Origin of the sequence: Pseudomonas sp. E6002 (assembly GCF_013385565.1) — a bacterium.
GTDB lineage: Bacteria > Pseudomonadota > Gammaproteobacteria > Pseudomonadales > Pseudomonadaceae > Aquipseudomonas.
Window position 1 is genome coordinate 189,597 of sequence record NZ_JACAPT010000010.1, and the last position, 57,671, is coordinate 247,267.

Sequence of the window (57,671 nt, forward strand, 5' to 3'; positions counted from 1 at the left end):
GATGTATCCATTGACTGGCACACCGCTTTCGCGAGCAAGCCCGCTCCCACATTTGATCTCCAGTGTTGCTGAAAGCTTGGGCTCAGCGATTCAATGGCGCCACAAACCGGCTGTCCGCCGCGCTGTAAATCCACGGCTCATCCACATCCGAGACCTTGAAGCGGATCGTCTGCGAACTGCTGGCGGGCTTCTCTGCGGTCATCGCCACCGACACCGGCACATCGGTAATCTCACCTGGTGCCAGGCTGATCTCGGTCTTGCCCTGCAGCTGGAAGCCGTCGCCGTCCATCAGCTCCAGGCGGTAATCCTGGCGCTGCTGGGTCTTGTTGATGACCTTGAGGCTGTAGATGTTCTCGATCAAGCCGTCACTGTTCTCGCGGAACATCCCCCGGTCCTTGGTCACGTCCAGCGACACCATCGGGCGTTCTACCAGCGCCACCACCAGCGCGCCGATCATCACCAGCAGCACGGCACTGTAGCCGATCAGGCGTGGCCTGAGCAGATGGGTCTTGCCACCTTGCAACTGATGCTCCGAGGTGTAGCTGACCAGGCCGCGGGCATAGCCCATTTTATCCATGATCGAATCACAGGCATCGATACACGCGGCGCAGCCGATGCATTCCATTTGCAGGCCGTCACGGATGTCGATGCCGGTGGGGCATACCTGCACGCACAGCTGGCAGTCGATGCAATCACCCAGGCCGACGTCCGCCGGTTGCACGTCTCGTTTGCGCGGGCCACGGTTCTCGCCGCGGGCTACGTCGTAGGAAATGGTCAGGGTGTCCTTGTCGAACATCACACTCTGGAACCGTGCATACGGGCACATGTGCATGCACACCGCTTCACGCAGCCAGCCGGCGTTGATGTAGGTGGCGCCGGTAAAGAACAGCACCCAGAACAGGCTTACGCCACCCATCTGCCAGGTCAGCAGCTCCTCGGCCAGCGGCCGGATCGGCGTGAAGTAGCCGACAAATGTCAGCCCGGTCAGCACGCTGATCCCCAGCCACAGCGTGTGCTTGGCCGAGCGCCGCGCCAGCTTGTCCAGGCTCCAGGGCGCAGCTTGCAGCTTGATGCGTTGGTTTCGCTCGCCTTCAGTGACCTTTTCGCACCACATGAACAACCAGGTAAACGAGCTTTGCGGGCAGGTATAGCCACACCACACACGCCCTGCGAATACGGTGATCGCGAACAGGCCGAACGCGCAGATGATCAACAGCGCCGACAGCAGGATGAAATCCTGGGGCCAGAACGTGGCACCGAAGATGTGGAATTTGCTTTCAGCCAGGTCCCATAACACCGCCTGCCGTCCGCCCCAGTTCAGCCACACGGTGCCGAAAAATGCCAGGAACAGAAAGCCTGCGCCTGCCACGCGCAAGGTACGGAACAGGCCGGTAAAACTGCGGGTGTGAATCAGGTGGTCGCTGGATTTGGCCTTCATCTTCTTTGGATGTGCAGGCTCAAACACTTCTACGGTTCGGACGGGGATTCTATCGCTCATGGTCTTTCGCTCATCAGCCTCCATCAGGCAGATGAACTATGACCGGCGCTCTGTTTGCATAACAGACTCAGGTATGGCGATAAAAAGCGGATCAGATGGGCCGCCCGTGCATGCCTGCGACAATGTGCTGCACCCGGTGGTGCGCGGGGTGCAGCGCTTTTGAGGCGGGGCTGATCCAGGTCAATCAAATCACCGAATCACCGTCGGTAGCTTTCAAGTGCTTACGGCCGTCTTTGGCACCCGCTACGGTCAATGCGTCGGCTTCGGCTTCGGTGATATAGGTGCGGTCACCGTTCAGCTTCACGAACGACATGGATTTTTCGCTGTCGGTTTCGACCGTGACATGGGTGGCTTCCAGTTGTTTCTCGTGGCCGTCCACATCGACGGTGAAGAAACATTGCTGACCTTCGATACGTACGGGCATATCGATCTCCTTTTTGTGGGCTATTACTGATTAGGGTGGGATGCGCAGGCAATGGTTCTGCGCAACTGACTGACGGTCGATGCTGTCCATGTTCTATCGACCCCCAACAAGGAAACGTCCATGGACGCCTGGTGGCATGAAGTCTGGGTAACCCTGCAAGCGGAATTTGCCGATATCGGCGATGCCCGGCAACTCACGCAAATCACCGTTCGGCTGCTGATTGCGGCGATATTGGGCGGGATCCTGGGTTACGAGCGCGAACAGAAAGGCAAGGCCGCCGGGGTACGCACCCACATGCTCGTGGCCCTGGGCGCCGCGCTGTTCGTGTTGGTGCCGAGCATGTCCGGCTCCCAGGCAGACGCCATGAGCCGTGTGCTGCAGGGCGTGATCGCGGGCATCGGCTTTCTTGGCGCCGGCACCATCCTAAAGGGCAAGGAAGACGAGGAGGGTCAGCACGTCAAAGGGCTGACCACCGCCGCCGGCTTGTGGATGACCGCCGCCATTGGGGTGGCGGCGGGAATGGGGCGGGAATCCACGGCGGTACTCAGCACGTTGTTGGCCTTGGCGGTGTTCAGTGTGATGCCAAGAATCGTCAGGCTATTGGAAAAGAATTAGTCGCCGTATGTTTCATCAGGTCGCGCGTGAATGGGCTGACAGCGTGATATCGAGGCGTGTGCAACTTCACGCTCCTGCTGGACTGATCACTGTACCGGAATGGTGATTTGATCTTCTTTGTGATACGCGAATATGCGTTGGTCTTGAGCGAGCAAGTCAACACGAACCACCGGAAGCAGGCGCTGCGTATAGCCGTAATACTCGCGCTGAAGTTTCTTGGCCGCATCTCTTCCTGGCAAGTTGGCAGCGTTATAGAAGAAAGCCTGGAAGGGGACTTTATCAATCTCGGACACTGTCCAGGCTGAGGTGACGACTTCATTCCAATCTTCAATATAGTTTGCCGGCATCAGTTTTCTGACAGTGATGCTTAGAGAAAACTGCTGCACCGATCCACGAAACGCACACATAAAAAAATAAGCCGGTTTGACTTTGTTGAAGTGGGCCAACCAGGTGGCGCCATCCACCACGCCTTGCTCATCGCAGTGCCGGCTCCATGCACGCTGGTAGCCTGGCAGCTCCCTGGAAGTTTCGCCGCATCCATCCGGGCGGTCACCTGTCGCACCATTGGTGGGAAAAGAGCAGCGCACGCTGATTGGGCCCGCTGCGGTGGAGGGCAATGCCGACATTATTACGCCAGCGTCCCGTGCAAACAGCTTCCTGATACCCAGGTCGGCTCGCAGGTAAGAGAATGCGGCGGCATTGCGCTCAAGCTCGCCGGGCGATGCTATGAGGCTGTCAGTGACGCGAATAAGCACCCCATTGCAGTGATACAGGGCCAGGCCATCGGCACACTGAGCAGCGGTGTCCTGGTAGCGGTTGTTTAATTTGCTTGCGATTTCCGTATCGAACGGGCCGGAGGGTTCGGTGGTGCAGGCGGTCAAGGTGCAAAGGGAAAGCAGCAGGTAGGCGGCTGTTCTTTTCATGAGGTATCTCCGAGAGGTTTTATTGTTCTGTTGTTCGCGCGTCGCGCACTTTGATCATGGGCGGCGTTCGTCTCGGCTGATACTGTCGGTTTTGACAGTTCTTTATAATTTTTTGTGAATGAAGTTGCAGCTTATAGATTCAAGTAAACGCGGAAGCCTGAAGCTTCCGCTTTTTACTTCCTGTGATCGGTCTCTTCAGACAATCACCGGCGGCATGGTCGTCGGTGGTTCCTCCACCGGTGGTGGCTGTGTGCCTGGCGGTTCCTGCTCGGGAACCGGGTCGGGTTCGGTCGGCGGTAATGTGGGCTTATCTATATTGGGATCAGGCGTTTCAGCCGGAATAGGGATATTCATCGGTGTGGCCTCCTTTGTGCTTTGCTCTATCGGTGGACAATCGCGTGGTGGATTTGATTCCCCGCCCGATGGCGGGATATCCGCCTGAACTTTTCACTCGTCGGCATGCTCGGAACCTAGACGGCCCTGCTCAGGGAGAGTGGCGTCGTTTCAGAATTTGAATCAAGCACAAGAGCGTCCACTGGGCGTTAAGGGGAGATGCTCGATGACTGCTGAAACACTGACTCAAGACGATTCAACCTCCACATTACCGCTGTCCCAGGCACTGTTGCTGCCAAGGATCGCGATTGAAAGCACGACCCCGGTGATCGATGGCGGCGAGTTCGCGGTCAAGGCTGTGGTTGGCCAGCGCGTGCAGGTTGCCAGCAAGGTGTTCGCTGATGGCCACGACAAGCTTGCGGTGATGATCCGCTGGCGCCCGCGCAGTGAAGAAAGCTGGCACAGCGTGGTGATGACCGATGTCGGCAACAACGGCTGGGAGGGCGCATTCACCGTGACCGCCCAGGGCCCGCATGAGTATTGCATCGAAGCCTGGATCGACACGTTTGCCAGCTTTCGCTACGAACTGAGCAAGAAACACGAGGCCGGGGTGCCGGTCAGCCTGGAGTTGCAGGAAGGCCGCAGCCAGGTGTTGCAAGCCGCCGAGCGCAGTGACAATGAGCTGCGTGACCGCTTGATGTTGCTGCACCACGAACTCTCCGGTTTGCTGGAAACCGAGCAGGTCGCGTTGTTCCTGCACGAAGACAGTGCACACCTGATGACCCAGGCCGATCACCGCGCCTATTTGAGCATCAGCCCGGTGTATCCGATTGATGTAGAGCGCGAGGCTGCGCAATTTGCCAGCTGGTACGAGTTGTTTCCCCGCTCGATCACCGACGATCCCGCGCGCCATGGCACATTCAACGATGTGCACTCACGGCTGTCGATGATCCACGACATGGGCTTTGACGTGCTGTACTTCCCGCCGATCCATCCGATCGGTCGCAGCCACCGCAAGGGCAAGAATAATTCCCTGACCGCCGGGCCGGACGACCCGGGCAGCCCGTATGCCATCGGCAGCGAAGAGGGCGGCCACGAGGCGATCCATTCGCAGTTGGGCACCCGTGAAGATTTCCGCAACCTGGTCAAGGCCGCCGCCGACCATGGCCTGGAAATCGCCCTGGATTTTGCCATCCAGTGCTCCCAGGACCACCCGTGGCTCAAACAGCATCCGGGCTGGTTCAACTGGCGGCCCGACGGCACGATCAAATACGCCGAGAACCCGCCGAAGAAATACCAGGACATCGTCAACGTCGACTTCTATGCGGCCGACGCGATTCCCAGCCTGTGGGTCGAGTTGCGCGACATCGTGGTCGGTTGGGTGGAAGAGGGCGTGAAGACCTTTCGCGTCGACAACCCCCACACCAAGCCGCTGCCGTTCTGGCAATGGCTGATCAGCGATGTGCGTTCTAAATACCCCGAAGTGATCTTCCTCGCCGAAGCCTTCACCACCCCGGCGATGATGGCGCGCCTGGGCAAGGTTGGTTACTCCCAGAGCTACACCTACTTCACCTGGCGCAACACCAAGGCCGAGTTGAGCGAGTACCTGAGCGAACTGAACGAGTCGCCGTGGCGCGAGTGCTTCCGGCCGAACTTCTTCGTCAACACCCCGGACATCAACCCCGGCTTCCTGCATGAATCCGGCCGCGCCGGCTTCTTGATCCGCGCCGCGTTGGCCACCATGGGCTCAGGCCTGTGGGGCATGTACTCGGGTTTTGAACTGTGCGAAGCGGCACCGGTGCCGGGCAAGGAAGAGTACCTGGACTCGGAGAAGTACGAGATCCGCCCACGAGACTTCACGGCGCCGGGCAACATCATTGCCGAGATCGCCCAGCTCAACCGCATCCGCCGGCAGAACCCGGCCTTGCAGACGCACCTGGGGCTCAAACTCTACAACGCGTGGAACGACAACATCCTGTACTTCGGCAAACGCAGCGAGGATGGCAGCAACTTTATCCTGGTGGCCGTGAGTCTCGACCCGTTCAACGCCCAGGAGGCCAATTTCGAGTTGCCGCTGTGGGAGCTGGGCTTGCCGGACGATGCCCAGACCCAGGGCGAAGACCTGATGACCGGCCACCGCTGGACGTGGTACGGCAAGACCCAGTGGATGCGCATCGAACCGTGGCATCAGCCGTTTGGCATCTGGCGCATTACCGTTTCCTGAATCGACACCGATCTCCAAACCACTGGAGATCAAAGGTGGGAGCGGGCTTGCTCGCGAAAGCGGAGTGTCAGTCTCCGAATCGGTCCACTGATATACCGCTTTCGCGAGCAAGCCCGCTCCCACATTGACCGAGTTCCTTCAGGCAGAATTTTTCGAATTCCCAGGAGTTTCCAATGGCGAAGAAACCCAAGGCTGCCACCTTTATCAAAGATCCGCTCTGGTACAAAGACGCGGTGATTTATCAGGTTCACGTCAAATCCTATTTCGACTCCAACAACGACGGCATCGGTGATTTTCCCGGGCTGATCGCCAAGCTCGACTACATCGCCGACCTTGGTGTGAACACCATCTGGCTACTACCGTTCTACCCCTCGCCACGCCGTGACGATGGCTACGACATCGCCGAATACCGCGGCGTGCACAGCGACTACGGGACCATGGCCGATGCCAAGCGCTTTATCGCCGAAGCCCATAAACGCGGGCTGCGGGTGATCACCGAGCTGGTGATCAACCACACCTCCGACCAGCACCCATGGTTCCAGCGGGCCCGCAAGGCCAAGCCCGGCTCGGCGGCGCGGGATTTCTATGTATGGTCCGATGACGATCAGAAATACGACGGCACCCGGATCATTTTCCTCGACACCGAAAAGTCCAACTGGACCTGGGACCCGGTCGCCGGCCAGTACTTCTGGCACCGCTTTTACTCCCACCAGCCGGACCTCAACTTCGATAACCCGCAGGTCATGAAAGCCGTCCTGTCGGTGATGCGCTACTGGCTCGACATGGGCATCGACGGCCTGCGCCTGGACGCGATTCCATACCTGATCGAGCGCGACGGCACCAACAACGAAAACCTCCCCGAAACCCACGACGTGCTCAAGCAGATCCGCGCCGAGATCGACGCCAACTACCCCGACCGCATGCTCCTGGCCGAAGCCAACCAATGGCCGGAAGACACCCAGTTGTACTTCGGGGACAAAAAGGGCGACGACGGCGATGAGTGCCACATGGCGTTCCACTTCCCGCTGATGCCGCGCATGTACATGGCGCTGGCCCAGGAAGACCGTTTCCCGATCACCGACATCCTGCGCCAGACCCCGGAGATCCCGGCCAATTGCCAATGGGCAATCTTCCTGCGCAACCACGATGAACTGACCCTGGAAATGGTCACCGACAAAGAGCGCGACTACCTCTGGAACTATTACGCTGCCGACCGCCGTGCACGTATCAACCTGGGGATTCGCCGCCGCCTGGCGCCGCTGATGGAACGCGACCGCCGACGCATCGAGCTGCTCAACAGCCTGCTGCTGTCGATGCCGGGCACGCCGACCCTGTATTACGGCGATGAAATCGGCATGGGCGACAACATCTACCTCGGTGACCGCGACGGCGTGCGTACGCCGATGCAATGGTCCATCGACCGCAACGGCGGCTTCTCCCGCGCCGACCCGGCCAGCCTGGTATTGCCGCCGATCATGGACCCGCAATACGGCTACCAGTCGGTCAACGTCGAAACCCAGACCCAGGACCCGCACTCGTTGCTGAACTGGACGCGGCGCATGCTCGCGGTGCGTAAACAGTCCAAGGCGTTCGGTCGCGGCAGCCTGAAAATGCTCTCGCCCAGCAACCGCCGCATCCTGGCGTATACCCGCGAATACGCAGGCGCCGATGGCAAGAATGAAATCATCCTGTGCGTGGCCAACGTGTCCCGCAGTGCCCAGGCCGCAGAACTGGACCTCTCGGCGTTTGCCGGCATGGTTCCGGTGGAGATGCTCGGTGGCAATGCCTTCCCGCCCATTGGCCAGCTGAATTTCCTGCTGACCCTGGCGCCGTATGGCTTCTATTGGTTCGTGCTGGCGGCGGAAAACCAGATGCCAAGCTGGCACGTGGAACCGGCGCAAAGCATCCCGGACTTCACCACCCTGGTGCTGAAGAAGCGCATGGAAGAATTGCTCGAAGCACCGTGCCGCACCACCCTGGAACAGAATGCGTTGCCGGCGTGGCTGCCCAAGCGCCGCTGGTTTGCCAGCAAGGATACGGCAATCGACAGCGTGCACATCGCTTATGGCGTGCGCTTCGGCGACCCGCAGCATCCGGTGCTGCTCAGTGAAATCGAAGTCACCAGCGCCGGCCAGGTCAGCCGCTATCAACTGCCGTTCGGCTTCCTTGGCGAAGACCAGTTCACCAGCGCCTTGCCGCAACAACTCGCGCTTGCCCGTGTACGGCGAGTGCGTCAGGTAGGTTTGGTGACCGATGCCTTCAGCCTCGACACTTATATCCGCGGCGTGATCCAAGGCCTGCAGGCCAAAACCGTCCTCGACTCCACCGATGGCGAGATTCGCTTCGAGCCCACGGCGCAGTTGGCCAAACTGGAATTGAACGACGAGTCGGAAGTGCGCTACCTCGCGGCGGAGCAGTCCAACAGTTCCGTGGTGGTGGGCGGCAGCCTGGTGCTCAAGCTGATCCGAAAAGTCAGCGCCGGGGTTCACCCGGAACTGGAAATGGGCGCCTACCTGACCGAAGCCGGCTACGAGCATATCTCGCCGTTGTTGGGCTCGGTGATCCGCCACGATGCCGATGGCCAGGACAACCTGCTGATGATCGCCCAGGGTTACCTGAGCAACCAGGGCGACGCTTGGGGCTGGACCCAGAATAACCTGGAGCGAGCGATTCGCGACGAACTGGCCGAAGCCATGTCCGAGCAGGAACAGCACTACAACGCCCTTGGCGAGCTGGCGGATTTCGCCGGCTTGCTCGGCCAGCGCCTGGGCGAGATGCACCTGGTGCTGGCGGCGCCCACCACTAACAAGGCGTTCAAGCCCGAGGTCACAACCCTCAAGGACAGCCAGGGCTGGGCCAGGCACGTAGGCGCACAAATCGACCACGCCTTGCAGTTGCTCAAACAGCATCAAACCAAGTTGAACCCTGCCGATCAGGCGTTGGTCAGTGCTTTACTGGAGCAGAAAAAGGCCATCGCCAGTCACGTTCAGGACCTGGCGAAAGCCACGGTGGGCGGGTTGCGCATTCGCGTGCACGGCGACCTGCACCTGGGCCAGGTACTGGTGGTCAAGGGCGATGCCTACCTCATCGACTTCGAGGGCGAACCGGCGCGGCCGTTGCCTGAGCGTCGCGGCAAACACAGCCCGTACAAGGATGTGAGCGGGGTGCTGCGCTCGTTTGATTACGCGGCGGCCATGGCGGTGAATGTGCAGGGCGTTGACCAGTCGCCCGAGGCCAATGCGTCCCGACAACGTGTGGCGGATCGCTACTTGCATGAGGCCAGGCAGGCATTTATCCAGGCCTATCACGCTGCCACGACTACACTGGCCCATGACTGGCAGGATGCCAAAGGCCAGGACGCAGCGCTGGCGTTGTTCAGCCTGGAGAAGGCCGCGTACGAAGTGGCCTACGAAGCAGAGAATCGCCCGAGCTGGTTGCCGGTGCCGTTGCAAGGTTTGCACGGGCTGCTCAGCGGGTTGAAACCAATATCGAAAACTGCACGCGGTGGGGAGACGTCATGAGTTTTACAAGCAAAGAACCGCTGCAGGAAAAGTTGAGTGTGATGCCCAAACCTGCTGATATCGAAGCCCTGGTGCGGGCCGAGCACCATGATCCATTCTCGATCCTGGGTCCCCATGACGACGAGCAGGGCGGCCAGTTCATTCGCGCCTTCCTGCCGGAAGCGCTGAGTGTCCAGGTCCTGGCCCGCGACAGCGGCGAGCACATCGGCAGCCTCGATGCGACCCAGGTGCCGGGCTTGTTTGTCGGGCATTTCGGCAGCCGTCAGGCGTACTTGCTGAAGATCCAGTGGGCCGGTGGCGAACAGATCACCGAAGACCCTTACAGCTTCCAGCAACTGCTGCTGGGGGAGATGGACCTGTATCTGTTTGCCGAAGGCAATCACCGCGACCTGAGCAGTTGCCTCGGGGCACAAGTGACCAGCGTCGACGGTGTCCAGGGCGTGCGTTTTGCGGTATGGGCACCGAATGCCCGCCGTGTCTCGGTGGTGGGCGACTTCAATATCTGGGACGGGCGCCGTCATCCGATGCGCCTGCGCCATCCGTCCGGTGTGTGGGAGATTTTCATCCCGCGCCTGCAGCCCGGCGCGGCCTACAAGTATGAAATCCTCGGTGCCCACGGGATTCTGCCGCTCAAGGCCGACCCCATGGCCCTGGCCACGCAGTTGCCGCCGGATACTGCGTCCAAGGTCGCTTCGCCGCTGCAGGTCGACTGGCAGGACCACGACTGGATGCAATCGCGCAGCGAGCGACAAAAGCCCAGCGCACCCTTGTCGATCTACGAGTTGCATGCCGGTTCCTGGCAGTGCGAGCTGGATGAAGTCGGCGAGGTGTCCCGCCAGTACAGTTGGCGCGAGCTGACCGAGCGGTTGATCCCTTATGTACAGCAGTTGGGCTTCACCCATATCGAACTGATGCCGATCATGGAGCACCCGTTCGGCGGCTCATGGGGTTATCAGGCGCTGTCGCAATTTGCCCCGACGGCACGTTTCGGCTCGCCGGAGGATTTCGCGTTTTTCGTCAACGCCTGCCATCAGGCCGACATCGGCGTGATCCTGGATTGGGTGCCGGCGCATTTCCCCACCGACACCCACGGCCTGGCGCAATTCGACGGCACTGCGCTGTACGAATACGCCAACCCGCTGGAAGGCTTCCACCAGGATTGGGACACCCTGATCTACAACCTCGGCCGCACCGAAGTCCACGGCTTCATGCTGGCGTCGGCGTTGCACTGGCTCAAGCATTTCCATATCGATGGCCTGCGAGTGGATGCGGTGGCCTCGATGCTGTACCGCGACTATTCGCGCAAGGCCGGTGAATGGGTACCCAACCGCCACGGCGGGCGGGAAAACCTTGAGGCCATCGACTTCCTGCGCCACCTCAACGATGTCGTTGCCCTTGAGGCTCCCGGCGCGCTGGTGATCGCCGAGGAGTCCACCGCATGGCCGGGCGTAAGCCAGCCGACCCAACAGGGCGGCCTGGGCTTCAACTACAAGTGGAACATGGGCTGGATGCACGATTCGCTGCACTACATCCAGCAGGACCCGGTGTACCGTGCCCATCACCACAACGAGCTGAGTTTCGGCCTGGTGTATGCCTGGTCCGAGCGTTTTATCCTGCCGATTTCCCACGATGAAGTGGTGCACGGCAAACACTCGTTGATCGACAAGATGCCCGGCGACCGCTGGCAGAAGTTTGCCAACCTGCGGGCATACCTGAGCTTCATGTGGATGCACCCGGGCAAGAAGCTGCTGTTCATGGGTTGCGAGTTCGGCCAATGGCGCGAGTGGAACCACGATCAGCAACTGGACTGGTACCTGCTGCAATACCCCGAACACCGGGGCGTGCAGAAACTGGTGGGCGACCTCAACCGTCTGTACCGCGAAGAGCCGGCGCTGCATGACCAGGACGACGCACCACAGGGCTTCCAGTGGTTGATTGGGGATGACGCGATCAACAGCGTCTACGCCTGGTTGCGCTGGAGCAAGGATGGCAGGCCGGTGCTGGTGGTGGCCAACTTCACGCCGGTGCCGCGTGAGGCCTACAAGGTCGGCGTGCCGTTTGCCGGGCGCTGGAGCGAGGTGATCAACAGCGATGCCGACACCTATGCCGGTTCCAACTTCGGCAACGGTGGCGGGGCGTTTACGGAGGAGGAGCCCAGGCATGGGCAGCCGTTGTCGCTGTCGTTGAACCTGCCGCCATTGGGCGTGCTGATCCTGCGACCGGACGCCTGACTTCCAGCCGATGAAGACCCCATGTGGGAGCGGGCTTGCTCGCGAATGCGCAGTACCAGTGCCAGATTTTTTCGCTGACACAGCGCATTCGCGAGCAAGCCCGCTCCCACAGTGGGGATGTGTTGTGGCTTAGAAGTCGACCCTTATGCCAATCGTGCCTTTGCGCCCATTCAGCTGATTACTGTCCAGATTGCTGTTGTACCCCACCTCGCCATACACACTGACCGTGCTCGATACCTGCATCGTTGCCCCGGCGCTGACGTCCAGCGTGGTGGATTTCTGTTCGGTATGGATGTTCGTACTGTCATTGAACGTGATGGTGTTATTCCCGGCGCTGGCGTGCCACACGTTGCTACGCACGTAAGGCTGCAGGGGCACGCCGCTCACGCTGTAGCTGCCCTTGAGGCGGACACCGAGACGGGTGACGACGTTAGTGTCGGCGCGGAATGAGACATCCGAGATTCCGTCGTTCTGGCTGTCCACATAGCTTCTATCGACAATCACCTGGGCCTGCGGCTCAACCTCCCACTGTTCAGACACCGCAAACGGCATTCCCACCTCCACAGACCCCAGCACGTTGTGGCCCTTGGTTGGGAGTTTGACGCCCCGGTCGGATTCACTGTGGCCATCGAACCGTGTACCCATCAGCACGACATCGATATAGGCGCGGTTGGCGCCGATGAGCGTCCAATACGCGCCCAGGCTGTCACCGCGCAGGGTGGTGTTGCCGGCGTCCTTGCCCTGAAAACCGCCATTGAAACCCGCCACATTGCCGGTCAGGCGGCTGTGGCCGACAAAGAAACCGAAGCGTTGGGTCAGGCCAGCGTAGTTGGTCCAGGCATACAGGTCAGTGCCAACCTGGAAACCGGACAGGGAGCTGTCCAGCGACGGGCTGACGGTGCCGGCGAATGATTGCCGCGTGCTGCTGCCATACACCCGGCCCCAACCGGCCGCTAAAGCGCCAGGTTGACGTTGCAGGCTTTGATCGCCCGTGCGTTCGTGGTAGGTGCCCAGCATGCCCTGGACCATCTGCTGCACGGCGGGAAACAACACGGCATACACCGGGACTTCCGGGCGATAGATGGGTATGGGTTCTTCTCCCGGGAAAATCCCCGGGAGGTCCGGCGTGCCGTCGGCGGGGACGGGGGGGAGAATGCCCACTGGGTCGTCAGGATCCTCAGGGTTGGGCAGCGGCGGCGCCACCACCGAGGACCGCAGGAACCAGTTTTGCCCGGTGCCCGGCGTTACGCCTCCTTTGAACAGGTAGTACTCATAGGCGCCTGCGGAAACGGATCCACCGCGCAGGGTAAACGCCAGGTCGCTGCTCGTGGCACCGTTAAGCGCCTCAACCACCTGGATGCCGTTCTGCAGCGTCATGGCGCCGGGGCCGGCAAGGTTGGTGACGGTGATGGTAGTGCCGCCTTGCAGCGTGCCCTGGCTGACTACCAGCTTGTCACTGGCCGAGCCGTCGGCGCCGAGTACCGATTGCAGCGCCAGTTCGCCACCATTGCCGGTGTAGTTGCCGTTGACCGTCAGGCTGTCGGTGGCGCTGGAACTGCCGGTGGTCATGTCGATCAGGCCGCCGTTGTTCAGGTTGGCTGGTTGCCCGGCCGTGAAGGGGCTGATGCTGCCCTGTGTTACCTGCAGGGCGGCGCTGCCAAAAATATTCAGGGTACCGGTGGCCGTAGCGCTGTCACCGAGCTTGAAGTCGCCGCCCAGGGTCAGGCGCGAATTGTTGTCCAGGTTGACGGTTTCCCAGTTGACATAGCGGGTTGGCGTGGCGGATCGGGTGTTGTCGAAGGTCAGGGTGTCGTTACCCAAACCACCATCCAGAAGTGGTGTGGAGGCCAGGGTGGTTTCGGTCAGGTTGAACAGGAAACCCCTGTCAGCGCCATCACCCATGAGGATTTCCTTATGGATCAGACCGCCGCCTTCCCAAGTGAACTCATCGTTGCCAAAGCTGGCGAGGATCTGCCCACTTATTTCCCCTCCGCTGACTTTGATGATGTCGTCGCCGCCGCTGACGCTGATGTTGCCACCAACCGTTCCTCCGGACACCAGGATGGTGTCGTTTCCGAAGCCAGTAACGAGGTTGCCGATGATCGCTCCACCCCGCAGGTCAAACAGGTTGTTGTCGAGCTTCATGTCGACCCGTCCGATGCTGCCACCGGTCATCAGCGCTACATCTCCATCTTCAAAGGCGCCGACAATCCTGCCACTGCTCATGGTGAACTCGTCACGGCCGTCGCCCTGAGCCAGTGAGGCGACGGTGCCACCGCTCTGGAAGTACTGGTCTACCCCGTCACCCTGGGAGATTGCACCGGAGCTGCCGCCGCTGATTTGCGCAATATCACCGCCCGCGCCTTGAGTCACCGTGCCGGAGATATTGCCATTGAACAGTTGGAAAATATTTCTTCCGTCACCTTGATTGATCGCACCGTTGATCGCGCCGGAATCCATCGTGACCCGATCATCTCCCGCTCCATAAGTCACGTTGCCGACGATGATGCCGGTGCCGCCGACGGGGAACTCAAGGATGTTGCTTCCTTGTAAATCCGTCAGCGCGCCAGCACTGCCATCGCTGCACAGGGTGGTGTCGTTGCCTGCGGTTATGACCAACGTACAGGCGGCCTGCGCGGGGAGGGGCCAATTGAGCAACAGCGTCGTCACGCTGCAGACGCTCAGATACGTCACTGATGAAAACCGCGTGCTCATGATTCGCCCTCCCTGCAAGCCGGTGTTCCAAGCTAGCCACACAGAGAGAGCGTTCGCTACTGTCAGAAGTAACAGGTATAGACGAGTGGGTGCGCCTACAAAAATACAATCTCATAGGGCTCGCGCATGCGCTCCAGCAGCACCTGTGCCAGGATCGGCGCCAGGCCGATTTCCGGGTCGCCTGCCAGTTGGCTGGCATAGGCGTGGGCGGCGTGCAGCTTGCGGGCGACGCTCCAGGTGTCGAGCCGCACCTTGCGCGCGCGCTGCCAGGGGATGGCGGCGGTTTCCCGAAGCGGCCAGTGCCACGCCCAGATCGGCAGTTCGTGCAAGCGCACGCCCTTGACTGCGCAGGCTTTGGCAGCGGCACGGCCGACGGCGTCGTGGTCGTCATTGCCGTCGTTGCGCCAGGTGGTGAACACCACGTCGCCGGGTTGCAGGTAGCGCGCAATGAACTGGCTCATTTGCTGTTCCCGCGCGGCCAGGGCGTTGTCGGCGAAACCGCCGCGTATCCATTTCAGGCTGTGCAGGGGCACGCCCAGGCGGCGCAGGGCTTCGACACTTTCCTGGGGCCGCACCACGCTCAAGCGTTTGGCCGGCCACACGGTAGACCCCGGATGGCTGGCGCTGCCGTCGGTGATGGAGATCAGTTGCAGGGAGTATTCAAGGGTGCTGAGCAATTGCAGCAGACCGCCGCAGGCGATCACTTCATCGCCGGGATGCGGGGCGATGATCACCACGCGGGCGCCCTTGGGCACCAGGGTTGCGGGGTTGATGGCAGGGATTTGCGCGAGTTGCGGGGCGCTGTTCCAGATTTGCGCGGGGCCCCGGCGGTTGTCACTTAACAGTGCAGGCTTCATGGGTGTCACGTCCTTGTTTATCGGTGGTGCAGGCCGTACCCCGTTGACGGGACGGCTCTTGTGGTACGCGAGCGTCAGGTACTGCACGCTCGCGGCGCGACGGCGTTCCAACCCTGGATTGCCGTGCAAGGAACAGTGATGATAGTTATGAATTGCCGCTTTAACACCGCCGGGTGTCGCAATTTTTTCAGGAGGCCTGCATCAGGCTCTTCAGGTAATCACCGAAGCCGCCCTGGGCGCGACAATCCAGGCGGGCACTGGTAATCACCTGGGGCGAGTGGCTCCAGGCAATGGAAGCCCCGCAGCGCTCCAACTGGCGCACCAGCTCCACGTCTTCATGGCAGGGCAGGGCCTCGAAACCGCCGGCCCGCACGTAGGCGCCGGCACTGACGCCCAGGTTGGCGCCGTGGATATGCCGATGCCCGTCCCGGGCGGTGTAGGCCTGGTGATAGCGGATCTGCGCCGCCGGGTCGAAGCCCTCGCTCCAGGCGTCCACCGTCACCGTGCCGCACACCGCATCCACGCCCAGGGCCAGTTGCGCCACCAGCCAATCGGGAGCGACGCGGCTGTCGGCGTCGGTGCAGGAAATCCACCGCGCGCCGTTGTTAAGCAGGTGCCGCGCACCCACACCGCGCACGTGGCCCACGTTTCGCGCCTGCACTTCCAGGCTGTGCACCTGGTATTCGCGGGCGATCATGGCGCTGCGGTCGCTGCAGCTGTCGAGCACTGTCAGAATCTGCACCTCTTCACCCAGCAGGCCCGGATGACTGGCGGCGACCATCGCAGCTTTCAGGCATTCGGGCAGCAGTTTTTCTTCGTTATGCACGGGTATCAGGATGCCGATCATCGCAGTCCCTCCAGGGTCGCAACCGTGGTGCCGTCGCGGCTCCACAAATCCAGTAGAAAATCGCTTTCGTGATGCTGCGCCAGATGTGGCATGCCCAGGCGCTGGCCGAGGCGCGCATGCACCTGTTCGGCGGTCTGCGGGCAGCCTTCGATGATCGGGCGCCAGTGGCAGGCGAGGATTTGTCCATCAGGCGTCAGGGAGGCGAGGGCGCGATCGATCAGCCCATCGAAATCCTTCGGGTCCAGGTAGTAGCAAAGCTCGCTGAGCACGATCAGCTCGAAGGTTTCGCTGGGCCATTGCTGCGGCAGGCGGCTCTGCTGCACGGTGGCATGGCTGAAACCCCGCAGCCGCGCCTGTGCCAGGCTGACCGCCGCTAGCGCCGTGTCACAGCAGAGCAGGCGGTCACAGCGCGGGGCCAGCTCGAAGCTCAGCTCGCCGTTGGCGCAGCCGGGTTCAAAGATCGAGGCATAGCGCGGCCGGGTCAGCAGCGCCAGGGTCAGGGCCCGCTTGCGCTGTTCATACCAGCGTTGCCGAAAGGCCCAAGGGTCGTCGTTGCCGGCAAACAGCTCGTCGAAATAGGGCGTGGCGACACTCATACGAACACCACTTCAAAAGGTTGCAGCAGGCGCTCCAGCACATAGGGCGCGAGCACCGGCGGCAGGCCGATCTGCGGGTCGCCTTCCAACTGGCTGGCGAAGGCATGGATGGCGTGCCGTTTACGGGCCACGGCTTCAGGTGTCAGGAGAATTTTACGAGCGCGATCCCAGGGCACCTGGCTGTCTTCCGGGGTTGCCCAATGCCAGGTCCAAACGGGCAACTCCAGCAAGGTTGCGCCCACCGCCCGGGTCGCCTTGGCACTGGCACGGCCCACAGCCTCGTGGTCGCAATGGCCGTCTTCGCGCCAGGTGGTGAAGACCACGTCGCCGGGCTTGAGGTAACGCTCGATAAAGCGGCTCAGGTCTTCTTCACCTGCGGCGACCTGGCTGTCGCTGAACCCGGCCCGCAACCATTTCAGACTGTGCAACGGCAATCCCAGCCGGTGCAGGGCCTGCGCCGACTCTTGCGGCCGCACCACGCTCAGGCGTTCCACCGGCCAGCGGCGCGAGCCGGGATGACTGGCGCTGCCGTCGGTGACGGAGATCAGCAGGATAGGGCGATCCAGCGCGGCAAGGCCTTGCAGCAGGCCGCCGCAGCCAAGGACTTCGTCATCCGGATGTGGCGCGATGATCACGGCGCGGCTGCCTTCAGGCACCAGTTCGGCAATGTCTACGCAAGGCAGCTCGGCCAGTCGCGACGAGCTTTGCCACACATGCAAGGGCGTGCCCTGGCCGACGATTGGATTGATCTTCATAGTTCCCATCTCCCTGGGCGCTCATCGGCGACTTGTTGACCAAGGGCGGCCAGGTCGCGCTCGGCATGACTTTGCCGCAGGTACACCGGCAAGTCGGCCATCAACTGGGCAAAATGCGGGTCCTTGCAATACGGCCCGGCGCCCAGTGCTCGGCCGACATGGTGAATCACCTGGTCGACGGTTTCTTCGATACAGGCCCGTGCCTGTTGTGCCAGCAGCCGGGCATCTGCCTTGGGCTGCCGGTCGATATGAGTGGCGCTGTCGCGCAGCACACAGGCCGCGCTGTGCAAGGCACTGTCGACGCTGCCAAGGTGCGCCAGAGCGTGGGGCTCCGGGCGTTTTGCACACTGCTCGCGCAAGGCCTCCGCCAGGCGTTGTGCCGCGCCGTACCAGCAGGCGGCGATGCCGATGCCGCCTTGCCAGAAGCCGGGGCGCGCCAAATAGTCCCCAGGCTTGCCGATGGCCAGGCCAACGGCGTCCTGGAAAAGCACTTCAACACTGCCCGTAGCGGCCATGCCCACGGCGGCCCAGCCCTCATCGGTGACGGTTACGCCGGGCTGGTGCATTTGCACTGCAACCAGTTGCTGGCGATCCTCTTCATCCCACGCCGTGAGCAAGCCGTGGCTGACCACCGCCGCGCCCGAGCACCAGGCCTTGCGGCCCTCCAGCCGCACACGTTGGCCGTCACGCCGGATCCGCACCTTGGCGGTGGGCGGTTCGGCCGCCCACATGCCCCACGTGCTGCCAACCGGCGGCAAGGGGCTGTCGAGTTCAGCGATGATCGCCAGGGCGTCTGTGTGGCCTTCAAACAACTTGCACAACCGCAGGTCATGGCCGGCGACTTGCGCCAGCCGGCTGAAGCGTTCCAACGTTTGCCCGCTGCCCGGCAAGGGCAACTGGTCCAGGCCTTCCTCCACCAATGCCCTCAGCGCAGCGCCAAGGGCCTGGGGGTCCGGGTAATCCCGGTAGCCGCGAAGAAACTCATGCAAGGCCATGTCACACCTCGTCCTCATGCTGCAATTCAAACAGCAGCAGCGAACGCCCGGTGACGGCGTATTCGTGATCGAAATCGAAGCGTTCCTGGCCACGCACTGCCGGCTGGTTGGTGTCGAGCATGCAGGTCCAGAAGCCGCCATCCGGCACCGGTGGCAGGCGGAAATTGACCATGTCGTGGTGGGCATTGACCACCAGCAACAATGTGGCATCGGCCCCCGGGCGGCGAATCCCGGTTTCCTGGGCGCGGCCATCCATCAGCATGCCCAGGCAACGGCCATGGCTGTCCTGCCATTGCTCGATGGTCATTTCATCGCCGCTCGGCGCGAGCCAGGTGACATCCTTGACCCCGATATCTTCGTTGTAGTCGCCCACCAGGAAGCGCCCGCGACGCAGGATCGGGTACGCCAGGCGCAACTTGATCAGGCGCTTGACGAACTTGAGCAGGGCCTTGCCGTCTTCATCCAGTTCCCAATTGATCCAGCCGATCTCACTGTCCTGGCAGTAGGCGTTGTTGTTGCCGTGCTGGGTCCGGGCGAACTCGTCACCGGCTACCAGCATTGGCGTGCCCTGGGCCAGCAGCAGGGTGGCGAAGAAATTGCGCATCTGGCGCAGGCGCAGCGCGTTGATTTCCGGGTCGTCGGTAGGACCTTCGACACCGTGGTTCCACGACAGGTTGTTGTTGCTGCCGTCCTGGTTGTTCTCGTCGTTGGCTTCGTTGTGTTTGTCGTTGTAGGACACCAGGTCGTGCAGGGTGAAACCGTCGTGGGCGGTGATGAAGTTCACCGAGCTGTACGGCCGGCGGCCGCGCTGGTTGAACATCTCGCCCGAGGCGGTCATGCGTCCGGCGAAGTCGGCCAGTTGGCCGTCGTCACCTTTCCAGAACGAGCGCACGGTGTCGCGGAAACGGTCGTTCCATTCCACCCAGCCCGGCGGGAAACCGCCGACCTGATAGCCGCCGGGGCCACAGTCCCACGGCTCGGCAATCATTTTCACCTGGCGCAGCACCGGGTCCTGGCGGCAGGCCACGAGGAAGCTGTGGCGCTCGTCGAAACCGTCGCGGTAGCGGCCAAGGATGGTTGCCAGGTCGAAGCGGAAGCCGTCGACATGCATCTCGGTCGCCCAGTAGCGCAACGAGTCGGTGACCATTTGCAGCACGCACGGGTGGCTCAGGTCGAGGGTGTTGCCGGTGCCGGAATCGTTGATGTAGAAGCGCTTGTCATCGGGCATCAGGCGGTAGTACGAGGCGTTGTCGATGCCGCGCATGGACAGCGTCGGGCCTTGCTCGTTGCCTTCGGCGGTGTGGTTGTAGACCACGTCCAGGATCACTTCCAGCTTGGCTTCGTGCAGGTGCGCGACCATTTCCTTGAACTCGGCGATCTTGCCGCTGGCCAGGTAGCGCGGGTCCGGGGCAAAGAAGGCGATGCTGTTGTAGCCCCAGTAGTTGGTCATGCCTTTTTGCAGCAGGTGCTGGTCGTTGACGAAGGCGTGCACCGGCAGCAACTCGACCGATGACACACCCAACTGGCGAATGTGCTTGAGCACATCGTCGACCATCAGCCCGGCGCAGGTGCCGCGCACTTCCTCAGGCACCGAAGGGTGGCGCATGGTGATGCCGCGCAGGTGGGTTTCATAAATGATCGTGCGATCCCACGGCGTGCGCACTGGCTGGTCGTTGCCCCAGGTGTGGGCCGGGTCGATGACTTTGCACTTGGGCACGAAGGGCGCGCTGTCGCGTTCGTCGAAACTGAGGTCGGCGTCCGGATGGCCGATGGTGTAGCCAAACAGGGCCTCGGACCATTTGAGCTCGCCCACCAGCTGTTTGGCGTAGGGGTCGATCAGCAATTTGTTGTGGTTGAAGCGATGACCGTTGGCCGGGTCATAGGGACCGTACACGCGGTAGCCGTAGATCAGCCCGGGGTGGGCGTCGGGCAGGTAGCCGTGGAAGGTCTCGTCGGTGTATTCCGGCAGTTCGATGCGCTCCAGCTCGACTTCGCCGCTGTCGTCGAAAATGCACAGTTCGACTTTGGTGGCGTTGGCCGAGAACAGCGCAAAGTTGACCCCCAGACCGTCCCAGGTCGCGCCGAGAGGGAAGGGCAAACCTTCACGAATCCGCGACGGCTCGTTTTCCGGCGTCGAGTTGGGCTTGTTGGGTTTGCTCATTGAGATGCTCCTGCAAAAGGGTTTTTCCGGGCCGAACGGGGCCATTCCGGCATGATGCCGGGTAGATATCGGTAGTTGGATAGCCTCCTGCGGTGCGGGCGCACCTGCAGGAGGATCTTTGGGTCAGGGGGCCTTGGGCTTCTTCGCAGCAGGCTTCTTCGCCGCCGGCACTGCGCTTGGCTTGGCTGCCGGTTTGGGCGCTGCCGCTGCGGGCTTGGCTTTTGGCTTGGCCTTGGCGGCGGCCTTCGGTGCCTTGGATGGCGTCAGCGATTCGGCTTCCGCCAGTTTGCGCGCCATTTCCCAGTGTCGTGCGTCCTCGCCATGGGGTTTACCTTCAGATTCCCAGATCTGATGTGCCAATTCGCGGATGCGTTTGTCTTCAGTACTCATCGCAATGCTCCTCACAGAAAATTTCAGCTTTCTTGATCATCAGGATTGATAAAGACATTGACCGGGAAATCCCCCAGGGCAGCGCTGATCATGAGCTCCTTGTTTGGTGTGACTGCGCCTGTTCGGAAAAGTCCCTTCCAATTTTGGGTTGGAGCGGCGAACGGTAATCGGACCCGGGTATCGCCCCAAATCTGCGCGTTGATCAGGGGATACACACCGTTTTCAAGCAGCCGGTGAGGCCAGCGTGGCACCACCACCAGCAGCTGTTTGCCCTGGTATTCGCGGTAGAAAGCGACCACCCGCTCGGCGTGTTCGCCCACCACTTCCAGAGGCTCGTACGTGCCCTGGCGAAACAGTTGCGGATGCGCCTTGCGCAACCCCAGGACCTGGCTGATCAACGCCTGTTTTATACGCCCGTCATGCCAGTTGAACATCAGCTCGCCGATGTCCGGCGGCGTGTGCAGCCCCTGTCGCCGTGCGGGGTAGTCCACCGGGCGGCGGTTGTCAGGGTCTACCAATGTGAAGTCCCAGAACTCATCGCCCTGGTACAGGTCCGGCACGCCCGGCACGGTGAGGCGAAGCAAGGATTGCGCCAGCCCGTTGAGCGCGCCGGCCGGGGCGATGGCCTGGGCGGCCTCGCCGATGGCATCGCGCAGGGTCTTGCCGGCGTCCTCCAGCAGCAGCCGTGACAGGAACGCTTCGACACCTTGCTCGTACAACTCGTTGGGTGCGCTCCAGCTGCTGTTGAGCTTGGCTTCACGCAGGGCTTTCTGCTGCCACTGCCACAGGCGCTGGTGATAGTCCGCCAGGCCCTCGGTATCGTCGCGGTGCAGGTCCAGCGGCCAACTGCCCAGCAGCACCTGATAGAGGATCAGTTCGTCACCCGCGGACGGCGTGTTGGCATCGCTGCGCAGGCGGGCGGCAAGGGGGCGCCATTGCTCCACCTGCTCGGCATACCAGTCGGCGGCCTCGCTGAGCACGGCCAGGCGCGCACGGGTATCTTCGCCGCGCTTGTGGTCGTGGGTGGCGGTGGCCAGCAGGTTGTCGGGGAAGGTGCGCAGTCGTTGCTGGTTGACCGCGTGGAAGTCTTCCAGCGGGGCGCTGAATTGTTCGGTGCTGAAACCCACGTCATTGCGCGACAACAACACACCCGAGCGGTAGAACGCAGTGTCTTCCACGGCCTTGGCCGCCGCCGGCGAGGTCAGTTGCTGGAAGCGTACGCAGGCGTGCTTGAGCATCTTGCGTTTGCGGCCAAGGGGGCGGTCGCGCCAGGGTTGGCCGCCGAGCCATTTTTCCAGGTAGTCGAGCACCGGCCAGTCGCCTTCGCTCAAGGTGCTGCGGGCACCGGCCAGGGCTTGCAGGAAAAACACGTCATCCAGTTCGCTGCGGCCCCGGGCGCTGATGTAGGTGCGGTACACCGGGAAATGCACGATCAGTTCCTGCAACGCGCGGCGAATTGCACCCAGGGTCAGGTCGCGGCTCATCACATCGTCCCGGGCCACTTGCAGCAGGGCCTGGGCCACACTTTCAAAATCCCCGGCCAGGGAACCGTTGAGGATCTGCTGCCGGGCCAGCCAGGCTTCTTCGATAAATGAAGACGGGCGTTCGGTGTGGCGGGTCCATAACTCGGCCAGGGGTTCGAAGCCCTTCGGGTCATGTTGCAGCAATGACAGCTGGTTCATGAATTCGTAGCCGGTGGTGCCGTCCACGCGCCAGTCTTCACGCAAGGTTTCGCCTTCGCCGAGGATCTTCTCGACGAAGATCGGCAAGTGCCGCCCACTCGCCAGCGAGTCCACCCGGCGGCGCAGCTTGCGGCAGTAACCGCGCGGGTCGGCGAGGCCGTCGATGTGGTCGATGCGCAGGCCGTCGATCAGGCCTTCGCTGATCAGCTGGAAGATCTTGCCGTGGGTCGCTTCGAACACTGCGCTGCGTTCAACCCGCAGGCCGCCCAGCTCGTTGACGTCGAAGAACCGCCGCCAGTTGATATCGTCCGCTGCCGTACGCCAGCTGGCCAGGCGATAGCTTTGTTGTTCCAGCAGGTGGTGCAGGCGGGCGAAACCTTCGGGCTGGCGGGCGTCGTAGAGGTCGAGGTTCGCTTCGATGGCCTTCAGGGTTTCGGGATCGCGGGCGGCCTCGATCAGTTCCTGTTTCAGCGCGGCGGCCTGGGGATAGGCGTCCGGCTGGTAGGCCAGGCTGCTGAAGCGATCGGCCAGTGACTTGACGGGCACCAGCTCGCCGTATTCCCGCGGGCAGATCGGGAAGCGATGTTCGTAATGCTCGACGTAGAAGCTGCCGTGCTGCGGGTCGAAGCGCAGCGGCAGGGCACCCGACTGCAGGGCTTCGCCGTAGTCGCTGCCCAGGAACGGCATCAGCAGTTGGCCCTTGAGCAGCGGGTCTGGCGAGTGCCATTGAATGTCGAAGAATTCGCTGTAGGGACTCAGGCGACCCCATTCCAGCAAGTCCAGCCACCACAGATTATCGGCACCGCCGACGGCCATATGGTTGGACACGATATCGAGGATCAGCCCCATGTCATGTTCGCGCAACGCCGCAACCAATCGCCGCAGCGCCGGTTCGCCGCCCAGCTCGGGATTGACGGTGGTGGGATCGACTACGTCATAGCCGTGCATCGAACCGGCGCGGGCGCTCAGCAATGGCGAGGCGTAGAGGTGGCTGATGCCCAGTTCGGCGAAGTACGGCACCAGTGGCACGGCGTCGTCGAGGGTGAAGCCCTTATGAAATTGCAGGCGCTGGGTAGCCCGTAGCGTCAATGCTTTCATCGGTCACGCTCTTGGGCCTGGATGCGCGCCACGGCCAGCAGCTCAAGGCGGCGGGCGGCATTGTCGTCATCGAGCAGGGTGGCGGCATCGCCCGGCAGGCGGCGGCGCCAGTTCGGGTGGGTGTCGGTGGTGCCGGGCAGGTTGGATTGTTCCTCGACCCCCAGGGCGTCCTCCAGCGGCAGCAATACCAAGGGTGCGCGGGTGTGGCCCAGGTAGCGCACGCTGGCGTCGATGACGTGGTCGGTTTCGTTGCGCACTTCGTCGATGAAGTTCTGCGGGTCCTGGCTCAAGGCCTGGCGCAGTGCCTGGCGTTCCCGCAGGCGGTGTTCGCTCCATTGCTCGACGGTGGGTGCATCGATCAGGCCCAGCTGGACATTCCAGTCGATATCGCGGCTGTGCCACCAACCGTTGAGGGTCGGCAGGTCGTGGGTGCTGGTGGTGGCCAGCGCGTTGTCCGGCCAATCGAGGATCGGCTTGAACTGGCCGCCGTGGTCTTGTTCGAACAGCAGCACGCGCATCCCAAGGATTGAGCGCGCGATGAGTTTTTCCCGCAGGCCGTCGGGTACGGTGCCGAGGTCTTCACCGAGGACGATCGCCTGGTGGCGGCTCGACTCCAGGGCCAACAGCCGCAGCAGGTCATCCACCGGGTAATACAGGTAGGCGCCGTCCCGTGGCGAGGCGTCCATCGGGATCACCCACAGGCGTTGCAGGCCCATCACATGGTCGATGCGCAAGCCGCCGGCGTGGGCGAAGTTGGCCCGCAGCATTTCGATAAACGCGCGAAAGCCGTTGCGCTTGAGGCCTTCGGGGGAAAACGCGGAAATACCCCAGCCCTGGCCGGCGCGGTTGAGGATGTCAGGTGGCGCACCCACGGTCAGTTCCGCCAACAGTTCATCCTGGCGGCTCCAGGCCTGGCTGCCGCCGCCGTCGGCGCCCACTGCGAGGTCGGCGATCAGGCCGACACCCATGCCGCTGCCGCGCGCCGCTTGTTGCGCGCGTTCCAGGCACCGAGCAATCAGCCATTGGCTGAAGGCGTAGAAGCCGATTTCGTCCCGATTGGCTTCGGCAAACTGCACCAGGGCCGGGCTTTGCGGGCTGTGCCAGTCCTCTGGCCAGTGGCGCCAGTCGAGGCTCTCGCCGTTGGCCGCGCGTTCGGCTTGTACGGCTTCGAAGCGGCAGTGGTTTTCCAGGGCTTCACCGCCAGCCTGGCGGAAGCTCAGGAAGTCGGCATGTTGCGGGTGGTCGCCCTGGCGGAAGTCGTCATACAGGGTGCGCAACAGGCGCTGCTTGGCTTTGGCCGCGGCCGGCCAGTCGATCAGGCTTTGTTGCTCAAGGTCATTCAATTCGTCGGCCAGCCCGCTGGCTTCGATGGCAGTTTGCACCGCACGTTCGCCGAGGATGCAGCCGGGGGACGCGTACAAACTGTTGAGGAACAGGCGGCTGGACGGGGAATAGGGGCTGAAGCGCTCGGTGTCGGCGCTGAACATCGCGTGCATCGGGCTGATGGCCAGGGCGTCGGCGCCGCGTTCGGCGGCGGCGCGGGCCAGTTGTTCCAAGGCCTGGGTATCGCCAAAGCCGCCGTCGCCGCTGCGGCGCAGGGAATACAGCTGGGCGCTCAGGCCCCAGGCGCGGGCAGTCTGGGTGTCGACCGCTTCTGCAACGGTGTAGCAATGCGTCGGTGCCACGGCCAGGGTGAAATGCTGGTCGGCAATATGCACTTGTTGGTAGCCGACCGGAATCGAGCCGGGCAACACCGCGTTCTCGTCCAGGCTCAGGTCCAGCACGCTGGAGTCTTCGAGGTGAATCTGGCACGGCGTACCGGGGGCGAAGTAGCGCGCCAGGTCCAGGCCGGCGCCGCTGTCGACGGTCATCAGGGGCGGCAGGTGCTTGTCTTGTTGCACGCGTTCGAGGTCCAGCAGGCTGGCTTCGATCTCGGCGTCGCTGTCGGCCGGGTGGCCCAGGCCTTTGAGCACGGCGCGCAGGGCGTCGGGCTTTACATGTTGCGGGCGGCCATTCGCGTCGATCCAATCGACGGCCAGGCCCGCTCGGCTGGCGAGTATTTCCAATTGCGCGTCGCTCAAGGGTGCTCTCCAACAGGGGAATGGGTGAGGCTGACGCGGGCGCTGAGGGGAGCCAATTGTTCGGCCCCGCTGGCCTGCGTCACAAATAGGAGGTGCTCGGCAGCCGGGTAGTTCAGAGAATCGGCGCTCAGGTTGAGGTCGATCTGCAACAGGCTGCCATTGCCCAGGCGCCAGCGCGCCGTGACCGCGCCCTCCGCCAGCACGTGCGCACCCAGGGCCATGCTGCCGGGCAGGTGCGGCACGATATGTTGGTGGCGCAGGCTCAACAGGTGCCGGTAGAGCTGCGAGTCGCCGCAGTCGGCGAGGGCGGGTGCCGAGCGGCGGAAGGTCTGCAGGGAGTTGGGGTCGGGAATGCGTTCGCGGCGTTCGGGGTCGCTGAACGCGGCGAAGTCGGCAAACTCATTGCGCCGGCCTTCACGTACCGCCTCGGCCAGTTCGCCGTGATGGTCGGTGAAGAACAGGAACGGCTCCTCGGCGTTGACTTCATCGCCCATGAACATCAGCGGGATCATCGGCGACATCAGCAGCAAGGTCGTCGCGGCGCTCAGGGCCTGGGGCAAACACAGTTGATGCAGGCGTTCGCCCAGGGCGCGGTTGCCGATCTGGTCGTGGTTCTGCAGGAACAGCACAAAGGCGCTGGGCGGCAGGTGCCCGCTGGGCTCGCCGCGCGTGTGGCCGTGGCGCGTGGTGTGGCCCTGGTAGATAAATCCTTCGCTCAGGCAGCGCGCCAGTTTTCCCGTGGGGTCCTGGGCGAAATCGCTGTAGTAGGCGTCGGTTTCGCCGGTGAGCAGCACGTGCAGGGCGTTGTGGCCGTCATCGTTCCACTGGGCGTCGAAACCGCTTTCCAGCAGGCTGGCCTGGTTGAATTCGTTTTCCAGCACCAGCCACACATGCCGCCCCGTGTCGACTTGCTGGCGTACTTTTTGCGCCAGCTCCTGCAGAAATTCGGGATCGTTGATGGCGTGCACGGCGTCCAGGCGCAGGCCGTCGAAGCGGTATTCCAGCAGCCACATCAGGGCGTTGTCGATGAAGAAATCCCGGACCTCCCGGCGATCAAAGTCGATGCCCGCGCCCCAGGGCGTGTGCACGTCTTCGCGAAAGAAACCCTTGGCGTAGGTGCCGAGGTAGTTGCCGTCGGGGCCGAAGTGGTTGTAGACCACATCGAGGATTACCGCGAGGCCATAGTGGTGCGCACTGTCGATCAGCTGTTTGAGCTGCTCGGGCGAACCATAGGAGGATTGGGGAGCGTAGGGCAGGACACCGTCGTAACCCCAGTTGCGTTCGCCGGGGAACTGCGCGATGGGCATCAGCTCAATGGCGGTGACCCCCAGTTCGGCGAGGCGCGGCAGTTGTTTCTCGACCTCGGCGTAGCCCCCCAGTACGCCCACGTGTATCTCGTAGATCACCGCTTCGTGCCACGGCCGGCCTTGCCAGTGGCTTTGGCGCCACTGATAGGCCAGGGGGTCGACCACCACGCTGAAGCCGTGAACGTCCGTGGCCTGTGCCCGGGAAGCCGGGTCGGGAACGTCCTGTTCGCCGTCGATGTTGTAGCGGTAGCGGGTGCCCGGCGGGCATTGCAGCTGCACCACAAACCAGCCATCGGCCTGGGGCAGCATCGCTACCGATTTTCCTTCCTCAAATTCAACGCTGACATAAAACGCGTCTGGCGCCCATAACGCGAAGCGGGTGTGTTCCGCATCCAGCATGATCGCGCCGTGGGGCCAGGTTTCCAGAGTCCGTGACGGCATCTATGAAGACCTCTTTTTTACTGTTTCCCCGATCTTCCCAGCGCTTTCGCTACCAGTTGCTCATAAAGTTCGGCATAGGGTTCCACTGCCTGGCACCAGTTGAACGGTGCGGCCATAGCCCGGCAACGCATGGCGTTGAGCAAGCCTGGGAAGGCGAAGACCTTGAACGCGCGGCTCAGGGCCGCTTCGTAGCTTTCGACAGTGGATTCGTTGAACAGGAAGCCGGTGACGCCATCCTCGATGGTGTCGGCCAGGCCGCCGGTGTTGCGTGCAACCGGCAACGAGCCGAAGCGCTGGGCGTACATCTGGCTCAGGCCGCAGGGTTCGTAACGGGATGGCATCAACAGGAAGTCGCTGCCGGCGAACATCCGGCGCGCGTCGGTCTCGTTGAAGCCGATGCGCACGCCGATCTGGCCGGGAAAGCGCAGGGCCAGGGCACGCATGGCTTGCTCTTCTTCCGGCTCGCCGCGACCGATGATCGCGATCTGGCCGCCATTTTCGACGATGAAACTGGCGACCGCCTCGGTCAGGTCCAGGCCTTTCTGGTAGACCAGGCGCGATACCACGGCGAACAGCGGGCCGGTGGAGTCGTGCAAGCCAAACAGGTTGCGCACGTGGGCGGCGTTCTGTGCCTTGCCTTCCCAGTCACCAATGTTGAAAGGGTGGGTCAGGTGCGGGTCGGTGGACGACTCCCAGCTTTCATCAATGCCGTTGGGAATGCCGCTGAGCAAGCCTTGCTGGGTCTTGCTGGCGAGAAAGCCATCCAGACCGCAGCCAAATTCGGGGGTGGTGATTTCCTGGGCGTAGGTGGCGCTGACCGTAGTGATATGGCTGGAATACGCCATTCCGGCCTTCAGGAATGACAGCTTGCCGTAGAACTCCATGCCTTCTTGCTGCAAGGCGTGTTCGGGAATGCCCAGCTCCGGGCACGAGGCCAGGCTGACCACGCCCTGGTAGGCGAGGTTATGAATGGTGAACAGCGTTGGAGTGCGTGACCCACGCCAGTGCATATAGGCTGGCGCCAGGCCTGCTGGCCAGTCATGGGCGTGCACCAGGTCCGGGCACCAGTGGATCTGCGCCAGGTTGGCGGCAATATCGGCGGCGGCCAGGCCCAGGCGGGCGAAGCGGATATGGTTGTCGGGCCAGTCGCGGCCGTTGTTGGCGCCGTAGGGCGTACCTTCGCGCTCGTAAAGCTCGGGGCAGATCAGCACGTAGATAACCAGGCCGTCCTTGAGGTCCATGCGCCCGATCTTGCACGGTGGCAGCGCGGCGTGGCCCCCCAGCTCACCGATGATATGAATAGGGTTGTCGCTGTCCAGCACTTGCGGGTAGCCGGGGATCAGCACGCGCACATCGTGCAGGTGCGCCATGGCGCGGGGCAGGGCGGCGGAAACGTCGCCCAGGCCGCCGGTTTTCACCAGGTCGGCCAGTTCGGAAGTGACAAACAGCACTTTTTTGCGATTGGGATTCACACGTGGGACCGGCCGCACCGTGTTGGGAAGGTCGGCCAATGAGGTCGGCCCGCCAACCGGCTGACTAAAACGCTCTCCCTGAGTATCTACAGCGGCACTGATCATAGTTCTCTCCCGAGTTCTGGTCGGCTGATGGCATATGGCAATCAGCGAAGGTTGACCGCGTCCTGCGGCCAGGCGCACAAGCGCTACACAGACTGGCAAGCCTTATGCCAGTTGTGCTGGAGTCTTAAATAGAGTGGATGGACGGGCGTTCGGTATGAACCGTCAGCACTCGCCTTACCTTAAACCTGACCTGTGGCAGAGTTGGAAAGTTTCGATTTTTTGCGGGGTTTTTGTTTTGGATCGGACCCATCGGTCATGAGTCTAGGACAGATCCCAGAGCCTGTGGGGTCTGTGGGGTATTTTTGTAGGACAAATTTTTTTCATGAGCCCGGTAGCAGCTGTCGAGCGCGCTCCGGTTCAGGATCGGCAGTGCGCCCGACGCAGCCTCGCTGAGGCTCGACAGCTGCTACGGGGGGGAGTGGGAGGTGAAATGTGTGCACTAGCTTAGTGCGCGAACGGGCACTCCTTTGGCCCAGGCTTGGATGTCTTCGATCATTTGCTGGTAGAACTGGCGGTAGTTCTGCTCGCTGACGTACCCCACATGAGGGGTGGCCAATACGTTGGGCAACTGGCGGAATGGATGCCCGGCTGGCAGCGGCTCCTGGGCGTACACGTCCAGTGCCGCGCCCGCCAGCCGGCCATTGGCCAGGGCGTCAATCAAGGCGGCCTCATCGACAATCGGCCCGCGTGCCGTGTTCACCAGATGCGCTGTAGGTTTCATCCAGCCCAACGCTTCGGCGTCCACCAGCCCGCGGCTGCGGTCGCTGAGCACCAGGTGAATCGACAACACGTCTGCCTGTTCAAACAACTCGCGCTTGCTGACCCAGGTCACGCCGCTTTCGGCAGCGCGCTCTGGGGTAAGGTTTTCGCTCCAGGCAATTACGTGCATGCCGAAGGCCTGGCCAAATTTGGCGACCTTCTGGCCAATGCTGCCCAGCCCGAGAATCCCCAGGGTCTTGCCGTACAAATCGCCGCCCAGGCCCACTTGCCAACCCCCGGCGCGCAGGGAATTGGCTTCGGCCAGCAGGTTGCGGGTGGACGCCATGATCAGTGCCCAGGTCAGTTCCGGGGCGGCGTGCTTGTAACTGTCAGTGCCGCCTACCTGGATACCCAGGGCCTTGGCCGCAGGAATGTCGATGGCGGCGTTGCGCATGCCGCCGGTCACCAGCAACTTGAGCCTGGGCAAGCCTTGCAACAGAGCCTGGTCGAAGGTGGTGCGTTCGCGCATCACGCAGATCACCTCGAAGCCCTGCAAGCGTTCGATCAGCGTGGCGGTGTCCGCCGGGTAATCGTGGAGGAAGTGCACCTGGCCGACCGACGCCAGGACTGACCAGTCCACCACGCCACTGGCCACATTCTGCCAATCATCAATCACTGCGATCTGTACCGACATTCACGCATGCCTCGAAAAAGGTTGGATTAAAGGGCGTTCAGCCCTTGCAACAGTGCCTTGTGAAACTGTGCCGGCTCTTCCATTTGCGGTGCATGGCCCAGGCCCGGGAATTCCACCAGGGTGGCGTGGGGAATCAGCTTGGCCACTTGCTTGCCCAGCACCGCGTAGTTGCCGAGCTTCGCCTTGACCGCCGGTGGCGCCAGGTCCTTGCCAATGGCGGTGTTGTCGGAGGTGCCGATCAGCAGCAGGGTGGGCATCTGCAGGTCCTTGAACTCGTAGTACACCGGCTGGGTGAAGATCATGTCGTAAATCAGCGCCGAGTTCCACGCCACCTGGGTGTGGCCGGGGCCTTTGTTCATGCCGGCGAGCATATCGACCCAGCGGTCGTATTCAGGCTTCCAGCGGCCGACGTAGTAGGTGTCGAGCTCGTATTTGCGGATGCCTTCGGCGGTCAGTTTCAACTCGCGCTCGTACCATTGGTCAACGCTGCGGTAGGGCACGCCGATGGCCTTCCAGTCTTCCAGGCCAATAGGGTTTACCAGTGCAAGTTGTTCGGTTTGCTGCGGATAGAGCAGGGCGTAGCGTGTGGCAAGCATGCCGCCGGTGGAATGGCCGAGCAGGGTAGCCTTCTGAATACCAAGTTTTTCCAGGAGCTGATGGGTGTTGATCGCCAGTTGCTGGAAGCTGTACTGGTAATTGTCCGGCTTGCTGGAGGTGCAGAAACCGATCTGGTCGGGAGCGATCACCCGGTAGCCGGCGTCGCTCAGGGCCTTGATCGATTCATCCCAGGTGGCGCCGCAGAAGTTCTTGCCGTGCATCAGCACGATGCTGCGCCCGTTGGCCTTGCCCTTGGCCGGCACGTCCATGTAGCCCATCTGCAGGGATTTGCCCTGGGACTGGAAGGTGAAGTGCTCTACCGGGTACGGGTATTGGAAGCCTTGCAGCTCGGGGCCGTAGGTCGGACCTTCTTCGGCGGCGAAGGCGGGCAGGGCGCTGCCGAGCAACAGGCTGGCGACGCACAGAGAGCGGATCTTGGACATGGTTAGAGCTCCGGGAACAGTGCCCGGATGCTGTGGCGAGGGGATTAACGGGAGATTAAATCCAGTGCAGGGTGAGCATGGCCAGTACCCCGTAGCGCGCCCCTTTGGCCAGGGTCACCAGCACCAGGAACCGCCAGAACGGTTCGCGCATGACCCCGGCCACCAGGGTCAGCGGGTCACCAATGATCGGCACCCAACTGAGCAGCAACGACCAATGGCCCCAGCGCTGGTAATGAGTACGGGCGTTTTCCAGGTGCCTGGGGCTGACCGGAAACCAGCGTCGATCCTTGAAGCGCTCGACCGAGCGGCCCAGCAGCCAGTTGACCACCGAGCCCAATACGTTGCCGGCCGTTGCAACCCCGAGCAGCAACCACAGGCTGTAGTGCCCGCTGATCAACAGCCCCACCAGCACCGCCTCCGATTGCATCGGCAACAGCGTGGCGGCGCCGAAGGCGGCGAAAAACAGTCCCAGGTAACCGGCAAGCATCAATCAGCGTGCCGGATAGTCAGCCACTACCACGTCTTTGCCATCGCGAGTCAGGCCGATGACCTGATAGGCATCGCTGCTGCCGTTCATCTCCATGCCAGGCGAGCCCATGGGCATGCCTGGCGCCGCAATGCCCAGCAAGTCGTCGCGCTTGCGCAGGGCCAAGACCTGGTCGGCTGGCACATGGCCTTCGACGAACTTGCCGTCGATCACGCCGGTATGGCAAGACGCCAGGCGCGGCGCCACGCCCAGGCGTTGCTTGACCTCGCTCATGTTGCTTTCCACATGGTCGTTGACCTTGAACCCGTTGCTCTCCAGGTGGGCAATCCACTTTTTGCAGCAACCGCAGTTGGCATCACGGTGCACGTCAATCGGGATCAGCTCGGCAGCCTGGGCCAGGGTGCTCATGAGCAGGGCCGACAGTGCGGCCAGTCGCAGGGTGGTTTTCATCGTCATCTCATCGGATAAAGGGCAACAGCGGGGCATTCTCCCTGCTTTTTGGAAAAGGGTTTCCCGGGATTGTTACGAGGTTTTACGAAAAACCGACAGCACCAGAATAACCGCCTGGTGCTGTCGGAAAACTGAGAGGGATATGACGGTTTTGTCAGGCTGGCGGGGATTCCAGGCGCTGCTTGAGCTGATCAAGGGCCTGGTTGGACAGTGCGATCATGCGCTCATGCAGGGTGGTCAGTTGCAGTTCGGTTTCATAGGTGAGGATGCGCTTGAACAGCGTGCCGTTGCCCTGTACTTGCAGCAGATAATGAATACAGCCATCGACCGCCAATGAGGTGAACGCGGTCTTGAACTCCCGCGGTCGCTGCGCAATCTGCACGCGATAGCTCATGGGAACCCGCACACCCAGCAGGTCGATGGTTTCAGTGAAACGATGACCGGCAGGCAATGAGCCGGCGATACCGGTGTCGGCGCCCAGGGATGTCGGATGCCATTCATGCCAGCGATCCGGTTGGGTAACGTAGTCGTAAACATCGTCGATAGAGGCTTGTATATAGCGTTCCTGACTGATCCGCTCCAGACGGATCGGGTGCTCAACTGCGTGCATGACACACCTCCTGTGTGGCGGAGCGAACTGTCAGAATAGTCCGGCTCCCGCGCATTGCACGGGAGCTTTCAGGCTATTTTTTCAACGCACCTTGAAGCGACCCATCAATGCAATAACCCGGCCATTGGCATCCAGCAGGCTCTGGGTGTTGTGCTCCGTGGCGTGGCCGCTTTGCACCAGCTCTTCGACCATGTGGCGGATGTGCACCATGCTGCGGTTGATTTCCTCGGTCACTGCGCTTTGCTGTTCGGCGGCGGTGGCGATCTGGGTGCTGAGGTTGTTGATATGGCTGACGGAGCCGGCCATCTCGTCCAATCCCGTGTTCACCCGGGCCGTGGCGTCAGCCGCAGACTGGCAGCTGGCCTGGGTGGCTTCCATGGCCGTCACCGAGGAACTCACGCCCGTGGTCAGGCGCGCCAGCATCTCATTGATCTGCGAGGTGCTGGCCTGGGTGCGGGCGGCGAGGGCGCGGACTTCGTCGGCCACCACCGCAAAACCCCGGCCTTGTTCGCCGGCCCGGGCGGCTTCGATGGCCGCGTTGAGTGCCAGCAGGTTGGTCTGGCCCGCGATGGCGCCGATCACGCCGAGGGTTTCGGTGATGCGGGCGGCGTCCTGGCGCATGTTTTCCACGGTGTGGGTGGCGCTGGAGACTTCGCCGATTAACGCGCTGACGCTGCGGGAAGCTTCGCCGACCACCACCCGCGAACGGTCGGCGTGCTCATTGGCACGCTGGGTGAACGCAGCCGTTTCGGCGGCGTTCTCGGCCACGGTGTCGGCGGTGGAACTCATCTCGGTGATGGCCGTGACGGTCTGGTCGGTTTCCGAGGCATGGCGCACCAGGATCTGGTTGGTCTGGGCCGACGTCTGCTGCAATTGCGCCAGGCTCGACGACATGGCGCCGGTGGCCAGGGTCACTTCTCCGATCATGTTTTGCAGGTAGACGATAAAGCGGTTCACCGAATGGCCAATCGCCCCCAGTTCATCCTCGGCGCGAATGGTGATGCGCCGGGTCAGGTCGGCATCGCCGTTGGACAGTGCGTCGATATTGGTCTTCAGGGCGGTCATCCGGTGCACCAGCTGGCGGATGGCGTACACCGCCAACAGCACCAACAGCAGGATCATCGGGATTTGCAGCATCGCCAACGTGCCCAGTACGTCATCACGTTGGGCGGTGATCAGCGAAGTCGGCAGCGCAGTAGCGAGGAACCATGGCGTGCCCTCGATCGGGCGCATGAAAAACGTGCTGGCCACGCCCTGGTTGTCGAACTCGCTGCGTTGCAGGGTTTGATCACGATGAGCCAGGCCGGCGCTGACCTGGGCGGCAAAGGCCGAGGTGCCGACCAATTCGCTGATGTTCTTCAACACCACGGGGCCGCTGATGCGCGTGCTGTTGCTGATGATCTTGCCGTCGCCTTCGACGATCAGCATTTGCCCGCCGAGGTCTTTTTCCTTGCTGGCCACCAGGTCGTTGAAGAAGCCCAGGGTCACATCGATGGTGGCGACGCCATAGGCTGCGCCGTCACGCTGGATCGCCATCGCGCAGTTGGTGCGTGGCTCCTGGCTGGCGTCATCCTTGTAGGCCGCCGCCCAGGCGCACTGGCCGCGGGGCGAAGCGAGGCCGCCCTTGTACCAGCTCTGGTCGTAGTAGTTGGGGGCCGCGTCGCTGTTCCAGAAGGTGTTCACCGCCAGCTTGCCCGAGGCATCGCGGTGCCAGAAGGTGCTGTGCTTGTTGCGCCCCGGGGTGCGTTGGTTGGGCAGGGGCCAGATGCCGCCGCCAAACACTTTCAATTCGCCGTACTGGTCCACCAGGCCTGGCAGCACCTTGTCGATGGCGTCGCTGTCCAGCAGCGGGATGGTTTGGGTGATGCTGCGTTGCTGGGCCTGAACCTTGTTCAGTTCGCCCTGGATCTGCTCGGCCACTTCGGCAATGCGATTGAGGGCCACCTGTTCTTCGGTGTGGCGCAGCTTGGGGGCCACCAACTGTCCGATGCCCACCACCGTCAAGACGAATAACAACAGGACGAACAGCACCAGAAACAGGGTGTAGCGGGCTTGGATAGAGCGCAATGAGGGCATGGGGTCGTCCTTACGAAGCGTTATTGTGCGACGCGGCTTTGTTAGAGCTTCGAAGGGCTATCGGCTTGGGACGGGCGAGCTTGAGGCACTATCGTGCAAGAAAAACCAGGGCAGGGATTCAAGGAGCGGAGCTGGCGAGCCAGCCCCGATCCAGCGTGGCAGGATTATTTGTCCAGCATCTGCATGACCGCTTCCGGGTAGCGCAGCCCGGCTGTGGCGTTGGCCGGGAAGATGGCCTCCAGCGCCGCCAACTCGGTCGGGCTCAGCTTGACCTCCAATGCCGCGACGTTCTCTTCCAGGTATTTGCGTTGCTTGGTCCCCGGGATCGGGATCAGGTAATCCCCTTGCGCCAGCACCCAGGCCAACGCCAGTTGCCCGGCGGTCACGCCCTTGTCGGCAGCCAGGGCTTGTACCTGTTTCACCAGCAGCAGGTTCTTCGCAAAGTTTTCACCCTGGAAACGCGGGCTGAACCGGCGATAGTCATCCGCCGCAAAGTCATCCGGGCTTTTCAGCGCGCCGGTCAGGAAGCCTCGGCCCAGTGGGCTGTAGGGCACAAACGCGATTCCCAGGCGTTGGCACGCCGCGAGGCAACCGTTGTCTTCCTGGTCGCGGCTCCATAACGAATATTCGCTTTGCAGGGCGCTGATGGGATGCACCTTGTGGGCGCGCTCCAGGGTAGCCGCCGACGCTTCACTCAAGCCCAGATAACGCACCTTGCCTTGCTTGACCAATTCGGCCATGGCGCCAACGGTTTCTTCAATCGCCACTTCGGGGTCGATGCGGTGCTGGTAATACAGGTCCAGGGTTTCCACGCCCAGGCGCTTCAAGGTGCCGTCGATGGCCTCGCGAATGTATTCCGGGCGGCCGTTGACGCCACGCAGTGCCGGGTTCGCCGGGTCGCGCACGATGCCGAACTTGCTGGCGAGGAACACCTGGTCGCGCCTGCCGGCGATGGCCTTGCCGATCAGCGCTTCGTTGGTGTGGGGGCCGTACATGTCGGCGGTGTCGAGCAGGTTGATCCCCAGCTCCAGGGCGCGGCGCAGGGTGTATATGGCTTCAGTGGTGTCGGTGCCGGTGGTGTAGAAATCGGTCATGCCCATGCAGCCGAGGCCGATGGCGGAAACCTGAGGGCCGTTTTTGCCGAGTTGACGTGTGTGCATGGGTCCAGCTCCTGTGTGGGAAGGGCTCCATTGTTGCCCTCGACAAAAGCGGGATAAACCGGCTAAAACCACTATCACTATTATGAAATTCTAAATAATCCAGGTAGGAAACCAGCCAGTGGACCGTTTCAACGCCATGCGCGTGTTTGTGCGGATTGTCGAGTTGGGCGGCTTTGCCAGGGCGGCCGACAGCCTGCAACTGCCGCGTGCCTCGGTGACCATCCTGATCAAGCAACTGGAGGCGCACCTTGGGGTGCAACTGTTGCAGCGCACCACGCGCCAGGTCAGCCCGACCCTGGACGGCGCCGCTTACTACCAGCGTTGCGTGAGCCTGTTGGCGGACCTTGAGGAAACCGAGGCGGTGTTCTCCACCAGCCGGCGCAACCCGCGCGGCACGTTGCGCATTGATATGCCGTCGGGGATCGGGCGCTTCCTGGTAATTCCGGCAATGCCCGAGTTCACCACGCGTTACCCGCAGATCGATCTGGAAATCGGCCTCAATGACCGCCCGGTGGACCTGATCCGCGAAGGCGTGGATTGCGTGTTGCGCGGCGGTCTGGCGCTGGACGAGTCGCTGGTGGCCCGGCCGCTGGCGATGATGGATCAGGTGACCTGCGCCAGCCCCGGCTACTTGCAGCAGTTCGGCGTACCATCGACGCTGGATGAGTTGGCCGGCCATCAAGTGGTGGAGTATTTCTCCAGCACCAGCGGCAAACGCTATGGCCTGGAGTTTCAGATCGGCAGCGACATCCGCTTGGTCGACCTGCCCAAGCAAGTGTCGGTCAACAGTGCCGATGGTTACCTGGCGGCCTGTGAGGCGGGTTACGGCCTGGTACAGACGCCGTACTACCACGCCGTTCGCCAGTTGGAAGCGGGCACGCTGGTGGAGGTGCTGGCGCATCAGCCGCCGCCCAGGTTACCGCTGACGGCGCTGTACCCGCCGCATCGCCAGCTGTCGCAACGGGTGCGGGTGTTTGTCGATTGGCTGGTGGAGTTGTGTGCCCGGCCGGGCAATGGGTTGCTGCGTCAACCTTGAGCCTTGCGGTAGGCGCCGGGCTGGAAGCCGGTGACCTTATGGAAGGCCCGGGTAAACGCCGCCACCGATTGATAACCCACGGCGAGGGACACGTCCGCCACCGTCTGGTCCTGCTTGAACAGCTGGCAGGCGTGGCGCACGCGCATCATCAACAGCACTTGCCCCGGCGACTGCCCGCACAGTTCATTGAAGCGCTTGAAGAACGCCGAGCGCGACAGGCCGGTGCAGGCGGCCATGCTTTCCAGGGTCCAGGGCTCGGCCGGGCGTGCGATCAACTGCTCCAGCAGGTTGGCAAATGCCGGTTGCCGAGCCAGCGCCGCCAGGCCGCCGAGATCGGTGTTGTCCAGCACCTGTTGGCGCAGCACATACAGGAACAGCAGGTGGCAGAGGCGCTCCAGCAGGGCGGGCGAGGGCGCCGGCGTGCGCTCGCATTCCTGCAGGATCAGTTCGAACAGGTTGCGCGCGGCGGTCAGCGATGGATCACCGGCCCGCAGGATGATCCAGGCGGGCAGGGTGTCGACAATCATCGCCGACAGCCCGGACTGGAAGTGAAAGAACCCGCACACCAGGCCCACGCCGTCACTGGCTTGGCTGTCCAGTGGCAGCATCGGTTTGCGCGGGCATTCCTGGGCGCCGGTGGCGGTGCCATCGCTGGACAAGCGGTACGCCAGGTCTCGCAGCAGGAAGACTGCATCGCCGTTGTTCAATGGGTAAGGGGTCGAGTCGCCGTCGATGTGCATCCAGCACTGCCCTTGCACCACCAGATGAAAACTCGCGCTTGCCAGGCCATGGGTGCTGGCGTGCCAGTCGCCGCAGTAACGCCCGACGTGAAACAGGCTGGTGTTGAGTTCAAGGCTATCTAATAACCAATCGACGAGTGAACTGGACGAATTCATCTAACGGAAAGACTCTAGAGCAAGTAATCGCTACTTTAGACTATTGAGCGGATTTTTTATAACCAACAGACTTGGTACACGAATCCATGAGGAGACCACTCCATGTCCCGCGTACCGATGCTAACCCTGGAAACCGCTCCTGAGGCGGCCAAGCCCTTTCTGGAAAATGCCCTGAAGGGTTCCGGGTTCATCCCCAATCTGTTGGCGGTGCTGGCCAACGCCCCGGCAGCCCTGGAAACCTACATCACCGTGTCGGGCCTGAACGCCAAGTCTGACCTGAGCCTGGCCGACCGCGAAGTGGTGCAACTGATTGCCGCCACCAATCACGGTTGCGATTTCTGCGTCGCCGGGCACACTGCCGTAGCGCGCAACAAGGCCAAGCTGCCGGAAGACGTGATCGACGCCCTGCGCCAGCGCGGTGAACTGCCCAACGAGCGTTATGAGACACTGGCAGCGTTCACCCGTGAAGTGATCGCCACCCGCGGTGATGTCAGCGACGCCGGCTACACCGCGTTCCGTGAGGCAGGCTACACCGACGGTCATGCCCTTGAGGTTATTCTGGGTGTGAGCCTGGCCACCCTGTGCAACTTCGCCAACGTGTTTGCCCGTACCCCGTTGAACCCGGAACTGGCGCAATACCGTTGGGAAAAACCGGCTAGCTGAAGGCGCGCAAGCGTTCGCGATGGTAAACATGCTGCAACAAGGAGAAACATGAATGCTTGACCCAATCTTGAGCCGTTGGCTCGATGTTCAAGCGCAGGCCCTGGATGTGGGCAGTTGCGATCCGCAGGAAGTGCTGCCACGGCTGGCAGAGGCCAATGTATTACGTATCGGTGTGCCCAAGGACCTCGGTGGCCTGGGCGGCGATGTCACCGGCGCGGTGGAAGCTATCGCCGACGTAGCTAGCCATTCCCTGGCGTCGGCGTTTGTGTGCTGGGGCCAACGCTCGTTTATCGAATACCTGCTGCAAAGCCCGAACCAGCGCCTGCGCGAGCAACTGCTGCCGGACCTGCTGAGCGGCAAGCTGGCCGGGGCGACCGGGCTGTCCAACGCGATGAAGTTTTTGTCTGGCATCGAGTCGCTGCAAATCAGCGCCGAGCCGACCGACGACGGCTGGAATCTCAATGGCCGCCTGCACTGGGTGACCAACCTGCGCAAGAACGGGTTTGTGGTGGCTGCCGCCATCGAGCATGCCCAGGGCGGCGCGCCGTTTATCCTGGCGATCCCGGACTCGGTGTCCGGCCTGCAACGTTCCCGCGACCTGGAGCTGCTGGGCCTGCAATCGAGCAATACCGCGGCCCTCGGCTTTGAAGCCGTGGAGCTGAGCCGCGACTGGTTGTTGCATGAGGATGCACGCAAGTTCCTGCCGGCCGTGCGCCCGGCGTTTCTGGGCTTGCAATGCGGCATGTCCATCGGCCTGGCGCGGCGCTCGCTGGCGGAGGTGGCCAATCACCTGGGCTCCAGCCGCACCGTATTGCGTGAAGAGCTGGAAGTGTTGCGTACCTCCCTGGAGCAGGCGGTCAACGACCTGAAGAAAGGCCTGCTGGCCGGCCGCTTCGGCACTGAGCCGGTACCGTTGTTCCGCCTGCGCATCGCGCTCGCGGAAATCGCTGCCAGCGCTGTGCAACTGGAGCTGCAAGCCAGCGGCGGCAAGGCCTACCTGACGGCCCACGGCAGCGGTTTTGCCCGGCGCTGGCGCGAGTCGGCATTTGTGCCGATCGTGACCCCGAGCCTGGTGCAGTTGCGCACCGAGTTGAACCGTCAGGCCAACCTATGAGCCAGGCGGTATTGCACGCCCAGGGAATTTGCCTGGGCTATGCGGGCAATTCGGTGCTGGAAGGTTTCGACCTGCAATTGCAGCCCGGCGAAGTGGTGTCGATCCTCGGCCCCAGCGGCGTTGGCAAGTCCAGCCTGCTGCGGGTGCTCGCCGGTTTGCAAGCGCCCCAGGGCGGCAGCATCCGCCTGTTGGGCGAGCCGTTGAATGGCCCGCACCCGCGGGTGGCGGTGGCGTTCCAGGACCCCAGCCTGCTGCCGTGGCTGAGCCTGGAAAAGAACGTCGCCTTCGGCCTGGACTTTGCCCGCCAGCCGCACCTCAGCCCTGAAGAACGTCGCAGCCGGGTCGACCATGCGATCCACGCCGTAGGCCTGGAACACGCCCGCCAGCAATTCCCGGCGGCGCTGTCCGGCGGCATGGCCCAGCGCACGGCGCTGGCGCGTTGCCTGGCACGCCAGCCGCAGGTATTGCTGCTGGACGAGCCCTTCGGTGCCCTGGATGAAGTGACCCGTGCCGACATGCAGCACCTGCTGCTCAAGGTCAATCGCGAGCAAGGTTCGGCGGCGGTGCTGATCACCCACGATATCGACGAAGCGCTGCTGTTGTCCGACCGGATTCTGCTACTGGGTAACCGCCCGGCGCGGACCCTCGGCGAATGGCGCATCGACTTGCCGCAACCGCGGGAAGAACAGGTGGAAGCCATCGGCACCCTGCGCATCGAGATTCTCAAAACCCTACGGCGGGCGAGCCGCACTGACCCCCAACCCCCTGAACTGCTGGAGCCTTGCCATGTGTCTGGATGACCTCACTCACTCGCGCCGTGACTTTCTCAAACTCTCGGCCGTGCTCAGTGCCGCCGGAGCCTTGCCACTGCTGAGCAGCTTGCAGGCCCGGGCGGCCAGTGAGCCGGACGCACCGGTACGCATCGGCTATTTGCCGATCACCGACGCCACGCCGTTGCTGGTGGCCCACAACAATGGCCTGTTCGAGGCCGAAGGCATCAAGGCCGAGCGCCCGGTGCTGCTGCGCAGTTGGGCCCAGGTGATCGAGGCGTTCATTTCCGGGCAGGTCAACGTGATTCACCTGCTGTCGCCGATGACCGTATGGGCGCGGTATGGCAGCAAGGTCCCGGCCAAGGTCGTGGCCTGGAACCATGTGGGTGGCTCGGGCTTGACCGTGTCGCCGGGCATTACCGACGTGAAGCAACTGGGCGGCAAGTCGGTGGCGATTCCGTTCTGGTACTCGATTCACAACGTGGTGGTGCAGCAGTTGTTCCGCGACAACGGCCTGACCCCGGTGGCCCGTGCCGCCGGCAGTGCGATTGCCGCCAACGAGGTCAACCTGATCGTGTTGCCGCCCTCGGACATGCCGCCGGCCCTGGCCAGCAAGCGCATCGACGGCTACATCGTCGCCGAGCCATTCAACGCCCTGGCGGAAAACCTCAACGTGGGCCGTGTACAGCGCTTTACCGGCGATGTGTGGCGCAACCATGCGTGCTGCGTGGTGTTCATGCACGAGCACGACCTGACCAACCGCCCGGAATGGTCGCAGAAGGTGGTGAATGCGATCGTCAAGGCCCAGGTCTGGACCCGTGACAACCGTGAAGAGGCGGTGAAGCTGCTGTCCAAGGACGGCGAGAACCGCTACACCCCGCATGCCGAACCGGTGCTGCGCAAAGTCCTGGCGCCGGCTGCCAGCGACCGTGCGGCTTACCTGGCTGACGGCGCGATCCAGCACGCCAACTGGGATGAGCATCGCATCGACTTCCAGCCGTATCCATTCCCCAGCTACACCGAGGAGCTGGTACGCCGCCTGAAAGACACGCTCATCGAGGGCGACAAGAAATTCCTCGCCGACCTGGACCCCGCGTTTGTCGCCAAGGACCTGGTGGACGACCGCTTCGTGCGCAATGCGATCGCGGCGGTGGGCGGCATGAAGACCTTCGGCTTGCCTGAGGGCTTTGAGCGAAACGAGGAGATTGGCGTTTGAACAACGGCAAAACCTTGGGGTTGCCGGGCTGGTTGCTTGGCTTGAGCGGGTTGGCGGGGTTGTTGTTGCTCTGGTGGCTGGGGGTGAAGGTCTTTGGCAGCGCGGACGGTTTGTCTGCGCGGTTTTCGCTGTCGGCGACCCTCGCCAGCCTGTGGGAGTTGCTGGGCCGCAGCGAGCTGTACCTGAACATAGCCGTGAGCCTCAAGCGGATCTTCGTCGGGCTGTTCCTGGCATTGCTGATTGGTGTACCGCTGGGCTTGCTGGTGGGTAGTTCGCGCAAGCTGGAGGCGGCGACCACGCCGGCGTTCCAGTTTCTGCGGATGATCTCGCCGCTGTCGTGGATGCCCATCGTGGTGATGTTGATGGGCGTGGGCGACCAGCCGATCTACTTCCTGCTGGCGTTCGCAGCGGTGTGGCCGATTCTGCTGAATACGGCGGCGGGTGTGCGTCAGCTCGATCCGCGCTGGTTGCAACTGAGCAAGAGCCTGAGCGCCACGCGCTGGGAAACCTTGCGCCGGGTGATTATTCCCGGGGTGATGGGGCACGTGCTGACCGGCGTGCGCCTGGCCATCGGGATCCTGTGGATCGTGCTGGTGCCGTGCGAGATGCTCGGGGTCAGTGCCGGGCTGGGTTACTACATCCTCGACACCCGTGACCGGCTAGCCTATTCCGAGCTGATGGCGATGGTGCTGCTGATCGGTCTGTTGGGCTTTGCCCTGGATGCGTTTGCGCGCTGGTTGCATCAGCGCTGGGTGCATGGAGGGTGAACACCTCATGCAAAGGCTCGGAGGCTTTCCGGGCCTTTGCGATGTGCTCAGGGTTTCACGTAGATGCGCAGGTCGCCTGGAATATCGTTGGGCTGTAATGGCCGGTTCGGGTCTGGCGCAGGGTTTTTTGCTTTAAGCCCGATGCTGCTGTGGGTCATGTTCCTGTTGTCAAAAACCCCGATGCCGATGCTTTCCGTCAGTTCCGCCAGGCCCGGAACACCTTCGGAGGTGTTCATGTGCGCGCTCCCCACTAACGCGACCCACTTTTCGGTGCCCGAGTTTGCCTGGATGGTTTCCGCAGCGTAGTAGTTGAACTCCTTGAGCCGCTTTTCAGAGTTGACGCCAGTGCGGGTGCGATCACGGGATTTGTCGTATCTATGTCGCGTCAGATAATAGTGATCGAGGGGTAAAAGCTCTATTCCATTGTCTTCAAATTTTTTCTTGAGTTGCTCCAGTGTTGGATTCGTGCGGCGAGTGTTGCTGTTTCCGAGCATTCCGATTCCATCATCAACGGGGCCACCGATGTAGTCGATATACCCTTCGAAGTAGACTTTTTTTACACCCTGGTTTTTTAGCGTATCGACGTTGTCGAACAGCATTTTAAAGCTGGCCATCTGCGAGTGAGACTCTCCAAACACCACGCCGTTTGATGCTTTCAATGCCTTTGTGATCAGATCGGCTGCGGGGATCGGTACGGGAACATCGGGGATTGTAGGGCGCGGCGGAAGGCCTCCGTCTTTTATCGCATCGTAATAATCCTCCATTTCCACCCGAAACTTATCCAGCGTTGCCTGGCGTGTGTCGGATTTGAAATGGGATGATTCGAGCCTGCCTTTCAAACTTTCCACGTATTGGCCCTCGGGTAACGGCTTCCTGATTCGAGGTGGGCGGTTGACAGTGTTTATCGGGTTAAACCGGTGAGTGCTCTTGCTCGAAGAGGCATAGGCGTTGGGGGAGGGCTCCAGCGTATCAGCGCTACTGAACGCTTGCAGGGGGCTGCCGTACGGCTGGTGCTTTTGTGCGTCGAAAGCGTACCACTTGCCCTTGATCTGCACCGCGCTGCCCTCGACCGTCTGCTCGCCCATCTGGAATGAGCCGGTAGCGGCTGCGTCATATCGAGTGCCGGCGGCGGCAAGCTCGCTGTTGCTCGCTGTACCCTTGAGCGTTTTCAAGCCCTGGGTGGCTGCGTTTGCGCCGTCGATGGCGAGTTTTCCCGCGCCGACTACCAGGTCGCCAAGTCCGCTCAGCGGATTGAGTTCCGAGAGTGCGGTAACCCCGAAAATCTTGCTCAGCTTGAGGGCTTTGCTGGCCGCGCTGCTGGCAGTGCTCAGGGTTTTTCCGACCTTCGCGGCGACGCCTGCACCTGCCGTGAGAAAGCCGAACACATCAAATGCCAGGTCAGAGAACCCATCTTTATAGTTGCCATTACTGAAGTTGACGATGGCCGACCTGAGCGGAACAAGGTCGAGAAAAAAGTTGCCGATGGTGCTGGCGACCGTCCTTCTATGCTCATCCGGCGTACTTCCGGCCGCTTGTTGCCTGAAGGTTTCCAGATCGAGCCCCTCGACGATTGAATCCGCAAGGTACTCCGCCCGGAAATTCCTGAACAGGTTGGGATTGGATCCCTCGAGCGGGTTCTCTTGCTTTATATAGTCGCGCTTGGCATCGAAGGTGGAGAGCTCTTCTATTCGGGTTACTTCGTTGGCGATCTTCTGGTCCTGGCGAGTGATAATTGCGTTGCTGACTTTCCTGATGCTGCCTTTTTCGGTATCGAACTCATAGGTGGACGGCTTGTTCTGGTGTTTTGTGGTGACCAGTATTTTTTTGCTTGTATGGAAGAGGGTTTCTCCCGCGAATGGTGTCCAGCTGACTCTGTAGGATTTTTCTTTGTAGAAGTTCAGCTTTCCTAACCGCAAGTTTTCTTTGTCCTCCGGTGGAAGGTTGGCGAGGGCATTCAAGATGGAATATTTCTTGACGGTTTTATAGTCGCTTATGGTCTGGCTGATGGCTTTGTCAAAGGTGTCGGGGACTTTAAAGCCGGGGCCATGGGTAAAGGCGGCGAAGGCATCAAGATCGACGCCATGCGTTCCAGGTTTGAGCTCCCAGTCTGATGCCGTTATTTTCTCGCCTTGCATGGTCAGGTCCAGCATGGAATAAGGGCCGCGAGTGGGGATCGTCTTGTTGGCGGTTTTGTTGGGCTTGAGCAACACCTTCTCTTCAAAGGGGACGCCTTCGCCAAATTTTTCCTTGAGCAGGTCCAGCGCCATCTGCTTGCGGCTGGGCATCGGGGTGTCAAGCAAGCCGGAGGCGTGTTTCAGCTTGCCCAATTGATAGTTGAACGCGTCCATGGCGGTATCAATGTCTGGTTTTTCGTAAAGCGTGTCGTCTTTCGCCTCAAGCACCCCATTGACCACGGCCCAGTCCAACAATGCCGCAGTTTGGGCAGCTTCGGGCGCGGGCCCACTTGAGTCGGCGGCGATCATCACTTCGGCAAAACTCATGTTCGCTACGCTGCCAGGGGACCTGGCTTCGATGGCGGCCGCCGCGATGCACAGGTTGGCCCAGGCCAGGCTGCCGTAGACCACGCTGTCGGGAATATCCTTGATCAGCAACTGCGGCGCCGCCCGCATCAACAGCAGATGCGTACCCAGCGAGGCGTTGGCAGGTGAGGTTTTGCCGGTATCACTCAAGTGCTCGCGCAGGCCGGCGACGATCGCCGAGGTGGGTTTGCCCCAATATTGTTTATGTGACAGGTCGAATCCGGCCACTTTGTTGCGATGCGGTTGGGTGATGGATTCCTGATCCAGATCGAGGTTGATGGCCGCCAGTACGTGATCATTCACACTGCTATCAGTCGGAATGCTCTCCAGGTTGGTCTGCAAGGCCTCTCCCAGCGCCTGGCCTCGGGGGGAACGGATGAGGGCTTCCAGCGTTTTGGCCGGATCGCTCGAGGCGTCGCTGGAGAGCGGCAGGTTACCGTTCAGAAACTCCAGGAGCCCCCGCTGCTGGCTTGCTTGCTGAACATCCGGAGCGCCAGCGGCATGTTCTCTGGCGGCGGTGAGCAGTTCGTTCTGCTGAGGTGTGCTCAAGGGCAGGGGCCAGGACAAGGCGCCGCCCAGATTTCCCCATGGATGGGGGTGGGAACGTGTCAGCGATGTGCGCGCCAGGGTCATCAGCTCATCATGGGTGGTTGGCTCGGGCAGGCCCATAGCCTTGAGAAAGTTTGCAAGACTCACGGCGTTAGCACTATTTGGGGGGTAAGAAGAGTTGGGCGCGAGGTCCGTCAGCGTGCTTCCCAGCGCAGATCGCACCACCAGAAACGGCGCGTTCGGTCCTGCCAACGTGGCGACATGAGTGAGCTGCTGCGCCAGTGCCTGCCAGTTTTTTCGGTCAGCCAGCGCGGTCTCCAAGGCTTTCGGGCCATTGGGGGGCGGTGTGTCAGCCGCGGGGTCCGGAATGTCCGTTGCGCTTTGCAATATTTCATCGGGGTATGACGGTATATCGGGGAGTGGTATCGGAGGAGGGGGCGGTGGTGGGTATGCAGTGGAGGAAGGAACCGAGTTGCTGACTATCATCGTGAACACCTTTAGGCACGCTCATTCAGGAATGCGCCTTTCAGGAAAACCTCCCTGCTTCCTGGACGCTCTTGCTGAGTGTCGGAAGCAGGGGGAATGGCTCCGCCTGTAAAGTGTTCAAGATGTCAGAAAATGTACGGATGACCGATCAGCGATGGTAATACCCCGGTCCGCCTTCGCTGTAGCGATGGTCATGCCAACCGCCGCCGCCGTGGGGGAAAATAATGCAGCCGCTCATGCTCAACATGATCAGCAAGGGAATCAGCAGTGTGATTCGACGAAGCATTTCAAAATCCTCTAGGGTGCTCTCAGGTTCAATCAGGCGTTGGGCAAGCCAAAGTTTTTCATCGCCTGTAACATGAGACCCCGCCGACCCCAATCCATCCCCGCTAACAGGTATGTGCTTGGTGTGGTAGTCGATACAAAGTGGACACAATTTTTTAGCTTCAGGAACCCGTCATGACCCAAAAGCAACGTTTGAAATACTCGATTCTGATCTCCCTGCTGGTGCTGGGGACGATGTTTGGCCTGTCCTACTTGCAGAACAACGGGGTCATCAGCGAAAAGACGTTCCAGTACATCGCGATTGCGGTAGCGGTAACCGTGGTGGTGATCAACGGTGTGATGCGTCGCAAGGTCAAGCCCAACCTTTGAGTCAGGCCCGGCCTTCCAGGACTTTGGCAGCCTGCTCGTGCAGGCTGTAGCTCTTGTCGGCGTTCAGGATGATCACGCCTTCGGTGCACAGGCGCTTGAGCACCTCGCGCACGCTTAGAAACGACAACGGGATGCCCAGCTCCAGCAAATGGCTGTGCACGCCGCGCACGCCGAGGGTGCGCTGGTTGTCGGCGGCGGTCAGCAGGGCGTCGATGACCTTCAGCCGGATCAGGCTGGTGCGCAGGCCAAAGCATTTGAGCAAATGACGAATACGCTGGTTGCCATGTTCCGGCGCCTTGCCGAACGCCTGGTTGCCGGTGGCAAAACCTCCGTCATGCATGGGTGAGTGTCCTTCCGTGGGCAGTTGCGAGTTGTACATGCAGAAACTCCTTATCAGAGCCTGATCAGGAAAATGATGGCGCTCTTAGTTAATAAGACGTACGAGCTGCACAAATCATGAAGCGGGGGATGTAGAAATTTTGTCGGTAACATCCTGGAGACATACCGACCTGTCCGAATAAACGCCTGCGGCTGCTAAAATTATTCCCGGTATTTACGTCTTAACTGAGGTGTTGGCGAAGCTGTCCCTCGTCGCGGTGTTTAATTTGGCTGTGGAGTCTGCGTGATTATTTCCAACGGGTTGTTCAGGATGTGTGTGGCAGGGGCGTTGCTGGGGCTGAGTCTTTCGGCCACGGCGCGGGTGCAGGAGCAACAGGCCACCGCCGAGATCCGTCGCACCAGCTTTGGTGTCCCGCATATCCGGGCCAACGATGAGCGTGGGCTGGGGTTCGGCATCGGTTATGCCTATGCCCAGGACAACCTGTGCCTGCTGGCCAATGAGGTGGTAACGGTCAATGGCGAGCGTGCCAGGTACTTTGGTCCCGAGCAGGCGACCCTGGAAGGGCGTAACAACCTTGCCAACGACGTGTTCTTCACCTGGCTGAACACCCCCCAGGCCGTTGCGGCATTCTGGAAGGCCCAGCCCCCGGCGATGCAGCAGCGCATTGAAGGGTATGTTGCCGGTTACAACCACTACCTCAAGGAGCGCACTGCCCAGGGTTTGCCGGCGCAGTGCCAGGCGGCCTGGGTACGGCCGATCACGGCCGAAGACCTGGTCAAGCTGACCCGCCGGCTGCTGGTGGAAGGTGGCGTCGGACAATTTGCCGAGGCCCTGGTGGGGGCCACGCCGCCCAACACCGTCGCCCAGGTGGACAGCAAGGCGTTTGAGGTCGCGGCGGCCAACCAGCAACGTTTCGCCCTGGACCGTGGCAGCAACGCGGTGGCGGTGGGGCGTGACCGTTCGTTCAACGGCCGCGGCATGCTGCTGGCCAACCCGCATTTTCCGTGGGTGGGCGGCATGCGTTTCTACGAGATGCACCTGACCATCCCCGGCCAGCTGGATGTGATGGGCGCTGCGTTGCCGGGCCTGCCGGTGATCAATATCGGCTTCAACCAGCACGTTGCGTGGACGCACACCGTTGATACGTCCAAGCACTTCACCCTGTATCGCCTGACTCTGGACCCCAAGGACCCGACTCGCTATTTGCTGGACGGCAAGTCCGTGCCCATGGATAAAACCACGATCAAGGTAGCGGTAAAAACTGCCGACGGCGGTACCCGGGAACAGTCCCGCACGGTCTACAGCTCGCAGTTCGGCCCCATCGTGCAATGGCCGGGCAAACTCGACTGGGACGCCAAATATGCCTTCAGCCTGCGGGATGCCAACCTGGGCAACGACCGTGTGCTGCAACAGTGGTACGCGATGAACCGCGCGGCGAACCTCAAGGAACTGCAAACCTCGGTACACACCCTGCAAGGTATCCCGTGGGTCAACACGGTGGCAGCGGATGACCAGGGTCAAAGCCTGTACATGAACCTGTCGGTGGTGCCGAACGTCAGCGCGAAAAAGCTCGCACAGTGCAGTGACCCACGGGTCGGGCTGCAATTCATCATGCTCGACGGCTCTCGCAGCGCCTGCGCCTGGGACGTGGACCCGCGTGCCGCCCAGGCCGGGATCTTCCCCGCCGAGCAACTGCCGCAACTGGAGCGCACCGACTACGTGCAGCACTCCAATGACTCGGCCTGGCTGGTCAACCCCAAGGCACCCTTGACCGGGTTCTCGCCCGTTATCAGCCAGGACAAGATCGGCTTGGGGCCGCGTGCGCGCTTTGCCTTGCAACGCTTGCAGGAGCTCGACAAGCAACCGATCAAGGTCGCCGACCTGCAGAACATGGTCATGGACAACCAGGTGTATCTTGCCAGCCAGGTGATGCCGGACTTGCTGAAGTTCTGCGCGGGTGCCGATGCCAGCGTGAAATCGGTGTGCGACAGCCTGAAAAACTGGGACCAGCGCGCCAACCTCGACAGCGGCCTGGGCCTGGTGCACTTCATCAACCTGGCGGAGCAACTGGCGCAAGCGCCGGACGCGTGGAAGGTGGGTTTCGATCCGGCACAACCCCTGACCACACCACGTGGGCTGGCGGTCGATCGGGCAAACGTGGCCAAGGCACTGCATGAAGCGATGCTCGCGTCAGCCGCCGACGTGGCCAAGCGCGGGCTGACGGCGGACAGCCGCTGGGGGGATATTCAGGTCTCGGGCCAGACACCGATCCACGGCGGCCCGCAAGAGCTGGGCGTTTATAACGCCATGCAAAGCGTGCCTCGGGCCGATGGCAAGCGCGAGGTAGTCAGCGGCAGCAGCTACTTGCAGATCGTGACGTTCGACGAGAAGGGGCCCAATGCCGAAGGTGTGCTGGCATTCTCCTTGTCCAGCGACCCCGCGTCGAAATACTTCAAGGACCAGACCCAGGCGTTTTCCGAGAAAAAACTCAACCCGCTGCCGTTTACCGAACAGCAGATCAAGGCGGACCCGCAGTATCAATTGCAGGTTATCCGTGACAAGGAAGAAGCCGGGCGGTAGGGTAGCCCACCAGGAATGCCTGCCCCTTGAGAGAATATTTTTTGAAATCAAGGGGTTGCAAGCCCTGGCAAATGAGTACATAATTGCGCCCATCGAACGCACTGAAGCATTAAAAACTTCAATGTTTTCAATGAGATAGAGTAGAGGCAAGCTTCACATAGCCCACTCAAGTTTGTATGCGGTGAATGTCGGTTGTAAGGCATTGATCGTTTGAGGCCGAGTAGCAAAATGGTTATGCAGCGGATTGCAAATCCGCCTACGCCGGTTCGATTCCGACCTCGGCCTCCACTCTTAGAAACCCCGTAGATTAACGTCTACGGGGTTTTTTATTGAGCTCGAAAAAAAGAACCGCCACCCGGATCTTTTCCATTTTGTCGTTTGGCGATAGCTCCAACGCAGGCATCAATCTTCTTTGCGGTCTTCGGCCGGAGTTCATGAATTGACCCCGGCGATTCCTTCCACGACTACGGTACTAGCGCCCTGGCTCCCCAGCCAATCTCAGTCAGACGCTGTTCCTGAACCTTCTTTCTGAGGCATGTGAATACCCTTGTGCCCATAAAAAGGAGTGTGCGGATGGGTTCTTACTGGAGTGAGGTTGCTGACAGGCCTTCGCGCTTCATCAGCTTCAGCTCCCGACGAATCTACTGGGTAGTACATGGCTCGATGTGGAATCGGAGCCACTCGGTGCAGAATCAGTCGCCCTCATTCAATCTCGCGGCCTGAGCCGCGGCCGAAATCTTCTCAACGGCGAATCTTCAGTGTTCCGCGCCTTCCCATTTTCAAACGACAAATGTAGCCAAATGTACCCGACAGTAAATGTTTCGAAATGTGAAAAAAATGTCCGACATAACTTGGTAATTGAGTTAGATTCCTATTAGCATTCTCGAAATGTTAACGCGCTTGACCCACTCGTCGTAGGAATCCTCGTTTTGAAACATCACTTTTCTGCCAGTCTGTTGCTTGCTGGCGCTTGCAGCGCTGCGTCCCTCGTTCACGCCACCGAAGACTTGACGTTGCCGACTACCCAGATCGAAGCGAGTAGTGAACCTATTGACGGTCCAACCGTGGGCTACAAAAGCAACCCGTCGTCCAGCACTACCCGTCTGGGCTTGACGGACAAGGAAACCCCGCAGGCCGTGACCACCATCACTCGGCAAGCCCTGGATGACTTCAAGATCACGGGCATCAAGGATGCGCTGCGTGCTGCGCCCTCGGTGACCGTGGAGCAAACCGAAACCGATCGTACGGAATTCACCTCGCGCGGCTTCGATATCAACAACTTTGAATACGATGGCGTGGGCATGCCCTTCGTGGGAACCGTATTGGTCGGTGATCAGGACTTGGCCGAGTTCGAGCAGATCGACATCCTGCATGGCGCCAATGGTTTGATGAGCGGGGCTGGCAACCCGTCGGCCACGGTCAATTTCGTACGCAAACGTCCGACCGAGACCTTCCAGGCGCAAATCGATACCAGCGTCAGCTCATGGGATGGCCGTCGTGTGGACGTGGACGTTTCCGGGCCGTTGACGGATACCGGCAACGTACGCGGCCGCTTCATTTACTCCCACGACAAGGGCAACTCGTGGATGGATCGATACAGCCATGAGCGCAACGTCGCTGCCGGGTTGTTGGCGTTCGATGTGTCCGATGCCGACACCGTAACCGTGGGTTTCTCCCAGCACGACAGCAATTCAAACGGCAGCACCTGGGGTAACTTGCCGTTGGTGGATAACGATGGCAACGCCATTCACTATGGCAGCCGCAGCTCCAGCATCGGCCAGCCATGGACCTATTGGAACCTGCGTACCCAGCGCACATTCGCTGAGCTCAAGCATGATTTTGGCAACGGCTGGAACGCTACGGTCACCGCCACGGGCATCACCGAAAAGCAAGACACCAACATGATGTATGTCGCCGGGGTCAGCGGTGATGACGCCTCAGTGTTTGCCGCCAATACCACCAGCGAGGCTCATCAGTTGCTGGGCGAGGCCAAGGTCTCCGGCCCGTTCAGCCTGTTTGGCCGAGAGCATGAGTTGACCCTCGGTGCCGCCTATGGCCGCACCCATCAGAAGGCCCGGGAATACGATGCGGCTGCAGATGGCTACTACGACGTTTCATTCTCGGATGTGCTGGCGGGCAATCTGGCGCATCCGTCGTTCCTGTTTACCAGCGACGCCAATACGCAGAATTTCACGGACACTCAGAAAAGCGTGTACGCCGGTGCCCGATTCAGTCTGGCCGATGATCTTCACTGGATCGCCGGCGCGCGGATGATCAGCCTGGACGCTTCCGGCGACAGCTATGGTTCCGACTACTACACCCGCGCACATGGCAAGGTGACGCCTTACACCGGCCTGGTCTACGACCTGGACAAGCAGTGGAGCGTGTATGGCAGCTGGACGAAAATCTACAGCGCTCAGTACAACCTGGGCAGGGACGGCAAACTGCTTGCTCCGCTTGAAGGCAAAAGCATGGAAGCCGGTGTGAAGGGCAGCTTGCTGGATGACCGCCTCAACGTCACCGCCGCGGCGTTCAAGACCGAACAGCAGAATGTCGCGGAGTATGTCGGCCTGGTGGGTGGCCGGTCCGTTTACGACCCCATGGATTACAAGAGTCACGGAGTAGAGCTGCAAGCCTCTGGCGAAGCGCTACCCGGCCTGGACGTGCTCGCCGGGTATACCTACGTGCGCATCGACAACGACGATGGCGACAAGGCCCGTAAGTATGTGCCAACTCATAGCGTGCGCGGCATGCTCACCTATCGCTTGCCAAGTTTGCCCCAAGCCAAGATCGGTACACGGGTAAGCTGGCAGAGTGCAGTGGAAAACGACACGAACAGTGCCATCCACCAGAACGCCTACGCGTTGCTCGATTTCATGGCCAGCTATGACATCGACAGCAACTGGAGCACGTCGCTGAACCTGAACAACGTCACCGATCGCAAATACCTGCTATCGCTGTACAACAGTGCCACGACCGCCAGCTACGGCGCCCCGCGTAACCTGGTAGCTTCCGTTACCTGGAAATACTGATACCGCCTGGGGGCTCGCTGTGCCCCGTGACGCGCGGCGAGCCTGGCGCTTTAAGGAAAAACACCGAGCATGACTGCACGCACCTTGCGTATCTGGTTTCTGGTCCACAAATGGACCAGCCTGATCGCTACCGTTTTCCTGTTGTTGCTGTGCCTGACGGGGCTGCCACTGATCTTTCATGAAGAGATTGAGCACTACTTCGAGCCGCCGCCGCCCCTGCGCCCGCTGACCGCCGATACACCACGAATCGACTACGACACCGTCATTGCCAGTGCATTGGTGGCGCAGCCGGGGGAGGTCGTGCGTTTTGTCGGTTTCGATCCGGAAAGTCCGCTCGGTACGGTGTACACGGCAACGAGCATTATGCCGCCACCGATCGAGGGGCATTCGCAGTCGTTCGATACACGCACTGGCGAGTTATTTCCTGCGGTGCCGCCAGACGAAGGGTTCATGAACCTGATGTTGCGCCTGCATACCGATTTATTCATGGGGTTGCCCGGTTATCTGTTCCTCGGTTTCATGGGGCTGCTGTTGGTCGCGGCGCTGGTGTCCGGCGTGGTGGTGTACACACCGTTCATGCGCAAGCTGGACTTCGCCACTGTGCGCAACGGGCGCAGTTCACGCTTGAAGTGGCTGGACCTGCATAACGTGCTCGGCATCGTCACCCTCGCCTGGGTGTTGGTGGTGGGGCTGACAGGCGTCATCAATACGCTGGCATTGCCCATTTTCGACTTTTGGCAGAGTGACCAGTTGGCGCAGATGACCGCGCCCTACAAGGATGCGCCGCCGCTGGAGCGCCTCGGGTCGTTGCAAAAAGCGCTGGATACCGCGCGTAAGGCGGCGCCAGGCATGGAGCCCAGCTTCATCGCCTTTCCCGGTACTCAGTTCAGCAGCCAGCACCATTACGCAGTGTTCATGCGCGGCACCACGCCGCTCACTGCGCGATTGCTCAAGCCGGCCCTGGTGGATGCGAGTACCGGCGAGCTGACCGACATGCGTGAGATGCCGTTGTACGTGAAAACCTTGCTGGTTTCGCAGCCGCTGCATTTTGGTGATTACGGTGGTGTGCCGCTGAAGATCATCTGGACGCTGCTCGATCTCATCAGCATCGTCATCCTCGGCAGTGGGCTCTACCTGTGGCTGAGCCGTCGCAAGGTACCGTTGCAAAAACGCTTGGATGAATTGCATGCCAGCGGGCCGGAAATGGGGGGCCGATCATGAGGCGCGGACTGTGGATGATCTTTCGCTGGCCGCTGTTGCTCTTTGTTCTAAGCCTGTTCGGATTGCTCTCGGCGCTGATCGGTGACGGCGTCTATGACCTGCTTTCATGGCTCAGCCTGGGGGTGCCGTTGGGGCTGGTCGGGGTGGTTTGGCTGCGTTTGCGTTCAGCCAAACGATGATTGGCGCGATCCTCAGCGCCGTCATCAACAGCGTCAGCTTCCACTCGGTTGCAGGTCGATTTTCTCCCAGCGGCAACTCACCCACGGAGTTCGCCAGGGCATTGCATGCTCAGCGCCGCGACGAAGTCGTGAATGGCGCTGTACTGGGAAAGTCTTCCGCACATGGCCAAGCCCTCAACCTGAAACCTGAGCTTAGACGATGGTTTTCGGGTGAGACATCAGTTCGTTCAGCACACTGCGCAGCCTCTCGGCCTCGCGCGTGCTGAGTCGATCTGAAGTGGTGAGGTTGGCGATCTGCTTCCTCATCGCTGCAGCTTCGGCACCGCGCAGCCTGAGGTATCCGGCAAACTCTTCGTTCTTTGCCTGTGCTTCTGTCAGCATCGCGACCAGGCCGAAGATATCCGCCCGGGCCTTGCGCAGTTGCAGGTTCAGTTCCTGGATCTCGTTCTCGAGCAGCCGGGCGTGTTGTTTGTGCATTTCGAGAGGCGTGGGGATGCCAAGCCACCCGCAGGTGTCTTCGTCGATATTCATAGGAGGTATTTCGAGTGCTGTATGTGTATACAGTATTCGAGATTGAGTGAAGTGGAATGCTTGAGGCGACGAACTGCAGGGTTACCCGACGATCAGTCGGGCGCGGGCCTCCCACTCTTTACTATTTACCGGCGGTGATACGCGCCATGAACTGACGCGTCAGGCTGGCGATCTGCTCGGTTTTTTCATCCAGTGCGAAATGCCCCGCGTCCATAATATGAACCTCGGCCCCCGGCACATCATCCTTGTAGCGCATGGCTCCCGGCACAATGAACGACGGGTCGTATTTTCCCCACATGACCAACATCGGCGGTTGGTTGTCTTTCAACCATTGCTGCCATTTAGGGTAAGAGGCGACGTTGTTTCGGTAGTCCAGCAACAACGCCGACTGTATCGCCCGCTGGCCCGGGCGGGATAAGGCGGCAAACTCGTCTTCCCAGGCATCAGGGTTGTAACGCTCGGGATGAGGGCTGGTGCCCAGGTGGCGCTGCTTCGTGCCTTCGTACCCCGTGAACCCATCGACTTGTTCGGGATGTTCGGCGGGAGCCTTCCAGTACTTGGCGATGTTCGCCCACTTGGCACCCAGGCCTTCGTCATACGCATTGGCGTTCTGGATGATGATGCCGTGCAGTTTTTGCGGCGCGTTGAGGATCATCCGAAAGCCTACCGGGCCGCCGTAGTCCTGCATAAACAGGGTGTATTCATGGATTTGCAATTGCGTGAGCAGCTTGCTCATGGTGTCGGCCAGATGGTCAAACGTGTAGGTGTAGGTCGCGGGCGAGGGCGCGTCGCTTCTGCCGAACCCGGGGTAGTCGGGTGCGATCACGTGATACCGGTCAGCAAGCAGCGGGATCAGCGAATCCCACATGCGCGAGGACGAAGGGTAGCCATGGAGCAGCACCAGGGTCGGCGCGTCCCTGGGGCCGGCCTCGCGATAGAAAACCCTCACGCCGTCCACACTGGACCAATGATAGCCAGTGGACTCGGTGGTATAGGGGACGGACGGCACCGGTTCGCTGGCGTGTGCCGGTGCGGTCATCGAAAGAGTGGTCATAAGTGCTCCCAGCGTGCAAAAGGTGGCGATGTTCATTGAGGCCCTGAGCTCTGATTTGCGCATTTCCCGGTGAAATGCAGCTGCGATCAGAGTGAACGCATCCGGGAACTCACACCATTGGCCCAATGACCATTTTTCATTAGAATCGGGCCAATCTCGATCAGGCCCGCCCTATGAAAAAAAGTGTGAAAGTTGCAGTCATCGCTTTTAACGGCATCAGCCCCTTTCACCTTTCTGTGCCGTGCCTCGTATTTGGTAAAGATCGCCGAGTGGGGGATTCGCCCTGGTTTGAATTGGTGGTCTGCGCGGGCGAAGAGGGGGCGCTGGTTACCAACGCCGGTTTCGCGATCCACTGTGACCATGGTTTGGACCAGGTTGCAGGAGCTGACATCGTCATCATTCCCAGCTGGCGGGACGTCACCGAAAGGCCGCCGTGCGCACTCCTCGAAACGCTTCAGGCAGCCCATGAACGGGGCGCGCTGGTGGTCGGCCTGTGCCTGGGGGCGTTCGTGCTTGCCCATGCGGGCCTGCTGTGCGACAAGCGGGCAACCACGCACTGGGCGTGGGCGGCGCATCTGGCGCGAGATTTCCCACGCATTGAAGTGGACCCCAAAGTGCTCTATGTCGAGGCGCAGCAAATCCTGACCTCTGCAGGCGTGGCCGCAGGGCTCGATTGCTGTATTCATATCGTCAGGCGGATCTATGGGCGGGGGGTTGCCAACGCGCTGGCGCGTCAACTGCTGGTTTCCCCCCATCGCGACGGAGGCCAGGCCCAGTTCATCAGCCAGCCTGTTCCTCAAGGCGCAAGCGACCAGCGTCTCGGCCAGTTGCTGGACTGGCTTCGGGCAAACCTGGGACAACCGTTGTCAATCGATCAGGTGGCGACGAGGCTGGCGATGAGTCGACGCAGTTTCACCCGGCACTTCAAGCAACTGACCGGCTCGACGTTTGGCAAGTGGCTCACGAATGAGCGAATCAAGGCCGTCCAACTGCAACTTGAAACAACCGACCACAGCGTCGAGTCGATCGCTGACGCTTGCGGGTTTGGTACAAGCCTGTCGTTACGCCAGCACTTTTTCTCGATCGTGGGCGTGAGCCCCACAACCTACCGGAAGGCTTATCATCGATAGGGAGCTACCTGTAATTTCCGGTTCCGATACCCGTTCGCTGACGTGCAGCGACGGAGCGAAAACTGGCCAGTGACTCCTGCGGGTACAAGGCCGAAAAGCTCTCCAGGCAACCGCCTGCAAGTGAAAGCGATTTGGCCTCGGGCTGGCAGTTTCCTCCTGACTGACTAACCTTCTACGCAACGGCCATCCTTGTACAAGTGTCAAGGGTCCACCTCAGGGACCTGAACCGGCGCGCTGGGTTGGCAAGTCATAAGGAGAGCTTCATGAATGGACTTATCTCAAGAGTCTTACTGGCGTTGACAACACTGGCCTGGGTGTCCGGCTCCCAGGCCGCGACCACCGTCACCGGGCAAATCAGTGCGTCGCTGATATTGATCAATAGTTGCCTGGTCAACGGCGTGGGAGGCACCACAGGCTTGAATTTCG

At 61.4% G+C, this 57,671-nt stretch carries 46 protein-coding genes, 1 tRNA gene and 1 pseudogene (1 of these 48 only partly in view); 18 read left to right on the forward strand and 30 right to left on the reverse strand.

Going from position 1 to position 57,671, the window contains the following annotated elements:
• Positions 1–82: 82 nt before the first annotated feature.
• Both ccoG and HX815_RS10875 read right to left on the reverse strand, forming a co-directional pair.
• Complete coding sequence (gene ccoG / locus HX815_RS10870) at positions 83–1,498, reverse strand: cytochrome c oxidase accessory protein CcoG (RefSeq protein ID WP_177028187.1); 1,416 nt, start codon at positions 1,496–1,498, stop codon at positions 83–85.
• Between the two features lie 184 nt (positions 1,499–1,682).
• Positions 1,683–1,922, reverse strand: a complete 240-nt coding sequence (locus HX815_RS10875) for a DUF3203 family protein (RefSeq protein WP_003207514.1) — start codon at positions 1,920–1,922, stop codon at positions 1,683–1,685.
• Positions 1,923–2,042: 120 nt separating this feature from the next.
• Here HX815_RS10875 and HX815_RS10880 point away from each other — a divergent pair, with 120 nt between their 5' ends.
• Complete coding sequence (locus HX815_RS10880) at positions 2,043–2,537, forward strand: MgtC/SapB family protein (protein WP_087692384.1); 495 nt, start codon at positions 2,043–2,045, stop codon at positions 2,535–2,537.
• An 86-nt stretch (positions 2,538–2,623) separates the two neighbouring features.
• On the opposite strand, the gene HX815_RS10885 is transcribed toward HX815_RS10880, so the two are convergent.
• Both HX815_RS10885 and HX815_RS10890 read right to left on the reverse strand, forming a co-directional pair.
• The gene (locus HX815_RS10885; RefSeq protein WP_177028188.1) at positions 2,624–3,460 is read right to left on the reverse strand and encodes a hypothetical protein; all 837 of its coding nucleotides are present in this window, start codon (positions 3,458–3,460) and stop codon (positions 2,624–2,626) included.
• A gap of 195 nt (positions 3,461–3,655) precedes the next feature.
• Positions 3,656–3,814, reverse strand: coding sequence for a hypothetical protein (locus HX815_RS10890; RefSeq protein ID WP_166742161.1), 159 nt, complete (start codon positions 3,812–3,814; stop codon positions 3,656–3,658).
• A 205-nt stretch (positions 3,815–4,019) separates the two neighbouring features.
• Between HX815_RS10890 and HX815_RS10895 the strand changes: the two genes are divergently transcribed.
• The 3 genes from HX815_RS10895 (at position 4,020) to glgB (ending at position 11,769) form a co-directional block, all read left to right on the forward strand.
• Complete coding sequence (locus tag HX815_RS10895; protein ID WP_102605565.1) at positions 4,020–6,017, forward strand: alpha-1,4-glucan--maltose-1-phosphate maltosyltransferase; 1,998 nt, start codon at positions 4,020–4,022, stop codon at positions 6,015–6,017.
• 173 nt (positions 6,018–6,190) lie between these two features.
• On the forward strand, positions 6,191–9,538 hold the full coding sequence (gene treS / locus HX815_RS10900) for a maltose alpha-D-glucosyltransferase (RefSeq protein WP_008435160.1): 3,348 nt from the start codon (positions 6,191–6,193) through the stop codon (positions 9,536–9,538).
• Positions 9,535–11,769 carry a 1,4-alpha-glucan branching protein GlgB gene (gene glgB, locus HX815_RS10905; RefSeq protein WP_003207521.1) on the forward strand — a complete coding sequence of 745 codons (2,235 nt, stop codon included), beginning with the start codon at positions 9,535–9,537 and terminating at the stop codon, positions 11,767–11,769. The genes treS and glgB overlap by 4 nt, the downstream gene beginning before the upstream one ends.
• Positions 11,770–11,898: 129 nt before the next feature.
• On the opposite strand, the gene HX815_RS10910 is transcribed toward glgB, so the two are convergent.
• The 19 genes from HX815_RS10910 to HX815_RS11000 all read right to left on the reverse strand — a co-directional run bounded on the left by HX815_RS10910 (position 11,899) and on the right by HX815_RS11000 (position 36,487).
• A complete protein-coding gene (locus HX815_RS10910) occupies positions 11,899–14,484 on the reverse strand; it encodes an autotransporter outer membrane beta-barrel domain-containing protein (RefSeq protein ID WP_177028189.1) in 2,586 nt (861 codons plus the stop codon).
• 95 nt (positions 14,485–14,579) lie between these two features.
• Positions 14,580–15,341 carry a PIG-L deacetylase family protein gene (locus HX815_RS10915; protein ID WP_087692380.1) on the reverse strand — a complete coding sequence of 254 codons (762 nt, stop codon included), beginning with the start codon at positions 15,339–15,341 and terminating at the stop codon, positions 14,580–14,582.
• A gap of 187 nt (positions 15,342–15,528) precedes the next feature.
• Positions 15,529–16,188 (reverse strand): glycosyltransferase family 2 protein, encoded by a 660-nt coding sequence (locus tag HX815_RS10920; RefSeq protein WP_177028190.1) that lies wholly within the window; start codon positions 16,186–16,188, stop codon positions 15,529–15,531.
• Positions 16,185–16,784 carry an SAM-dependent methyltransferase gene (locus HX815_RS10925; RefSeq protein ID WP_003207530.1) on the reverse strand — a complete coding sequence of 200 codons (600 nt, stop codon included), beginning with the start codon at positions 16,782–16,784 and terminating at the stop codon, positions 16,185–16,187. The genes HX815_RS10920 and HX815_RS10925 overlap by 4 nt, the downstream gene beginning before the upstream one ends.
• A complete protein-coding gene (locus tag HX815_RS10930) occupies positions 16,781–17,539 on the reverse strand; it encodes a PIG-L deacetylase family protein (RefSeq protein WP_177028191.1) in 759 nt (252 codons plus the stop codon). Before HX815_RS10930 ends, HX815_RS10925 begins: the two co-directional genes overlap by 4 nt.
• Positions 17,536–18,534 carry an acyl-CoA dehydrogenase family protein gene (locus HX815_RS10935; RefSeq protein WP_177028192.1) on the reverse strand — a complete coding sequence of 333 codons (999 nt, stop codon included), beginning with the start codon at positions 18,532–18,534 and terminating at the stop codon, positions 17,536–17,538. Before HX815_RS10935 ends, HX815_RS10930 begins: the two co-directional genes overlap by 4 nt.
• Before the next feature lies 1 nt (position 18,535).
• The gene (gene glgX / locus HX815_RS10940; RefSeq protein WP_003207536.1) at positions 18,536–20,695 is read right to left on the reverse strand and encodes a glycogen debranching protein GlgX; all 2,160 of its coding nucleotides are present in this window, start codon (positions 20,693–20,695) and stop codon (positions 18,536–18,538) included.
• Positions 20,696–20,818: 123 nt separating this feature from the next.
• A complete protein-coding gene (locus HX815_RS10945; protein WP_177028193.1) occupies positions 20,819–21,085 on the reverse strand; it encodes a DUF2934 domain-containing protein in 267 nt (88 codons plus the stop codon).
• Positions 21,086–21,108: 23 nt separating this feature from the next.
• Positions 21,109–23,865, reverse strand: a complete 2,757-nt coding sequence (locus HX815_RS10950) for a malto-oligosyltrehalose synthase (RefSeq protein ID WP_177028194.1) — start codon at positions 23,863–23,865, stop codon at positions 21,109–21,111.
• Positions 23,862–25,946 (reverse strand): 4-alpha-glucanotransferase, encoded by a 2,085-nt coding sequence (malQ, locus tag HX815_RS10955; protein WP_087692374.1) that lies wholly within the window; start codon positions 25,944–25,946, stop codon positions 23,862–23,864. Before malQ ends, HX815_RS10950 begins: the two co-directional genes overlap by 4 nt.
• A complete protein-coding gene (treZ, locus tag HX815_RS10960; RefSeq protein ID WP_177028195.1) occupies positions 25,943–27,694 on the reverse strand; it encodes a malto-oligosyltrehalose trehalohydrolase in 1,752 nt (583 codons plus the stop codon). Before treZ ends, malQ begins: the two co-directional genes overlap by 4 nt.
• A gap of 17 nt (positions 27,695–27,711) precedes the next feature.
• Positions 27,712–29,271 (reverse strand): glycogen synthase GlgA, encoded by a 1,560-nt coding sequence (glgA, locus tag HX815_RS10965; RefSeq protein ID WP_087692372.1) that lies wholly within the window; start codon positions 29,269–29,271, stop codon positions 27,712–27,714.
• Between the two features lie 439 nt (positions 29,272–29,710).
• Positions 29,711–30,664: a D-2-hydroxyacid dehydrogenase family protein gene (locus tag HX815_RS10970; RefSeq protein WP_177021953.1), complete on the reverse strand. Its 954-nt coding sequence runs from the start codon at positions 30,662–30,664 to the stop codon at positions 29,711–29,713.
• A 26-nt stretch (positions 30,665–30,690) separates the two neighbouring features.
• Positions 30,691–31,704: an alpha/beta fold hydrolase gene (locus HX815_RS10975; RefSeq protein ID WP_087692370.1), complete on the reverse strand. Its 1,014-nt coding sequence runs from the start codon at positions 31,702–31,704 to the stop codon at positions 30,691–30,693.
• A gap of 55 nt (positions 31,705–31,759) precedes the next feature.
• Complete coding sequence (locus HX815_RS10980) at positions 31,760–32,191, reverse strand: YqaA family protein (RefSeq protein WP_102368893.1); 432 nt, start codon at positions 32,189–32,191, stop codon at positions 31,760–31,762.
• Between the two features lie 3 nt (positions 32,192–32,194).
• Positions 32,195–32,641, reverse strand: coding sequence for a DUF411 domain-containing protein (locus HX815_RS10985; RefSeq protein ID WP_087692368.1), 447 nt, complete (start codon positions 32,639–32,641; stop codon positions 32,195–32,197).
• A 154-nt stretch (positions 32,642–32,795) separates the two neighbouring features.
• Positions 32,796–33,251 carry an SRPBCC family protein gene (locus HX815_RS10990; RefSeq protein WP_003207553.1) on the reverse strand — a complete coding sequence of 152 codons (456 nt, stop codon included), beginning with the start codon at positions 33,249–33,251 and terminating at the stop codon, positions 32,796–32,798.
• 81 nt (positions 33,252–33,332) lie between these two features.
• Complete coding sequence (locus HX815_RS10995) at positions 33,333–35,327, reverse strand: methyl-accepting chemotaxis protein (RefSeq protein WP_102368896.1); 1,995 nt, start codon at positions 35,325–35,327, stop codon at positions 33,333–33,335.
• Between the two features lie 164 nt (positions 35,328–35,491).
• Positions 35,492–36,487 (reverse strand): aldo/keto reductase, encoded by a 996-nt coding sequence (locus tag HX815_RS11000; protein WP_177028196.1) that lies wholly within the window; start codon positions 36,485–36,487, stop codon positions 35,492–35,494.
• Between the two features lie 118 nt (positions 36,488–36,605).
• Here HX815_RS11000 and HX815_RS11005 point away from each other — a divergent pair, with 118 nt between their 5' ends.
• Positions 36,606–37,523 carry a LysR family transcriptional regulator gene (locus HX815_RS11005; protein ID WP_177028197.1) on the forward strand — a complete coding sequence of 306 codons (918 nt, stop codon included), beginning with the start codon at positions 36,606–36,608 and terminating at the stop codon, positions 37,521–37,523.
• On the opposite strand, the gene HX815_RS11010 is transcribed toward HX815_RS11005, so the two are convergent.
• Positions 37,514–38,419: an AraC family transcriptional regulator gene (locus HX815_RS11010; protein ID WP_087692364.1), complete on the reverse strand. Its 906-nt coding sequence runs from the start codon at positions 38,417–38,419 to the stop codon at positions 37,514–37,516. The genes HX815_RS11005 and HX815_RS11010 overlap by 10 nt on opposite strands.
• 102 nt (positions 38,420–38,521) lie before the next feature.
• Here HX815_RS11010 and HX815_RS11015 point away from each other — a divergent pair, with 102 nt between their 5' ends.
• The 5 genes from HX815_RS11015 to HX815_RS11035 are packed head-to-tail and all read left to right on the forward strand — an operon-like array spanning position 38,522 to position 42,949.
• Positions 38,522–39,082: a carboxymuconolactone decarboxylase family protein gene (locus tag HX815_RS11015; protein ID WP_003207562.1), complete on the forward strand. Its 561-nt coding sequence runs from the start codon at positions 38,522–38,524 to the stop codon at positions 39,080–39,082.
• Between the two features lie 52 nt (positions 39,083–39,134).
• Complete coding sequence (locus HX815_RS11020; protein WP_003207563.1) at positions 39,135–40,196, forward strand: acyl-CoA dehydrogenase family protein; 1,062 nt, start codon at positions 39,135–39,137, stop codon at positions 40,194–40,196.
• A complete protein-coding gene (locus HX815_RS11025; protein WP_003207565.1) occupies positions 40,193–40,996 on the forward strand; it encodes an ABC transporter ATP-binding protein in 804 nt (267 codons plus the stop codon). The genes HX815_RS11020 and HX815_RS11025 overlap by 4 nt, the downstream gene beginning before the upstream one ends.
• A complete protein-coding gene (locus tag HX815_RS11030; protein WP_010171568.1) occupies positions 40,983–42,182 on the forward strand; it encodes an ABC transporter substrate-binding protein in 1,200 nt (399 codons plus the stop codon). The genes HX815_RS11025 and HX815_RS11030 overlap by 14 nt, the downstream gene beginning before the upstream one ends.
• Before the next feature lie 14 nt (positions 42,183–42,196).
• Positions 42,197–42,949 (forward strand): ABC transporter permease, encoded by a 753-nt coding sequence (locus HX815_RS11035; RefSeq protein WP_172834573.1) that lies wholly within the window; start codon positions 42,197–42,199, stop codon positions 42,947–42,949.
• Positions 42,950–42,996: 47 nt separating this feature from the next.
• On the opposite strand, the gene HX815_RS11040 is transcribed toward HX815_RS11035, so the two are convergent.
• Together HX815_RS11040 and HX815_RS11045 are read right to left on the reverse strand one after the other, a co-directional pair.
• Positions 42,997–46,359 carry a membrane-targeted effector domain-containing toxin gene (locus HX815_RS11040; protein ID WP_256351085.1) on the reverse strand — a complete coding sequence of 1,121 codons (3,363 nt, stop codon included), beginning with the start codon at positions 46,357–46,359 and terminating at the stop codon, positions 42,997–42,999.
• Positions 46,360–46,672: 313 nt separating this feature from the next.
• Positions 46,673–46,810, reverse strand: coding sequence for a hypothetical protein (locus HX815_RS11045; RefSeq protein WP_003207572.1), 138 nt, complete (start codon positions 46,808–46,810; stop codon positions 46,673–46,675).
• 173 nt (positions 46,811–46,983) lie between these two features.
• Between HX815_RS11045 and HX815_RS11050 the strand changes: the two genes are divergently transcribed.
• Complete coding sequence (locus HX815_RS11050; RefSeq protein ID WP_003207574.1) at positions 46,984–47,178, forward strand: hypothetical protein; 195 nt, start codon at positions 46,984–46,986, stop codon at positions 47,176–47,178.
• 1 nt (position 47,179) lies between these two features.
• On the opposite strand, the gene HX815_RS11055 is transcribed toward HX815_RS11050, so the two are convergent.
• A complete protein-coding gene (locus tag HX815_RS11055) occupies positions 47,180–47,557 on the reverse strand; it encodes a fe2+ zn2+ uptake regulation protein (protein WP_177028199.1) in 378 nt (125 codons plus the stop codon).
• A 243-nt stretch (positions 47,558–47,800) separates the two neighbouring features.
• On the opposite strand from HX815_RS11055, the gene HX815_RS11060 reads away from it, so the two are divergent.
• The 5 genes from HX815_RS11060 to HX815_RS11080 all read left to right on the forward strand — a co-directional run bounded on the left by HX815_RS11060 (position 47,801) and on the right by HX815_RS11080 (position 54,530).
• Positions 47,801–50,098, forward strand: a complete 2,298-nt coding sequence (locus HX815_RS11060) for an acylase (RefSeq protein ID WP_177028200.1) — start codon at positions 47,801–47,803, stop codon at positions 50,096–50,098.
• A 214-nt stretch (positions 50,099–50,312) separates the two neighbouring features.
• Positions 50,313–50,386, forward strand: a tRNA-Cys gene (locus tag HX815_RS11065).
• Positions 50,387–51,027: 641 nt separating this feature from the next.
• The gene (locus tag HX815_RS11070; protein ID WP_003207678.1) at positions 51,028–53,130 is read left to right on the forward strand and encodes a TonB-dependent siderophore receptor; all 2,103 of its coding nucleotides are present in this window, start codon (positions 51,028–51,030) and stop codon (positions 53,128–53,130) included.
• 69 nt (positions 53,131–53,199) lie between these two features.
• Positions 53,200–54,351, forward strand: a complete 1,152-nt coding sequence (locus HX815_RS11075) for a PepSY domain-containing protein (protein WP_177008549.1) — start codon at positions 53,200–53,202, stop codon at positions 54,349–54,351.
• Positions 54,348–54,530: a hypothetical protein gene (locus tag HX815_RS11080; RefSeq protein WP_023658797.1), complete on the forward strand. Its 183-nt coding sequence runs from the start codon at positions 54,348–54,350 to the stop codon at positions 54,528–54,530. The genes HX815_RS11075 and HX815_RS11080 overlap by 4 nt, the downstream gene beginning before the upstream one ends.
• A gap of 25 nt (positions 54,531–54,555) precedes the next feature.
• Here the strand turns inward: HX815_RS11080 and HX815_RS31595 are convergent.
• The 3 genes and pseudogenes from HX815_RS31595 to HX815_RS11090 all read right to left on the reverse strand — a co-directional run.
• Positions 54,556–54,694 (reverse strand): annotated as a pseudogene (locus HX815_RS31595) (DUF159 family protein); the annotation flags it as partial.
• A gap of 28 nt (positions 54,695–54,722) precedes the next feature.
• Complete coding sequence (locus tag HX815_RS11085; protein ID WP_008435088.1) at positions 54,723–55,061, reverse strand: hypothetical protein; 339 nt, start codon at positions 55,059–55,061, stop codon at positions 54,723–54,725.
• 121 nt (positions 55,062–55,182) lie between these two features.
• Positions 55,183–56,115 carry an alpha/beta fold hydrolase gene (locus tag HX815_RS11090; RefSeq protein WP_256347597.1) on the reverse strand — a complete coding sequence of 311 codons (933 nt, stop codon included), beginning with the start codon at positions 56,113–56,115 and terminating at the stop codon, positions 55,183–55,185.
• A 173-nt stretch (positions 56,116–56,288) separates the two neighbouring features.
• Here HX815_RS11090 and HX815_RS11095 point away from each other — a divergent pair, with 173 nt between their 5' ends.
• Both HX815_RS11095 and HX815_RS11100 read left to right on the forward strand, forming a co-directional pair.
• Entirely contained in the window at positions 56,289–57,245 is a 957-nt protein-coding gene (locus tag HX815_RS11095; RefSeq protein WP_218168931.1) for a GlxA family transcriptional regulator, read from the forward strand.
• A 263-nt stretch (positions 57,246–57,508) separates the two neighbouring features.
• Positions 57,509–57,671: the 5' portion of a spore coat protein U domain-containing protein gene (locus tag HX815_RS11100; protein ID WP_032899364.1), read on the forward strand. The gene runs 374 nt beyond the window's last position; the window shows 163 of its 537 coding nt (coding positions 1–163); the start codon lies at positions 57,509–57,511; its stop codon lies beyond the right edge, outside the window.

Excerpts from the sequence above, each read along its gene's own strand:
- HX815_RS10895 (WP_102605565.1), top strand. The coding sequence starts at position 4,020 with ATGACTGCTGAAACACTGACTCAAGACGATTCAACCTCCACATTACCG.
- ccoG (WP_177028187.1), bottom strand. The coding sequence starts at position 1,498 with ATGAGCGATAGAATCCCCGTCCGAACCGTAGAAGTGTTTGAGCCTGCA.
- glgA (WP_087692372.1), bottom strand. The coding sequence starts at position 29,271 with ATGATCAGTGCCGCTGTAGATACTCAGGGAGAGCGTTTTAGTCAGCCG.
- HX815_RS11015 (WP_003207562.1), top strand. The coding sequence starts at position 38,522 with ATGTCCCGCGTACCGATGCTAACCCTGGAAACCGCTCCTGAGGCGGCC.
- HX815_RS11075 (WP_177008549.1), top strand. The coding sequence starts at position 53,200 with ATGACTGCACGCACCTTGCGTATCTGGTTTCTGGTCCACAAATGGACC.
- HX815_RS10890 (WP_166742161.1), bottom strand. The coding sequence starts at position 3,814 with ATGAATATCCCTATTCCGGCTGAAACGCCTGATCCCAATATAGATAAG.
- HX815_RS11095 (WP_218168931.1), top strand. The coding sequence starts at position 56,289 with ATGAAAAAAAGTGTGAAAGTTGCAGTCATCGCTTTTAACGGCATCAGC.
- HX815_RS11030 (WP_010171568.1), top strand. The coding sequence starts at position 40,983 with ATGTGTCTGGATGACCTCACTCACTCGCGCCGTGACTTTCTCAAACTC.
- HX815_RS10930 (WP_177028191.1), bottom strand. The coding sequence starts at position 17,539 with ATGAAGATCAATCCAATCGTCGGCCAGGGCACGCCCTTGCATGTGTGG.
- HX815_RS11000 (WP_177028196.1), bottom strand. The coding sequence starts at position 36,487 with ATGCACACACGTCAACTCGGCAAAAACGGCCCTCAGGTTTCCGCCATC.
- HX815_RS10920 (WP_177028190.1), bottom strand. The coding sequence starts at position 16,188 with ATGATCGGCATCCTGATACCCGTGCATAACGAAGAAAAACTGCTGCCC.
- HX815_RS10990 (WP_003207553.1), bottom strand. The coding sequence starts at position 33,251 with ATGCACGCAGTTGAGCACCCGATCCGTCTGGAGCGGATCAGTCAGGAA.
- HX815_RS10945 (WP_177028193.1), bottom strand. The coding sequence starts at position 21,085 with ATGAGTACTGAAGACAAACGCATCCGCGAATTGGCACATCAGATCTGG.
- HX815_RS11010 (WP_087692364.1), bottom strand. The coding sequence starts at position 38,419 with ATGAATTCGTCCAGTTCACTCGTCGATTGGTTATTAGATAGCCTTGAA.
- HX815_RS10885 (WP_177028188.1), bottom strand. The coding sequence starts at position 3,460 with ATGAAAAGAACAGCCGCCTACCTGCTGCTTTCCCTTTGCACCTTGACC.
- HX815_RS10935 (WP_177028192.1), bottom strand. The coding sequence starts at position 18,534 with ATGGCCTTGCATGAGTTTCTTCGCGGCTACCGGGATTACCCGGACCCC.
- treS (WP_008435160.1), top strand. The coding sequence starts at position 6,191 with ATGGCGAAGAAACCCAAGGCTGCCACCTTTATCAAAGATCCGCTCTGG.
- HX815_RS11050 (WP_003207574.1), top strand. The coding sequence starts at position 46,984 with ATGACCCAAAAGCAACGTTTGAAATACTCGATTCTGATCTCCCTGCTG.
- treZ (WP_177028195.1), bottom strand. The coding sequence starts at position 27,694 with ATGCCGTCACGGACTCTGGAAACCTGGCCCCACGGCGCGATCATGCTG.
- HX815_RS10925 (WP_003207530.1), bottom strand. The coding sequence starts at position 16,784 with ATGAGTGTCGCCACGCCCTATTTCGACGAGCTGTTTGCCGGCAACGAC.
- HX815_RS11090 (WP_256347597.1), bottom strand. The coding sequence starts at position 56,115 with ATGACCACTCTTTCGATGACCGCACCGGCACACGCCAGCGAACCGGTG.
- HX815_RS10985 (WP_087692368.1), bottom strand. The coding sequence starts at position 32,641 with ATGAAAACCACCCTGCGACTGGCCGCACTGTCGGCCCTGCTCATGAGC.
- HX815_RS10910 (WP_177028189.1), bottom strand. The coding sequence starts at position 14,484 with ATGAGCACGCGGTTTTCATCAGTGACGTATCTGAGCGTCTGCAGCGTG.
- glgB (WP_003207521.1), top strand. The coding sequence starts at position 9,535 with ATGAGTTTTACAAGCAAAGAACCGCTGCAGGAAAAGTTGAGTGTGATG.
- HX815_RS10975 (WP_087692370.1), bottom strand. The coding sequence starts at position 31,704 with ATGTCCAAGATCCGCTCTCTGTGCGTCGCCAGCCTGTTGCTCGGCAGC.
- HX815_RS11085 (WP_008435088.1), bottom strand. The coding sequence starts at position 55,061 with ATGAATATCGACGAAGACACCTGCGGGTGGCTTGGCATCCCCACGCCT.
- HX815_RS10950 (WP_177028194.1), bottom strand. The coding sequence starts at position 23,865 with ATGAAAGCATTGACGCTACGGGCTACCCAGCGCCTGCAATTTCATAAG.
- HX815_RS10915 (WP_087692380.1), bottom strand. The coding sequence starts at position 15,341 with ATGAAGCCTGCACTGTTAAGTGACAACCGCCGGGGCCCCGCGCAAATC.
- HX815_RS11080 (WP_023658797.1), top strand. The coding sequence starts at position 54,348 with ATGAGGCGCGGACTGTGGATGATCTTTCGCTGGCCGCTGTTGCTCTTT.
- HX815_RS10875 (WP_003207514.1), bottom strand. The coding sequence starts at position 1,922 with ATGCCCGTACGTATCGAAGGTCAGCAATGTTTCTTCACCGTCGATGTG.
- HX815_RS11025 (WP_003207565.1), top strand. The coding sequence starts at position 40,193 with ATGAGCCAGGCGGTATTGCACGCCCAGGGAATTTGCCTGGGCTATGCG.
- HX815_RS10880 (WP_087692384.1), top strand. The coding sequence starts at position 2,043 with ATGGACGCCTGGTGGCATGAAGTCTGGGTAACCCTGCAAGCGGAATTT.
- HX815_RS10980 (WP_102368893.1), bottom strand. The coding sequence starts at position 32,191 with ATGCTTGCCGGTTACCTGGGACTGTTTTTCGCCGCCTTCGGCGCCGCC.
- HX815_RS10970 (WP_177021953.1), bottom strand. The coding sequence starts at position 30,664 with ATGTCGGTACAGATCGCAGTGATTGATGATTGGCAGAATGTGGCCAGT.
- HX815_RS11055 (WP_177028199.1), bottom strand. The coding sequence starts at position 47,557 with ATGTACAACTCGCAACTGCCCACGGAAGGACACTCACCCATGCATGAC.
- glgX (WP_003207536.1), bottom strand. The coding sequence starts at position 20,695 with ATGAGCAAACCCAACAAGCCCAACTCGACGCCGGAAAACGAGCCGTCG.
- HX815_RS11045 (WP_003207572.1), bottom strand. The coding sequence starts at position 46,810 with ATGCTTCGTCGAATCACACTGCTGATTCCCTTGCTGATCATGTTGAGC.
- HX815_RS11020 (WP_003207563.1), top strand. The coding sequence starts at position 39,135 with ATGCTTGACCCAATCTTGAGCCGTTGGCTCGATGTTCAAGCGCAGGCC.
- HX815_RS10995 (WP_102368896.1), bottom strand. The coding sequence starts at position 35,327 with ATGCCCTCATTGCGCTCTATCCAAGCCCGCTACACCCTGTTTCTGGTG.